Source organism: Marinomonas posidonica (genome assembly GCF_043643765.1).
Lineage (GTDB): Bacteria > Pseudomonadota > Gammaproteobacteria > Pseudomonadales > Marinomonadaceae > Marinomonas > Marinomonas posidonica_A.
Genome location: NZ_JBHZSP010000005.1, coordinates 57,672 through 115,342, shown reverse-complemented (window position 1 = coordinate 115,342; position 57,671 = coordinate 57,672). Strand labels below are relative to the sequence as shown.

Here is a 57,671-nt window from a genome sequence, read left to right as displayed (position 1 = left end):
AAAAGTCGATTTTATTAACCCTTAGTTAACCTATAGATTAACTATAAAATACCCAAAGCAATCAATAGAAAGAGCGGTTCTACATGAAAACCTTCCAAAGCCAAATCAGTGATGCCGACCTTAGGATTTTACGAATCTACAAAACTGTGGTGGAGTGTGGCGGATTTTCTGCTGCAGAAGTAACACTCAATATCAGTCGTGCCGCCATCAGCATTGCCATTTCAGATTTGGAAACACGCTTAGGCTTTCGGCTTTGTCAACGTGGACGGTCTGGTTTTTCATTAACCAACGAAGGCAGTCAGGTCTATGAACACACGCTACAATTGTTGTCTTCAATTGAAGACTTCCGCACTCACATCAATGCCATTCACCAACACCTAAAAGGGGAATTAAACATTGGCATTACCGACAACTTGGTCACCTTACCTCATACCCGCATTACCCATTCTCTGGCAGGATTAAAAGACAAAGGCCCTCAAGTCACGGTGAATATTCGTATGATTCCACCAACGGATGTCGAGAGAGGTGTATTGGATGGCGGTTTACATGTTGGGATTGTTCCAGACCTGAAAATTCTCAGTGGCTTAGAATATCACCACTTGTACGAAGAAGAGTCCAAGCTTTATTGCAGTAACACGCACCCTTTGTTCGATGTAGATGATCGAAACATCAGTAAAGCAAAATTAAAAAACTATGATGCCGTATTACCTGCTTACGCTCAAACACCTGAAATCAAAACCCAGTATCAACCATTACAAGCCAGTGCCACCGCCACCGACCGAGAAGGCGTTGCCTTTCTGATATTAACAGGGCGATATATTGGATTTTTACCGGATCACGTCGCCGCACATTGGGAAAGAGACGGCCGAATGCGTGCTATCTTACCCCATGAATGCCGCTATATTACTCAGTTCTCAGCCATTACTCGCAAAGGCGCCAGAACCAATTTGGTATTAGAAACCTTCCTAGAAGAGTTAGAAAAAACAGCTTAACCCTTAAAAAACCGTCCTTAATAAATGCAAAATCATTAGCGATATTCTAATTACAGTATATCTTTAATATATATTTAAAAATTTATATCCCTGACTTAGAGATATAAAATAGATTCATCTAATTATTTTCAATTTATTGACGGAGCAAATAATGGCACGCGCAAAGCGACTAAATATGATGATGGGCGTCACTCTAGCGACTTCGCTATTCTTGACAGCTTGTTCATCCGATAGCCCAGAAGAAACCAGTGTAGAAAAAGACATCATCCGACCAGTTAAGTTACTAACGATCCAATCAACCGATGCAATCAATATCCGTCGTTTTCCGGCTGAACTACAAGCCGGTGAAGAAGCGGACATTGCCTTTCGTGTTGGCGGACAATTACAAACTCTGAATGTCGTCGCCGGACAACGTATTAAAAAAGGCGATTTACTGGCCACACTAGACCCAACGGATTTCAAACTGGAAGTAGAATTAGCGGAAGCCAATCAACGCTTAGCGGAAGCTCAGTTCAAACGTATTCAAACGATTTTCAAGCAAAATGCCACAACCAAAGCAGAATACGATTCAAGTAAAGCCAACTTAGATCAAGCAAATAACGCTCTGCAAACCGCTCGCAATCAGCTTAAATACACCAAAGTATATGCACCATTTAATGGTGTCATTTCGAATGTAGACACAGAAAACTTCCAATATGTCAGTGCGGCTCAACCCCTAATGCACATTCAAGACATCGACAACCTAGACGTTGAATTTGAAGTGCCTGAAAGCCTGGTGGTTAGCATCAAAGGTACGCACTCAGACTACCGCCCACGCGTGATTGTCGACGTAGCACCAACGGAAGTGTTTCATGCCGCATACAAAGAGCATAACACCTCCCCCAATGCGACCACCATGGCTTATGAAGTCACCATGCACTTGATCCGTAACAACACCCAGCACACGTTGCTGCCAGGCATGACCGCCAATGTGGACATTGATGTCAGTACCTTGTTGGGCACTAAGCGCCACATTACCGTGCCTGTCGAAGCGGTCATGCGTCATGAAAACACGCAAACGGGCGAAGCCAATAGCACAGTTTGGGTATTCAACCCAGACACGAACCAAGTAGAATCTCGCGCGGTAGAAGTTGGTGCTTTAGAAGGCACACAAGTAGAAATCATTGAAGGTGTATCATCAGGTGAGCAAGTGGTTGCTGCAGGTATCCATAGCCTGACAGAAGGCTTAGAAGTTCGCCCTTGGACACGTGAGCGAGGCCTATAATGGATATTGCTGCTTATTTCATAAAACGCAAAGTTACCAGTTGGATGATGACACTGATTCTGCTGATTGGTGGCATCATTGCCTTTACCAATTTAGGTCAGCTAGAAGACCCTGAATTTACCATTAAAGACTCGTTAATCATCACCACTTACCCTGGCGCATCTCCAGAGCAAGTGGAAGAAGAGGTAACCTATCCAATCGAACGTGAGCTGCAAAACCTGCCTTATGTAGACAAAATTGTGTCCACGTCTAAAGCCGGTTACTCAAAAGTACAGCTGACGATTAAAGACACTTACCGTGCAGAACAACTAAAGCAGATCTGGGACGAAGTCCGTAAGAAAATCCGCGACATTTCTGGCACCTTCCCATCTGGTGTGAACACACCTATGGTACTGGACGACTTTGGTGACGTGTACGGCGTTATGCTAGCCATTCATGGTGAAGGCTACCCTTATAAAGACCTAGAAAATTACGTGGATTATGTGAAACGTGAGCTGGTGCTTGTCGAAGGCGTGGCGAAAGTGACCGTGGCGGGTGAACAAGACGAGCAAATATCCATTGAGATTTCTCGCTCCAAAATGGCCAATATGGGCATTGCCCCAAGCCAGCTACAGACGCTACTCGCTAATCAAAACAGCGTCTCTAACGCTGGTCGCGTTAAAGTAGGTAGTGAATACATACGCATCAGCCCTACGGGGGAGTTTAAAGACATTTCCGAATTAGAAAACCTCATCGTGGGTACACCCATTGATGGCAACCTAATTCGTTTAAAAGACATCGCCACCATTAAACGTGAATACGTTGAACCGAAAACACACATTGTTGATTACAATGGCGCAGAGTCTTTACTACTTGGTGTCTCTTTTTCTAGCAATGTGAACGTTGTAAAAGTCGGTAATCTTCTTGAAAAACGTATTGACGAATTACAATACCAACAACCCGTTGGTATCAGTATGGACCCGATCTACTTCCAATCGAAAGAAGTCGACCGTTCGGTAGCTAACTTCCTACTCAACCTAGTAGAAGCCGTTGGCATCGTTATTCTGGTGCTCTTGGTCTTCATGGGCATTCGCTCCGGTATTCTTATCGGTATCGTGTTGCTGCTGACCATTTTGGGCACCTTCATTGTGATGGACTATTTCCAAATCAACCTACAAAGGATTTCCCTTGGTGGCTTGATTATAGCGCTCGGGATGTTAGTCGATAATGCCATCGTGGTCACCGAAGGGGTACTCATTGGCATGCAACGTGGTAAAACCAAGTTACAAGCTGCCAGTGACGTCGTGAAACAGACAAAATGGCCTCTCCTTGGGGCAACCATTATTGCCATCACGGCCTTCGCACCCATTGGTTTATCACCGGATTCGGTGGGCGAGTTCGTCGGGTCATTATTCTATGTATTGCTCATTTCACTCTTACTAAGCTGGATCACCGCCATTACGTTGACGCCTTTTTTCTGTGATCTCTTCTTCAAAGAGCAGATCCAAAAAGCGCAGCAAGGAAACACGGAATCCTCACCAGAAGAAAACGACCCATACAAAGGCTTTATCTTTACGGGTTATAAATGGCTACTAGACAAAGCCATGCATTATCGCTGGATCACCGTCACCCTATTAATTGGCAGTTTGTTTACCGCAGGTTGGGCATTTCAGTTCGTCAAACAAGCCTTTTTTCCGCCTTCCACTACCCCAATGTTCTACATGGACATTCAACTACCGGAAGGTACGCACATTGACAGTACTTACGACAAAGTGCGTGAAATAGAGAAAGACCTACTTAAGGATGATCGTATTGAGTTTGTCGCGTCTACCACTGGACAAGGCGCATTGCGTTTTATGTTGACTTACAATGCCGAGCAAACTAACTCAAGTTATGCTCAGTTTATTGTTCGTACTAAAACCAAAGAAGACATTCCAAATTTGCTTGAAGACTTGCATGTCAAAATGAAGCAAGAATACCCTGAATTAGAAGTGAAACTTCAACGCTTGCAATTAGGGCCTGCTAGTGGGGCTAAACTGGAAACCCGTATCAGTGGACCGGATCCGAAGCTGCTGCGTCAGTTCAGCGCTCAAATCCAACAAATTTACCGTGAAGATGGTGGACTAGAAAGCATCAAAGACGATTGGCGTCAGCCTGTTAAAGTCTTACGTCCTCTTTTCAATGATGCTCAAGCGCGTCGCCTAGGCATCAGTAAAACCGAATTGGATGAAGTCTTATTGACCAACTTTACTGGATCGCAGATTGGCTTATACCGCGAAGGGACAGATTTATTACCCATCGTACGTAAAGCACCAGAAAGCGAGAGTATGTCGATTGACCAGATCCGTGATCTGCAAATCTACAGTCCTGCTTCCGGGTCTTACGTCACACTTTCTACCTTAGTCTCTGGGTTTGAAACAGTGTGGGAAGATCCAATTATCGAGCGTCGTGATCGTAAACGTACTATCACGGTCATGGCAGATCCGAAAATTCTAGGCGACGAAACCGCGATGGCGATTTTTAATCGTACCAAAGATAAGATTGAAGCCATCGAACTGCCACCGGGTTACGAATTAGAATGGGGTGGTGAATACGAAAGCAGTACCGACGCACAGGCGAACATTTTCAGTGCTTTGCCTATGGGTTATTTGTTCATGTTCATCATCACGATTCTGTTGTTTAACTCGATTCGTGTGCCATTGACTATCTGGTTCTGTGTACCGCTGGCGTTAATTGGTGTGTCGACTGGTTTGTTGGTGATGAACTCCGCATTTAGTTTCATGGCGCTACTCGGGTTCTTGAGTTTGTCGGGGATGACGGTGAAAAACGGCATCGTACTGGTTGACCAGATTAACTATGAGTTAGAGCAAGGCACAGACACCTACGAAGCCATCTTTAACTCTGCGGTCAGTCGTGTGCGACCTGTTTGTATGGCGGCCATCACCACGATTCTAGGGATGATTCCTCTGCTATTTGATGCCTTCTTTGAAGGCATGGCAGTAGTAATTTCCTTCGGTCTGGGCTTTGCTACCATTTTGACCTTGATCGCCGTACCTGTGTTCTACACCATGTTGTTCCGTGTGAAATACCGATCTCACAAGGACTTCTAGTAGCACATCCACTTACGGAACGAGTGTCTTGCGATTGTCGCAGGATACTGTTCCGTCTTAATCATCGAGAAGATTATGCATTTAGACGAAATCTTAAAACTGGACATTAAGTTGCTCGTCGCTTTCGTTACCATTATGGAAGAAGGCAGCGTCTCCCGTGCCGCTGAAAAATTGGGGGTCACTCAACCGGCGTTAAGCAAAAGTCTGCAAAGACTACGCGAGCTATTTAAAGACTCTTTGTTTACTCGTCAGGCATACGGTCTTACACCAACAGCAAGAGCAACGGAATTGCATGATGCGATTCAGCCTATACTCAGTTCGTTATCGGATCTGATGAGCCCCAACGCATTGGATCTCAAAACCCTAGACAGACGCTTCAAACTACGAGCAGATGAAGGTGACCTAGAAAACTTCATCGAAGCCCTGTTAGCATCCATGCATTACGAGGCTCCCAAAGTACGCTTATCGATCAGTTCTTGGGGAGAGTCGCATTTTGAGGAAATCATTTCTGGCAATGCCGACCTTGGCATTATGCGTGTTAGTGATACGCCAAACAATGTTCGCAGTAAACTGATTGGCTACATGGAAGTTTGTATCATTTTGAGCGAAGCTCACCCTTTATTTAAGCAAGATAGCGTCACAGTGTCCGAGCTATTGGATCATAAAGTCGTCACCCACCATTTGCGCAGCGAAAACAAAACGTCTTTTTCCAAAACAGAGCAAAAGCTAAAACAAAAGGGGCATATCATCCAGCCCTCTTTGGAAACTGACAGTCTTATGGTTGCTATGCAAGCGGTCAAGCGTGGTATGGCACTGGTAACCTCTCGCTCTATTGGCGACTTGTTCCTACAAGTCATGTGCGAGCAAAACAATTTCTACCCCGTAAAGCTAATCGAAATCCCACAAGAAGTGATTGAATTAGATGAATACAATGGTCGTCATCCGATACATATCTGTTGGCATGAAAGATTCAATAACGATTTAGCACATCGCTGGCTTAGAGAGAAAATCATCACATTTATGCGTGAGTCTTCTTGGATGCACCCACCGACCTAGATCGTTAAACACGATTATTTCGCGTTGCGAGTGCTGCGAATCCACTCAAAGCGCGGAATCTCTTCACCATTGACCTCCACACTTTCCAAAAACATACTTTTTGGTCTAGCCCACCAGCCAAACTCACCATACAGAGCTTGATATACCACTAACGCTTCTTCCGTCTCACTGTGTTTAACCACACGCTCGACCCAGTACTCTGCCCCTTTATAATGCTGATACACACCAGATTTCACCATTTAGCACCTCACTCTTACTAAAAAACGACCCATTTAAGCCAACATATGGAAAATTAGGTCGCAAATACAAAAAAAACAAACTTACCAAGCCAAGCTAAGTGGGCAATAATCACATCATCATTTAATGTCGCCTTCAGGATCCAGCATGTACCTCGTTCGACCCGCCGATTTTGCCGATTTACCCGCCTTAGAGCGACTTGCCAAGCAAGCCGGAATTGGATTCACCAATTTGCCAGCCAACCGTGAGAGACTCAATGACAAGATTGCGACCTCAAAACGTTCAATGCAAGCCGACATCCTCCAGCCAGGAGAGGAATCCTACTTGTTTGTCTTAGTGGATACTAGCCATAATAAAGTCGTTGGCTGTTGTGGTATTGATGCCATGGTGGGAACCGATGCACCTTTCTACAGCTATCGCATTGATGAAGTCGTACACGCTTCACCACAATTGCAAATACACAATCGCATTCCTGCGCTCTTTTTATGTCATGACTACAATGGCACCAGTCGATTAATAGCCTTAGTAATCGACAAAGCACATCAAAATCCCCTCGCCGTATCATTACTATCAAAAGCTCGCCTGTTATTTATTGCCCGCTACCCACAACGCTTCACCAAACGCTTGTTTGCAGAACTCAGAGGTGAAAGCGATAAGCAAGGGCACTCGCCTTTCTGGGACGCGCTAGGCAAACACTTTTTTAGCATGGATTTCAAAAAAGCGGACTACTTGTCTGGCGTCAGCAACAAACACTTTATTGCTGACCTTATGCCAAGGTACCCAATCTATGTGCCAACCTTGCCAGAAAATGCACAAGAAGTGATTGGCGTGATCCACGAAGATTCCAGCCAAAGTGCAGACATTTTATTAAATGAAGGATTTGAATTCCGCGGCTATGTGGATATTTTCGATGCAGGGCCAAGCATCGAAGCACAAACTCACAGCGTGCGAACCATCGCGACTCAACAAATGGGGAAAGCACTGAGCATCAATCCGACCCAACAAGCTAAGCAACATTTGATTGCTACCGGGCATCTTGAGCACTTTCTCGTTACCGTAGCGGCCGCAGAGCCCCAAAGCGCAGGGTTAGGCATAGACAAAACCACATTAGAACAATTAGGCATCAAAGTTGGCAGCCGAATTCAATGGTCTGCTCTACCCTTAACAACAGACAAATAAAACACATTACAATCACGAGGACACCGTCATGATGGTCATACGCCCAATTCGCGAAGGCGATCTAAAGTCACTTTACCGACTCACCGAACTAACCGGCATCGGCTTTACCTCCTTGGTCACTGACGAATCCATGTTACAAAAGAAAATCGACCGCGCCGTCCAATCTTTCGCTCGAGAAGACATCCAACAACCAACCGATGAAGACTACTTAATGGTATTGGAAGACACCACCACAGGACAAATTGTTGGTACCTGCGGCATGTTAGCCACCGTCGGCTTAGACGAACCTTTTTACAGCTACCACCTTGGCACCATTACCCACGCTTCTCGCGAACTCAATGTACACAATGCGATTCCGACGTTAATTCTCAATAATGACTTCACCGGCTGCAGCGAAATTTGCACCCTATTCTTAGAAGAAAGTTATCGCCATTCTAAAAACGGCCAACTATTATCAAAATCTCGCTTTATGTTTATGGCGCAATTTCCAGAACGTTTCACGGAAAAAATCTTTGCCGAGATGCGCGGTGTCAGCGATGAAAATGGAGTCTCACCCTTTTGGGAAAGCCTTGGTCGCCACTTTTTTTCCATTGATTTCAAACAAGCTGACGAACTCACGGCGCAAGGCAACAAACAATTCATCGCCGAACTGATGCCGAACAACCCTGTGTATGTCAACTTATTACCCAAAGAAGCTCGAGAGGTCTTGGGAGAAGTTCACAAGAACACCGCCCCAGCTCGACGCTTATTGGAAAAAGAAGGCTTTCGCTACGAAAACTACGTGGACATTTTTGATGGTGGACCCAGCTTAGAAGCACGAGTTCAAGATATTCGTGCGGTACGAGACAGTCGCTTAAAGGATGTTGAAATAGCAGAATGTCCGGAAGCACCGGAAGCGCCCGTTTATCTGGTGTCGAACACAAAAGTCGAAACATTCCGCTGCTTATTGGTACAACGCAGTGTCTCTCATAAAGGGCCCATACTATTAACTCAGCAAGAAGCGGATGCACTTTGCTTAAGCCACGAAGACCAAGTTCGCATCGTGGAACTGTCATCCGATCCCCAAACGACAACCGTCTAGGAGAGAGAGTATGAAACAAGCACACTTTATCAATGGCCAATGGCAAGTTGGCGAAGGTCAAAGGTTTCACTCAATCGACCCAAGTGATGCTAGCCAAGTTTGGCAAGCCAACAGCGCGACACAACAGCAGGTGAATCTGGCCATTGAGGCGGCACGTCGAGCCTTTCCTAGCTGGGCAAATCTGCCACTTGAAGAGCGTTTGATCTTCATCGAACGTTTTGCGGATTTATTAAAAGCGCACTCTGAAGACATCGCGACTCTGATCAGCCGTGAGACAGGTAAACCCTTGTGGGAAACTCGAACAGAAGTCGCGGCAATGATCGGCAAAGTAGCCATCTCCCAACAAGCGTATCACGATAGAACCGGCACCAAAGAAAACCCTATGCCAGGTGCCAAAGCCGTCTTACGTCACCGCCCACACGGCGTCGTCGCGATATTTGGCCCCTACAACTTCCCAGGGCACTTACCAAATGGTCACATTGTACCCGCACTGATTGCAGGCAATACTCTGGTATTCAAACCCAGTGAACAAGCTCCTGCCACGTCAGATCTGATCGTTCAGCTGTGGCAACAGACGGGGATCCCTGACGGTGTGCTCAACCTAACACAAGGTGAGCGAGACACAGGCGTTGCTCTAGCGAATCATCAAGGCATTGATGGGTTATTTTTTACCGGTAGTCCAGAAGTCGGCCACCTATTGCATCGCGAGTTTGCGGGCCATCCAGGAAAGATTTTGGCCTTAGAGATGGGCGGCAACAACCCTTTATTGGTGTCTGAAAAAGTGTCCGATCTAAAAGCGGTCACACACGAAATTCTTCAGTCTGCCTTTATTTCAACAGGCCAACGCTGTACTTGCGCCCGACGTTTACTGGTGCCCATAGGCCCACTTGGAGACCAAATCATAGAGAGCCTAGTGGCGGCAACCAAAGCCATTATTGTGGATCGTTTTGATGCTGACCCTCAACCTTTTATAGGCCCTTTAGTGTCGGCCAATGTGGCTGAAAATATCCTAAAAGCTTTCCATTCCCTAGTAGATTTGGGCGCAACGCCTTTGCTCGACATGACCAGAGGCGCACCGCAAACAGGCTTTGTAACACCAGGTATTGTTGACGCGACTAAGATTCAAGACCGACTCCCTGACCAAGAATATTTTGGCCCTTTATTGACCGTCATTCGATATGACTCAATGACTCAAGCCATGGAGATTGCCAACAATACGCGTTTTGGTCTCTCTGCAGGCTTGTTGTCGGATGAACGAGACGAGTATGAATACTTCTTGCAGCACAGCCGAGCGGGCATCATTAACTGGAATCGCCAAACAACGGGTGCCTCAAGCGCTGCCCCATTTGGCGGCACAGGGGCCAGCGGCAATCAAAGAGCGAGTGCTTACTACGCTGCTGACTACTGCGCTTACCCTGTCGCCAGTATTGAAGTCGACAAACTAACCGTGCCAGAAACGCTCGTTCCAGGTCTGACGCTGTAAACAAATTTCTAGGCATGTCGCCCCTTAACCTAATGACGACTGAAAGAGGTCAACATGAACTCAGCAACCGAAGCCAACTTTGACGGTTTAGTTGGCCCAACGCACAACTACAGCGGCCTTTCCTTTGGCAATGTCGCTTCCCTTAACAATTCCAATCAAGCATCAAACCCTAAAGCGGCGGCAAAACAGGGGTTGGAGAAGATGAAAGCCTTAGCAGACATGGGCTTCGCACAAGGTATCTTAGCGCCTCACGAGCGCCCACATTTGCCGACATTACGTCAATTAGGCTTCACTGGTTCGGATGCTCAAATACTGGCTAACGTAGTCAAAAAAGCGCCAAAACTATTGGCAGCGGTCAGTTCGGCTTCTTGTATGTGGACAGCAAACGCCGCCACCGTATCACCAAGTGCTGACACACAAGATGGCAAACTTCATTTTAGCGTGGCGAATTTAGCGAATAAATTTCACCGCTCCATAGAGCATGAAACCACAGGGGAAATTTTACGTGCCAGCTTTGCTGATTCTCAGTATTTCAGCCATCATAATGCCCTTCCCAGCGTTGAGCACTTTGGTGACGAAGGGGCGGCCAATCACACGCGTTTCTGTGATCAGTACGATAACACGGGGGTCGAGTTCTTCGTGTATGGTATGGAAGCCTTTAACTCTGCTGCAGTTAAACCCAACCGTTTCCCAGCTCGCCATACCTTAGAAGCCTCACAAGCCATCGCTCGTCGTCATGGATTACAAACGTCCCAAGTCGTCTATGCGCAGCAAAATCCGGATGTGATTGACGCTGGCGTCTTCCACAATGATGTTATCGCAGTGGGCAATCGCAATGCACACTTCTACCATCAACAAGCTTTTCTTGATACGGCAAAAATGAAGCAGGATTTACTCAATGCGTGGGGAGACCGAGCCAGCCAATTTCACTTTATTGAAGTGCCAACTGACGCCGTCTCCGTACAAGATTGCATTCAGTCTTATTTGTTTAATAGCCAGCTACTCAGCCGTGGTGACGATGACATGATATTGATTGTCCCTAGTGAATGCCAAGCCAATGCCAACGTCTGGCATTACCTTCAATCATTATTGGCTTCACGCTCACCCATTAAAGAAGTGAAAGTCTTCGACCTAAAGCAAAGCATGAGCAATGGCGGGGGCCCTGCTTGTTTACGCCTTCGCGTGGCCTTAACCGCCGCAGAAAGACAAGCTGTTAACCCTTCCATATGGATGACTGACCAACGCTTTGCGCAACTAAACCGATGGATTGACCGTCATTACCGTGATCGTTTAGTAGAAGCCGATTTAGCCGATCCAGCACTCCTTACCGAAAGTCGCACTGCACTGGATGAACTCACACAATTATTGAACTTGGGCAGCATTTACCCGTTTCAACAAGGCTAAAGCCGATATGCCTCTAAGAAAGAATAAAACCCATTCATGACATCATGAATGGGTTTTATGGGGAAACCTCGGAATCTATAATCTTAGTATAAAATGGCGCTACTCTTCATCGACATAGTCAAAAGAATGGGATTCAATCACTTCGCCGTCTCGCACTACATCGACACGCCATTTGCCATCAAAACCTGGCATCAAACGTTTACTGGACCAAACACGCCAACGGTCCCCACCAATCTCAAACGACACATCCGCCATATCTTCACCATCAAGAGTCCAATGGTGAGAGACTTCACTGCCCGACATGTCTCGTAAATCAGTAAAAAAATACACTCGCTGAATCGCGCCATATTTGACTTTAACCTCTTCACCTATGTCATCAATGGGTTCGCGATCCACCACATCCGTTGCGAACTGCGCTCGAGCAACCGAACCCTCTGCCCAGGCTGATATTGCCAGCATTGACAATAAAGCGACCAAGGCGACTTTCATTAACCTAATACTCATATAAAATTCCTGTAAGAGTGATAAAGCAGGTTAAAAACGACAAAATGTGTTCGTCACTTTTTCTGTTAAATAATATTTAAATGTAGACTATAAAGCGGCAAGAAAAACGAGAGATTTGTGTAAATTTGCAAACTCTCGTTTTTTATTTCAGGAATTCAATAAGATAGGAATTGAATCTAGATTGGCTGACGGTCAGCCAGAGGCGTAGAGAAGGTATATTCCATGTCCCAAGGGAATCGAATCCAAGTGTCTTGGCTCACCTCGGTAACAAAGGTATCAACTAATGGTTTGCCTGCGGGTTTGGCATAAATGGTCGCAAAGTGTGCTTTCGGCAACATGTCACGCACTTTCGCTGCCGTACGACCAGTGTCGACAAGATCATCGATCAGAATGAACCCTTCGCCATCACCGTCCACGCCTTTTAACACATTTAAATCGCCTTGCTTCATTGCCGCGCCACCTTCTTCATCAGCACCGTAGCTCACAACACAGATGGTATCTATTAGGCGAATGTCCATTTCGCGACACAAGATAGCCGCAGGCACCAGACCACCACGCGTGATCGCAATAATGCCTTTCCAAGGGCCTTGCTCAAGCAAACGCCAAGACAAAGCACGTGCATTTCTATGCAGCTCTTCCCAAGAAACAGGAAAATCTTTTGAATAAGGGGTCATCAAGGCTCCTATGCTTTAAAGCTATCGTAATTCAAAAATTAATAGATCGTCTTAAGAAAAAGACTCAGCACATAAACAGCATGTACAGTGAGTATTGATTCAAAGGACGATGTTAGGTAATGGAAGGCATGCTATTTTAACGGCATTGGCAGTCCGGCCGCAACAAAAGTGGCCCGATCGGTCAATTTAACCAAAGCCTGATTGAGCATTCCCGCCTCATCCGCAAAGCGTCTAGCCAATGCGTTCATCGGCATAATCCCCAAACCAACTTCACTGGAAACTAACACCAAATCCCCTTGAAATTGCTCCACAGCACTCAATAGAGATTGGCGTTCGCGCTCAAAGGTTTGATCATCCTCAAGACATAAAAGGTTGCTGAGCCACAGACTAAAACATTCCACAATCACCGCCTGCTGCGTATTATTGAGACGATGAAGTGTTTCAGCCAAAGCAATCGGCTCTTCAATCAGTTGCCATTGCTCCGGACGATTCCGTTTATGCCGCTCAACTCGTTGCGCCATCTCATCATCCCAAACTTGAGACGTCGCCACATAACAAACTGGCTTACCGGTTTCTGCCACCAAATCTTGTGCAAAGGCACTTTTACCACTACGAACGCCACCCAGTACCAAATGCTTCATGCTAAATCTCGGCCTCCCGCCCCTTTTAATAATCGTATTAACAAAGCGTCTAACGTCTCTATTTCCGACATAGCCGGCATCGCGACACGTATCCAACCATCCCCTAAACGAGTATGCACCCCCACCTCATGCAACATAGCAAACACCTGTTCTGCATAACCTTGATCTGATAGGCGCCAAGTCACAAACAAAGGATGAAGGGTATAATCTTGTGAGTCGAAGATGGTATGGAACTTAGGTAACACTTTCTCCGAAAAGTAGCGTTGCCGAGCTTCTAAACTGTCCTTTGCCGCCAACTGCCATGCGGTATCCTGCAAAGCCAAATCCACTAGATGCAAACTGGCACTGGCCACAGGCCAAGGTCCCATTAGATTATTTAAACTCTGCTGCCAGTCGGGGTGACAAAAAGCAAAGCCTACTCTCGCACCGGCCAAACCAAAAAATTTGCCCACTGAACGCAATACAAACAAAGCATCAAAACCATGCTGACCCTCGATTTGTTCATCAATGTGTTCACCCAATCGGTTCAATAGACTGAACTCAGGCTGAACATCAATAAACGCCTCATCAACAACAAACCAAGCCTGTTGTTTTTTCGCGTGAGCCAACACGTTCAAAGCCAATTCAGAATCCGTCCACTCCCCAGTCGGGTTATTTGGATTCACCAAAACAGCGGCCGTCCAAGACTGATCAAGTAACTCTCTTAAGTCATCATAATAAGCCAGTTCAAACCCCCATTTTTGCCAGGCAAAAGCGTGCTCTTGGTAACCAATCCTAGGGACAAAGACACGATTGGACGGGTTACATTCTGAGGTAAGCTGCTCACGCTTCAAGATGGGTAAAGCTTCGATGATTTGTTGACTGCCGGAAGCAATCACAGTGGGGCGAACACCATAATAGGACTGTGCCGACTGCATTAATGCCGCTTGATCTGGTAACGCCATCCAAAGGGCTTTAGGGAAATCAGGAATTGGCCAAGGTTCGCGATTACAGGCGGAAGACAAATCCAACCAGGTTGAAGCCTGATCGCCTTCTTGTCGTTGCCAGCGCGCTAAATCCCCGCCATGCGGCAAACTGGCCACGTCTAAATTGGCGTTATTTAAAACAGCAGACATATGACCAATCCCCATAAGTACACGCTTCTGTCCACCAGCTCAACGGCTCGTATCAGGTCTTTTGGTTGAGCCTGCTCCCCTTCGCCTAAAACCGGGCGCTCTTCTACTTTGCCAAAATAGGGCGCACTTCCACCGACTTGAATACCTAACGCCCCAGCCCCTGCCGCCATGACTGGACCAGCATTAGGGCTTTTCCAACTGGCGGAGGGACGACGAGCAGAACGCAACGCCGCCTGCCATTGACCACAGGCACCATAGGTATAAACCACCAAGCGCGCGGGCAAATAATTCAACACATCATCGCAACGCGCCGCGAACCAACCAAAGTGAATAAAGGTGTCATTTTTGTAACCCCACATGGCATCTAATGTGTTGGCAAGACGATAAAGCAAGATCCCCGGCACACCGGCAACCACGAACCAAAATATCGGCGCAAAAATAGCATCGCTGCCGTTTTCTAGCACGGACTCAACACCCGCTTTCGCCACCTCTTCCTCACTTAAGTTTTGTGTGTCACGGCTCACAATATAACCAACCGCCTGTCGTGCTTGCGGTAACCCAGATGAATCGCCTTGGACGGCTTTCTGCAAGGGGTCAGCAATGGCAAACGCATGCTCCCTTAAACTCTGCCAACCAATAGCAAAATACACGATCAATACTGAAAGGCTGCGGTCTAACCAAGTCGGTAACAACCAAAACAAACCACCTAAAATCAATAACCAAGGAATAACGGCCAACCCCCAAGCGATAACACCCGCTCGTTTTTGTTGACTAGCTTTAGCCGTATGAGGCGCCACCGTATATTGGCGCACCAAATCCACCCATCGGCCAAACCAAACCAATGGGTGCCATGATTTAGGCTCCCCCATTAATCGGTCCAGCAGCAAAGCAATGATTAAAATGAGGGCATTCGTCGATATAAAGTCAAAAATTGAAGTCATCATGAATATTGGTCGTTTTTCAGTGATCGAAACATTGGGTAGAATTCTACCACCTTATTGACTTAAAACGTGATGACTTCATGCCTGCCTTTAGCTTAATGGTCCAAGGGACAACCTCTGATGCTGGGAAAAGCACCCTAGTGACAGCACTATGCCGGCTCTTAGTAAAACGCCAACTCTCGGTTGCGCCCTTCAAACCACAAAACATGGCGCTGAACAGCGCGGTCACCCAAGATGGTCATGAAATCGGCCGCGCTCAAGCGGTACAAGCGCAGGCGGCTTACTTAGAACCCCATGTGGACATGAACCCCATACTGCTCAAACCCAACACAGACACCGGCGCCCAAGTCATCATTCAAGGCAAAGCCGTGGGCAACATGAATGCAGTCGGCTATCACCAATACAAAAGCATCGCCAAGCAGGCCGCTTTGGATTCCTACCATCGTCTTGCCTCACACTATCAAACGGTATTAATTGAAGGCGCGGGCAGCCCAGCTGAGATCAACCTACGCGCTCGTGACATTGCCAACATGGGCTTTGCGGAAAGCATTGATTGCCCTGTCATCATCATTGCCGACATAGACAAAGGCGGTGTCTTTGCTCATCTAGTTGGCACATTAGACCTGCTCAGCCAAAGCGAACAAGACAGAGTAATCGGCTTTGTGATTAACCGTTTTCGCGGGGACATTAGTCTATTACAGTCTGGATTAGATTGGTTAGAAGAACGAACCGGAAAGCCTGTATTAGGGGTCTTACCCTATTTGACAGGGTTTCATTTAGAATCAGAAGACGCCGTCGCCCAAAGTCCCATCAAGGACCATTCGACAGACAAACTGCAAGTGGTCATTCCCATAATGCCACGCACCAGTAATCATACCGATTGGGATGCCCTGCGCTTGCACCCAGAGGTACAAGTCACATTAGTGGGTGCCAATGAGCCAATTCCAGCGGCTGATCTCGTGATTTTACCGGGCAGCAAAAGCGTACAAAGTGATCTGGCGTTTCTACGCCAACAAGGCTGGGAAAGCTATTTACAAAAACACCTTAGATACGGTGGTAACGTCATTGGTATCTGCGGCGGCTTTCAAATGCTCGGAGAGCACCTATCCGATCCCCTTGGGCTAGAAAACCAAACACCAGGCACACAAACCAATGGCTTTGGTTTTATCCCCATGACAACCGTCTTAAAAGAAGAAAAACAGCTCAAACAACGACAAGGTAAACTGATACAGGAACACGCTGAGATCACAGGTTATGAAATACACTCAGGCGTGTCTCAATTCACTCAAGCCCATGCCCCCTTGGTCGAACTGGAGAATGGCGAAGTAGAAGGTTATCGATCTGCCGATGGACAAATCATCGGCACCTACCTACACGGTTTATTTGACCATCCAGATGCCCTAAACGCCCTACTTAACTGGGCGGGACATCAACAAAGCCAAGCTTTTGATTATCGCCAACACAGAGAAAGCGAAATTGACCGACTGGCCAACAGCGTTGAACAACATATGGACATAGATGGGCTTATTGAGACTTGTCGTGGGTTTAACCAGATTTAGTATTTAGCCCTTTTAAGACAACCCCCTCCAACTCCCCCTTATTAAGGGGGAGAGCCTAGTAATTTGCTCCCTCCCCTTTATAAAAGAAGAGCCCAGTAATTTGTTCCCTCCCCTTTATAAAAGAAGAGCCTAGTATTTTGTTCCCTCCCCTTTCGAAGGGGAGGGTTAGGGTGGGGTTATAAAATTTGCTCCCTCCCCTTTATAAAAGAAGAGCCCAGTAATTTGTTCCCTCCCCTTTCGAAGGGGAGGGTTAGGGTGGGGTTATAAAATTTGCTCCCTCCCTTTATAAAAGGAGAGCCTAATATTTTGTTCCCTCCCCTTTCGAAGGGGAGGGTTAGGGTGGGGTTATAAATTACCTGTCACCAAACCCATTAGGATTTTGGCTTTGCCATTGCCAAACATCTCGACACATGTCTTCTAAAGTTAGCGAGACTTCCCAATTCAACTCGGCTTTGGCTTTGTCTGCATTCGCATAAAACTCAGCAATGTCACCGGCTCGTCTTGGTTCAATTGCATAAGGAATCGAATGACCACAAGCTTTTTCAAATGCAGCGACTACCTCTAATACACTGTAACCTTTTCCAGCCCCCAAGTTATAAGCTTCAATACTAGCCGATGGCTGTTCTTCTAGTTTCTGGAGTGCTTTGATATGGCCTAGAGCCAAATCCACAACATGAATATAGTCACGTACGCCCGTGCCATCGTGAGTCGGATAATCCCCACCGAACACACTCAGTTTTTCACGTTTACCGACGGCAACTTGAGCAATGAAAGGCATAAGGTTATTGGGAATGCCATTTGGGTCTTCACCGATTAAACCACTTGGATGCGCACCAACAGGATTAAAATAGCGCAACAAAGACACATTCCATCTTGGGTCCGAAACAAAAGCGTCTTGTAAAAACTGCTCTATCATCACCTTAGTACGACCATAAGGGCTCGTCGAACTTAAAGGAAAATGCTCCACATAGGGAATCGGGTTATGCTCGCCATACACAGTAGCAGATGAACTGAACACAAGATTAAACACCTGATGCTTTGCCATCACTTCTAACAACAGCAAAGTGCTGGTCAGGTTATTGTGGTAATAGGTGATAGGAATCTGAGTGGACTCCCCAACTGCTTTTAGCCCAGCAAAATGAATAACAGCATCGATACGGTGTTGTTCAAAAATAGCCTCAATGGCGAACCGATCAAGCAGATCCGCTTCATAAAAAGTCACCGATTGATTGGTAATGGTTTGGATACGATTAAAAACTTCAGGGTTGGCATTACAGAGATTGTCCACCACAATAACTTCATACCCTTGCTGCAACAGCTCCACACAAGTATGACTGCCAATAAACCCCGCACCACCTGTGACTAAAATCTGTTTCATTCCATTTACCCTATTACTTGAATTAAAGAGTTCAAACCAAAAATAATTAAATCAAAAGACTAAGCCACTTCCCGTGGCGATGAGATACGTTTGCCCTTGTAACGATTCAAAACAAACCGGAAACGCAATATTAAAATACCCGCTAACAAGGTCAACCCAGCCCCTAGGCCAATATAAAAACCTCGAAGGGACAGTGTCTCAGACCAAGGGCTATAATGCGATAGCCAAAAACCGAGCGGCATACTTAATCCAAACAAAGAGACACCAAAGGCAATCATCGACGAGCGAGTGTCTCTAAAACCACGCAACGCCCCCGTAAAGACGGTTTGCAACATATCGGGCAGTTGGTAACAAGAGGAGATTAATAGGATACTGGCGGCCAGAGCAACGACCTCTGCATTACTGCTGTAAAGGTAAGGGATTTGTTCGTTGAACATCTGTGTAATCACAAAACAAACACCAACATACCCTAAGCCGAGCATCACGATCACTCGCAGGCGCTTCATCACACCGTCGACACCTTCTTTTGACATCGCCTTTGCCACCACAATGGCAGTCACCGCGCTCATGGCCATCATTGGGGTAAACAGAAAGGAAGTATACGACATGACAATCTGACCACTGCCAAGCGCCAAATCACCAAAAGACGAAATCAACCAGGTCATCGATGAAAATAAGCCAACCTCAAACGCAAAGGCAAAACCCGCCGGCATGCCCACGTTCAGCAAGATGCCAAACTGACGAACATAACGCCAGACGATGCGCGTAAAGAGCGGGTGTTTGTTCCAAAACTTGTCATACACCACGAAAAAGAACACCGCCAAATACAAGGACAAACAAGACGCAATGGCCGCCCCTTTTGCTCCCATTTCAGGAAAACCAAAACGGCCAAAAATCAGCACGTAATTAAACAGAATGTTCAGCAACAGTCCCATACTGGCCACCATCAAAGGAAAGCCAGGACGTCCTGCCGCTTCGAACAAGTTTTTATAAGCCGTCATCAGTGCCAGCATAGGCAAAGCGGGTGCAAAGATATACAGATACGCAACCGAAACATCCCGTGTTTCAGGTTCAGTCGCCATCATACGAGCAAAGTGAGGTAGCAAGAACACCGTCAGTAAAATCGCCACAATGCCCAGAACGACAGACAACCCAACTGCTTGAGACATGTACAAATTCACCAGTTTAGGCTGACGGCCATGTAAATGTCTTGTTACCAGTGGTGTTAAACCAAACGTCGCCCCAATCAAAAAACACCCAATCGGCATCCACAAGCTAGAAGCAAGCCCAACCGCCGCCAAATGCAAGGCATCGTAGTGGCCCAGCATAATCGTATCCACAACACTGATCGACAGCTCAAGCGTCATCGTCAGAACCATTGGAAACAGCAAATGCAGAACTTCTTTTAATACAGCAAAACGCTTCACCACAGGCACCACATCCATACAGCCAAAATAAGGCGGCTAATCTAACACCATGCAACAAACAATGCACCCCCTCTAACTCCCCCTTAAAAAGGGGGAGAACCAAAAGCGTCCCCTCCCCTTACCAAGGGGAGGGCTAGGGTGGGGTTAAGGTCTATCACTCACCTGCAACCCCCTCTAACTCCCCCTTAATTAAGGGGGAGAACCAAAAGCGTCCCCTCCCCTTACCAAGGGGAGGGCTAGGGGGGGGTTAACGTCTATCACTCACCTGCAACCCCTCTAACTCCCCCTTAATAAGGGGGAGAACCAAAGAAGAACTCCCCTTAAAAAACAACGAGAAGCTTGAACTCCTCACCATTAGCCGACAAAATACCGCCTCTTTTACATCTTGTCTGGGACGACGTATTCATGGCAATGCTCACCACATTAGGTCCACTTCTTATCGCTTTACTTTTCGGCTATTGGGTACACCTCAAACCTTTCACCCCAGAACGGGTCGCCAAATGGCTGGAACAACTGGTTTACTTGATCCTCGGGCTCATTGGTTTCAGCTTAGGTTCACTGGATAACTTACTCGATAAACTATTCGTTGCCGGCTATCAGGCTGTCATCTTAATCTTACTGGTCAGTAGCTTCAGCCTTTTGGGACTGTATGTCAGTGGAAAGTGTTTTAATAAACACATGGGGAACAACCCTGAACAAGCCGCTTCTGCGAGCCTCAAACAAGCCTTACTAGACGCCTTAAAAACCATTAGCTGGGTCATTGGCGGCGTAGCACTTGGCGTTATCGGCAAAAACTGGACCTTAAACATAGACGAATACGTGACTTGGTTGCTGTACTTTTTGTTGTTTTTAATCGGTTGCCAATTACGACAAGGCAACTATCGCTTACGCAAACTCTTTCTGAATAGCCAAGGCGTGATCATCGCCCTAGTCACCATAGTCACGACACTGCTTGCAGGTTGGCTGAGCAGCTTTATGTTGGACTTAACCTGGTATCAAGGGCTGGCCGTTGTCTCTGGATTTGGTTGGTACAGTTTATCAGGCATACTCATTACTGGGCTAGGCGATCCCGTGCTTGGCACCACCGCCTTCTTGCTGGATTTAAGCCGCGAAATCATCGCTCTAATGTTCATCCCCTTTTTAGCCCGCATCAACAGCCACTTATCAGTTGGCTATTCTGGCGCCACCGCCATGGATTTCACCTTACCCATGTTAGGCAAATTCCACGGTTCACAAATCGTCCCGGTGTGCATTGCCAGCGGCTTTATCATGAGTATTTTAGTCCCTGTGCTGATTCCGCTTTTTCTTGGAATGAGTTAAAGAGTGGGGATAAGTTGGCTTTGACCCCCTCTAACTCCCCCTTAATAAGGGGGAGAACCAAAAGCGTTCCCTCCCCTTACCAAGGGGAGGGCTAGGGTGGGGTTTTGTCTATCACTTACCTGCAACCCCCTCTAACTCCCCCTTAAAAAGGGGGAGAACCAAAGGAGAACTCCCCCTTGAAAAAAAGGGGAGGACCAAAAGCGTCCCCTCCCCTTTTTAAGGGGAGGGGGAGGGGTTACCTTTAATCGTCAAAAAACCGTAAAGACCGGAATGTAAAGAAACGGCCTTTCGCAAACACTGTCATGCTTTTGTAAAAGCGATTGTTTCACTACATAAACGAGGATTAATCTCACTTTACGTCTTGTGCTTTGTGGAACCGTTCTCTAAATAAAAGAGAGATCTTTTGGAACTCAAAACAAAGTGTGCAGGTGAAGGGGTCGCTTTGATATAGTGAAACACATAGAATTGGCTTAAGCAGTCAAGCTTATGTTAGAACACTAATGTGACAAAAGAGCGGCGGATCTGATTTTGCAAAGCACAAGGCGTATATTGCACTTTCTGCTTTGTCGTCAACCTGTCAATCTACTGGCACAAAAAGAACAGTATGAAATCGAGCTCCGTCTTTAAATCTGACTCCACTCAGTAATAATTAATTAAACAATGGAACACTTTTTATGAAGAAAACTCTAATCGCGACCTTGATAATGTCCTCTGTTGCTTTTGCTCACGCAGATGACCACAAAGACGCTAGCGCAGCCACTTTAGACTCCAAACAACAAAAATTAGGCTATAGCTTGGGCACCATGCTTGGTACGCGTATGTCACAAAGTTTCTCAGACTTAGATGTCAAAAGCTTCGTCGCTGGCTTTGAAGATGCGACAGCAGGGAAAGAGCTTCAAATGACAATGGAAGAAGTGACTCAAACCATCCAAGCTTACCAGCAAGCAGAAATGGAAAAAGAGCAACTGGCTCAACAAAAAGTAGCCGAAGAAGCAAAAGCAGCATCGGAAGCTTGGCTGAAAGAAAAAGAAGCCGAAGATGGCGTACAGAAAACAGAATCTGGCTTACTGTATAAAGTCATCACCACCGGTGAGGGTGAGAAACCAGCCGCAACGGATACGGTAAAAGTGGATTACGAAGGCACCCTAATGGATGGCTCCGTCTTCGACAGCTCTTACCAACGTGGCGAGCCAATTACCTTCCCACTAAACGGCGTAATCCCAGGCTGGACCGAAGGTCTACAGCTTATGCCGGTTGGTTCAAAATACGAACTTTACATCCCATCTGACCTAGCCTATGGCCCGGGTGGCACAGGCCCAATTCCACCAAACGCAGCACTTAAGTTTGTGGTTGAATTGCACGGTATTGAAAAGGCTGAGTAAACACTTTACTGTAGACTCAGTGCGAGAAGATAAAACCGCTTACTAGTTAAGCGGTTTTTTTCGTTTAGCATATCTAATATACAAAAGTATTGATGATATAAGCCGACTAATAGAGAATAGCGAGCAGTATCAAACAAGTCATACCTAAAAAGGGAATAGCGTTGAAACTCAAAGAATACCTACCAGCCTTACTAACAGCGTTAAAGCTAAAGCGCATTCCAATAGAAGAATTGAAACGTAAGAATGGTGAATCTTTACCAATCATAGTGACTCTGACGTCGATACCCTCAAGATTAAACATTATCGATCTCACCATTCGTAGCATCTTAAACCAGCCCCAGAAACCAGAGAGAATTCTACTTTGGTTACACCAAGACCTTAAAAATCAAATTCCATCTAAATTGGCTGAGTTACAAGGCGATATTTTTGAGATTCGTTTTCAAGATGGACTGACTTGCTCACACAGAAAACTGATTTACGCTTTGCAAGAATTCCCTGAGCATACGCTCGTCACGTGTGATGATGACCTTATTTATCATTCCACTTGGTTAGCATCTTTATATAATGAGCATTTACAGCATCCCAAAAGCATCATTGCCAATGAATGCCGTCTCATTTCTTACGATGAGAATGGTGAGTTACTACCATACAAACAATGGAAAATGCATAAGAACACGGAGTCAAATGATCAAAGACTGCTGCCCATTGGCTATGGCGGTGTTTTGTACCCTGCTCATTCTCTTCACCAAGATGCTATTAAAGACGAGCTCTTCTTAAAACTAGCACCAAAAGCCGATGACCTATGGTTCAGAATGATGTCTCTCTTAAACGGCACAGAAGTTAGAAGACCCAAACAACCAGCCCCTAAACCGACTCCGATTGCCGGTTCACAGAAGATCTCACTGAAGAAAACCAATGTTCGACAAGACGGCAACAGAGAGCAATGGAAGGCGTTAAGTGAATATTACGCTGTAACACTCACTGGGTCTCAACAATAAGCGATCCACGCTTTTTTTGGGATTATGAAACCTAGCGAGTACTCTTTTTTACATAAAGAGTTTATTTTGATACAAGATTACAACCAATATGACCAAAGTCCCTTCTGGTATCATTTAATACAATAGCTTTATACATACAGTTCGACTCTATTTTTTTTATTTTTAACGATCTCACTTACATAAACCTCCTCTCTATTAAAATCATGAAATTTATGGCCATCAAAAATTTTATTTTCATAATGATTGGGGGTTTTAAAAAAATCAAAACCAAATAAAGATATATTTTTGTACTTTGTATTTCCCATAAGAAAATCCAGTATCATTAGTCCGGATGTGGGGTATGCACCAATCGAATCTCCTAGAGACTTCCATTCATCAAAAGAATATAACAACAAACCATTTTGAAGCATTTCTTTTGAAGGATAACAACGGCGACTATGAAAAAAAGGAGTAAGCCAAACTAAAAACTCATACCCATCTAACGTAGTTTCATATTTAAAAGATGTAGCCCAAACGGTTGTTTTATTTCCCTGAGCAACTTCATCAACTATATTAGCCCTATTAATCCTTATAACAACATCATAATCATTAATAAGATCGCCATATCCTTTACTCAATAAACTACTGGCATTCCCAATAATTGCAATTCTTTTATTTTCAAAAAAATCACATTTGTTTTCGAAATTAATCTGGCTAATTTTATTTGCTCTATATCTATAAACATGATGCGGGCATCTATTATAATGACATTTTAAAAAATTAAAAAAATAAGAAATAGTACCTGCATTAAAAGTAAGCAGCGAAAACAAAAGAAAAGATGAGTTTATAAAAATATAAAAAATCTTTACGGGGTTAGAAGCATTGCGAAAAAAAGTCCTACTATATTTTTTCATTTTCACTCTATTCATTTTAAAAACACTCATAATCTTTAATTTCAGAAAGTCTAAAAACATACATAGCGAACACTTTAAGACATAAATATAAACTTCGAATTTCTTTTCATCAATCCTTAATAGGTAGCTATATAAACAGCCCTTCCTTCATGATGATGTTGTAGGAAATCCAATTTATAGCACTTGTTGCTTCATCTCTATCAATTCCTTTTGAACGAGTTAAGCAAGCTCTGTAGGCTATTAAAAGTTCAAAAGCTTTATTCACTCGATCAAAACCATATTATCACTTTAAATAAAAAAATCATTATGGCCTTAATAATGGTATATTAACTTAACGCTTCATTCTCAGCATTTTTTACAGCAACCCAAAATAAAACAATTGAAAAAGCGTACATTATCACACCAATTTTCTGTGTAAACATGACATTAGTAAAACCAAAACCTATGTAAGACATAGGTACCAAAGCACCTGCAACTGCATAGAATTTAATCTTCCAATCACATTCATTTTGACGAATTTTATTCATGAAAAGCTTTAAAGGTACAAGATAAAGCACCAATATAAAAAATAGACCAATTAACCCTCTCTTGGATGCCGCATCAAGAAATTCATTATGAGCATGATGAAATCGGACTATTTTATGGCTGACAGAACCTATATCAGCCAAGTTTTGTTTATTTTTTTTCACCTGACTTTCACCAAAACCAATAATAGGATTTTGTTGAAACATATAAACCGCCGCTTTCCACATATCAAAACGCAAACCAACAGACGTTTCTTTTGCTGTATTATCCGCATAGTGAGTAATATTACTAACAGCTTGACCTATTCGCGCCTGAACACCTGTTTGAGGAACCAATACAATAATAGATATTATCAATAACAAAAATAATATTAATTTTGACAAGAGCTTTTTACCTAAAAGGTTTCGAAATACCCATAATAGAAAAAAAATCACTAATGGCGCCGCTACCCAGCCTCCTCGACTACCAGATAGAACTGATCCACCAATACCACATACGCCACCACTCAAGGCAAGTACTAACCAAAAAAAGCGTTTCTGATAAAAGAAATAAGCGGCAGCAGTTAAACTTAAAAAACCCAGCAGCATGCTTATATTACCAAATAAGATTGCATTTTCTGAACCTCTAGCTCGTCCAAGCCCTAATACTAACCGTTCATATAAGGCTAAAGAAAAACCTGACATAGCGCCAATAACCACACCATACCAAAGCCATTCTTTTCTGCCAGAAACATTCAATAAAAGCACCATAACCGGCAATACGAATATAAATAATGAAAACCGATCTAATGTCTTTTTCACGACACTATCAAATCTTATCCAGTCAGAAAGAGCCGCTCCATATATACTGATAACGAATACAACGAATACCCAAAATAGTAAACGATCATCCTTGTTCAACATGCTCCACTTAGGCTTTAAGAAAAAAAGAGATAATGATAAAAGAAGAAGTCCACCAGCACCTATCCTGTAGCCATCAGGGATACTAATACACAGTGCAAACATTAATCCCGAAAACAACCAAGTTAACGTTGAAAGCGTATTATTCATACTTCATTTTCCTTATCATATAATAACCCTAGAACACCACAGTAAACTGCTAAATATTTATATTTTAAAAACAAAAACCCTAAACCCTAAACCTCAGTAATAAGCAGCACATGCTTGCCTGTTAATACTTCGTATGGATTCAGGTATTTTAACGTCTTTTTTAGTCAGATGTTAAGGAACATACGATTACGTCGAACTATGCATCTTAATTTTCTGAAAATCCTAACAGCAATCAGTAACATGGCCGATTTTTTATTTTTTTGATCACTCTATTTGCTCACTGTCATGGTTTAATAAACCGCACGATGTCGTCTTCACCGAGATAACTACCAGACTGTACTTCGATGATCTCCAATGGGATCTTCCCTGGGTTTTCCAAAGCATGAACCACACCAACAGGAATGTAAGTTGACTCATTTTCCGTTAACAGAATTTCACGATCACCGTTTTGCACTTTGGCGGTGCCAGACACCACAACCCAATGCTCCGCACGATGGTGATGCATTTGCACACTCAGCTTCTTACCTGGCTTAACCATGATACGTTTTACTTGATGACGCCCCCCCAGATCTACCGTTTCGTAGGTTCCCCAAGGGCGGTGCACAGTCGTGTGAAACATGTGCTCTTCACGGTTTTCTTGTTTAATTCGTTTCACTATTTTCTTCACATCTTGTGCTTGGTTTTTATCCATTACCAAAACCGCGTCTGCGGTTTCCACAATGACTAAATCTTTAACGCCTACTGCGGCGACCAAACGAGACTCTGAGCGAATGAGACAGCTGCTAGTCCCTTCCGCCATCACATCACCCAATAGCACATTGTTGTCTGCATCTTTATCGGCATAATCGTACAAAGCATCCCAAGCCCCAATGTCACTCCAATCTCCAGTATAAGGCACCACTTTGGCTTTATTGGTCGGTTCCATAACAGCAAAATCAATAGACTCTTCAGGACATTGGGCAAAAAGCTCAGCATCAATTCGTACAAAATCCATGTCTTCATGACGATTTTCATAGGCGGCTATGACAGCATCAGCAATGTCTTTACGATGTGAAGAGAGTTCTGCTAGGTAAGTATCAGCTTGGAATAAGAACATGCCGCTGTTCCAAAGGTAATCACCTGAAGCAAGATACGCTTCGGCTTTCTCTAAATCTGGCTTTTCAACAAACTCTGCCACTTGGTAATCGTCCGCTGAACGAATATAGCCATAACCGGTTTCTGGACGAGTTGGCTGAACCCCGAAGGTCACTAAAGTATTCGACTTAGCAAGCTCTACGGCTTTTAAGATGCTCGTTTCAAAAGCAACAAGATCACGAATCACATGATCGGCAGGCAGAACCAACATAAAGGCATCAGCACCATATACTTGTTTCACTTCCAATGCCGCTAGCGCAATGGCTGGCGCCGTATTACGACCTTCAGGTTCCAGAACAATGCTTGAGTTTTTAACACCGATGGATTGTAACTGTTGTGCGACAAGAAATCGGTAATCCTCATTACACACCACAATAGGATCAGCCACATCAAGAGAAGCGGTACGAAGAAGGGTTTGCTGCAGAAGGCTAAATTCCTGATCAATCAGTGATAAGCATTGCTTAGGAAAATGCTCTCGAGACAGCGGCCAAAGACGATGACCGATGCCACCCGCAAGGATTACAGGAATAATGTTCACACACAGGCTCTTCGTTGCATTGGAATAGTCTAAAAATAGCCGCTAAGTCTATCAAAACAAAACAACAAGGCATACACCGAGAGACGCTATTTTAATGAAGAGAGGCCATCAGACTTGTTGATTTTTTACACAATCATGGATATTTTTATACAATACGGTAGTAATAATACAACCTCTCAACAAGGACATGTTATGAAACCCCATTTTTTCAAAGGCATTATCTTAGTCAGTAGCATTTTATTCCTTACCGCTTGCTCATCCAGTCGAACGGTGACGGTGCCAAGTGGCTCTTCAATCGACACTGAAGAAAACATTGCTCTATATCCAGATGCATTAAGTACGCCGCTTTTCCTATCTAGCTATCAAGCCTGCCAACCAGAGATCGATCAAAATATTAATCTCATCACAAACTGGTTCATAACCACTGCGCCAAGAGATCTGGTCAATACCTATCAAGTAGCCAAAGACGCTGCGCCCACAAAAGCCAACGAGCTGATTAGAGACTTTTATTTTGAACAACAAGAAAAAGCCTTTGATGAGTTTTCTCCACAAAATACCTTTGCCTATGAAAGACGCCTTGAAATCAAAGCCTTTGATGCAAACAACCAAGCCGCTGAAATCATCACTTATGTGAAAAATGGTCGAAGATGGCATGAAGCCACCGCCATTCCGATGGAAAAAGACCTATTTTACAACCATCGCTATGTCAGAAAAAATGAAGCGAAAAATACCGAAGCACTTCGGAAGCTTTACTCATCACAAATTCAAAGCCATAGAAAAGCCTCCAGAGGGAGCCGAGACCTTATTAAAACTTTGAGATTCTTTCCTCAAAATACAAAACTTATCTTCATAGAAAATAAAAAACAGCACCTGAGCATGTCGAATGATGATGCCTATCGTTTGCTTATGCTCAGTAAAGAATCGCCTCTTAAAGCCGTTTTTATTTTCAAGCCATTAGCTTGTGCTCAACCCGAAACCAACAGATCCGTTGCTGGCAGAAACAGAATAGCAAACATCCCTATTGAGCTATTGGAAATTCAGATCTTTGCTGATGATAAACAAGTATTTCAATCTCACTAGCACAATACGGAATAAGGAGCTCCGCTATGAGGCTATCATTGAAAAACCTACTTTTGATTTGCCTAGCACTAATACTGTCATCTTGCGCCGCCACCAAAAAAACCGACGAACTAAACGAATGGTATTTTGAAAACCAAAGACAATCCGTTTGGCAATCGAGTCGCCTCCAAAGTAGCTTTGATAAAAGCCATGCCAATTATTTAACCATTAAAAAATTAACCAAAATAACAGAGCTCAATCCCCCTCATGATCTGACACAAACCTTTGACGAAATGTCTCAAATAAAGAAAAACTACTCAACGAGACTCAAACTCTATCGTACCAAAGCAAAAGCAGTGCGACAGATATGGAGGAGCACAGACAAAATCACAGAAGGTGAGGAAAATTGGAATACCACTGATGAATTTTTGACGTATTCTAATCAAGAACTGGTCGAACTAGATACACTCTATGACCAGTATTTCCTCGTTGAAGCAAAGTTCAACCGCATTCTGAATAGCAAAGAATTTAGTGCTTACAGCCGAAAATTGCCCCAAACGACCAAAGCCGTTACAAATGTTTTAGCAGAGCATGAAAAACAACAAGAAATAGAAAACTACACAAAACGCTTTAATGAAAACGTTATAGCCGCCATGACTCGCAAGCTGGAGACAACAAAATACCGGTTTAACGATTTACTCAAACTGGCAGACAAAGACAGCTTGATTAAGCATGAACAAAACACCTTTGATCATCCTAAACATTTACGCAGAGTGAGGTTTGAACTCACTAGTGATACACAGAGGCAACTCGATATACTGCTTAGTCAGCACATCAATACACACATAGTCACAGCAGCGCTGCAATACGCTAAACAGATCCAATCCCCCCGACAAGTCAGTAAAGAACTGCCATTAATCGACAAGAAATCCAAATTCAAAGCACTTTATCCCTATGTTTCTGCGGACAACCGAAACGCAGTCAATCAAGCTTTTCAGACACAACGCAGTAAGCTCTTTAACCAAGCGATTATACTGCCCAGTCAAACCATACTTAGCCAGATAGAACAACAAGGCAATCAGCCAACAGAACAGCTAAAAAAGCGCATTCAACATCACTTAGCGTTTACAACACAATATAAAGACCTACTGGATCAAACCGAGATCCAACAACACTTACACCAAACACAACAGCAAAGAGTGACCCTATTAAATCAAATAAAAGAACAAAGGTTACGAATGATCCGCAACGCCTCATCCTTCAAGGAGCTCAATCTTTTTTATCAAGAAGTAGTGACCGCAGATGACGCCAACACAACCCCCGCAATGGCATTAAAAGCAGCACAAAAACGCACCTACCAAAAAGTGACGGAATTTAAACCCGTTTTCTCTTCCGCGAATTTAGACGTCAATAGCTTTAACAGCGCCAACCTAGCACTCAAAACCGAATTAACCGGCCTTTATCTTGGCGACTTCTCAAACTCGAGACTAACGCCTAATACCACATTGAACAGTATGCTGTTTTCAAACTACCTAAAAGCTTACTCAAATCTTTGTCCGCAATACTTACCTCAAAATAAAGTGCCAATCACCAAAGCCGTTTGTGATACAGAACGAGTCACCAAAAATGGCTGGGGGCAAGTCGTCAGTAGAAACTGTGTAAAATGGGTCGACATTCCGACTGGTATGTACGCCGATCCAACACTTTACCAAGCCAGCATAGAGCAATCACGACAAGCGGGATTGAAACTGATTGGCAGCGCATTGCTATCAAGCGACGTAACCGCCAAATTTTCCGCGTTTCGTGACGAACAAACCCTGCACAGTGACATGCAAAAGCTGATTAAAAACAACCAATGCTCTAGCGCCGGATTACAGAGATTTGAAGATAATTTGTACCGTTTTACCACCAAACAACCCCCATTAACCCTGAACAGAGGCACCAAACTGAGCGATTTGGCGCTGTTTTATCAAGCGGACTTAGACTACCAAAACATTCACACCCAACAATTAGCGAATGCCTTAGTAAAAGAAAACGCCAGAACCTGGCTAATGAATCGCTACTCTGATGGCTCGCTACAAGTGATTGATACAACCAACAACCCAGAAGATAATAGTCTAAAAGAAATCCTGGCAGGGTATCACTATGGCACCGCTTTTGGTGGCGGTTACAAAGGTAAAGTCCGCATTACCTTTGCTGATAAAATGCCTGAATGTCTTTATTTTGCGGATAACGCGAATTCCTGTAGACCCGCATCAAAAATCATCACCAACCAATATGAAAGAGGTAGATACAATAAATAAAGATTCATGAATGGCACACAGGTGATTCAAAAGACGAACCAAGCGGTATTGTCTTATTAAACCACTAGTACATGCCACTACAACTACACCCACAAGAATTTGGTAGCACATTTCCCCCCTGTGTTTTTGAAGAGGAAGCTGGCTTATATGTGTGCAGCCTGTAGTCCCCTCCCCCTTGTGTTTTTGATGGGGAGGGTTAGATCTTGCTCTGTCCCCTTATCAAGGGGAGGGTTAGGGGGGGTTATGATCTTGTACTGTCTCCCTCACTTATGTCTTCGAAGAGGAGGTTGGCTTGTATATATGCAGTATTAGTCCCCTCCCCTTATGTCTTTAAAGGGGAGGGTTAGGGAGGGGTTCCGCTCTTTCAATGGGACAACCTTTGAATCTTCGGCTTGCTGATCTAATGCTTTTCTCGCATTCCATACCAAATCACCAATACCATCCGTTGGTTTAAAGTCAGTTGGCGCGTTAATCAAGATTTCGCGTACTTTTTCATGATCAAAGTTATGACACGCTTTATCCAATTCCGCTATGGTGGTTTCAAAATCCGTCAGTGATAAAAACTGCTCATTGGCGGCCATAATGCGCTTATGCTCTGTCGCATGCACATTGTCACCGATAAGCAATTCTTCAAACAGTTTTTCCCCAGGGCGCAAACCAGTAAACTGAATCTCAATGTCTCCATGCGGATTTTCATCTGACTTAACTTCCAGACCAGACAAACGAATGAGGTTCTTGGCAAGATCGACTATCTTAACAGGCTCTCCCATATCCAACACAAACACATCCCCCCCTTTGCCCATAGCACCGGCCTGGATCACCAGCTGAGCCGCTTCGGGAATGGTCATAAAATATCGAATAATATCAGGGTGAGTAACAGTAATTGGTTGATTATCCGAAATCTGTTTTTTAAAGACTGGAATAACCGAGCCAGATGAGCCCAACACATTACCAAAACGCACCATACAAAAACGCGTGAATTTTTGCTGCTTCGCAGCCTTTTTCGCTTCGGCCTCTGCTAACGCTTGTAGCCCCAGCTCAGCCATGCGCTTGGTTGCGCCCATTACATTCGTTGGCCGTACCGCTTTATCCGTAGAGATTAAGACAAACGATTCCACACCACTTTCAATCGCGGCTTTAGCAGCATAATAGGTTCCAAAAGCATTATTTCGGATCCCTTCTACAACATTGTATTCCACCAAAGGCACATGCTTGTATGCCGCGGCATGATAAACCGTCTGCACACCAAAGGCTTTCATAGTTGATGCTAATCGATTAATACGTTGAACCGAGCCAATCAAAGGCACAATGTCGACGTGATAAGACTGTTGTTCAAGGATTTCATTAAGCTCTTTATCAATTTGATAAACGGCGTATTCAGAGACATCAAATAGAATTAATCGACGAGGCTGTTGTGCCAAAATCTGACGGCACAACTCAGAACCAATAGACCCACCTGCCCCCGTCACCATCACCACTTTACCGGAGATATTAGCCTGCATTAACGAAGCCACAGGATCCACTACATCACGACCGAGCAAATCATCAACAGCCACGTCCTGCAACTCACTCACTTTCGCCTTACCTGTCACTATGTCATTAAAATCTGGCACAGTTAGTACTTCCACAGGGTAAGGCATCAGTAACTCAATTACTTGCTTACGTTCGGCTCGGGTGGCCTTGGGTATCGCTAGCAACACTTTCTCAATCGAGTATTTCTCAATTAATGCCTCAATTTTATCGACATTATAGACAGGAATACCTTGAATAATGGTATTGGCTAAAGAATGGTCTCGGTCGATAAACCCCTTCACTCGATAACTCGATGCCTGACGCAGTGCCAAAGTCAGTTGTCGACCAGTAGAACCGGCCCCAAATACCAATACAAATTCAGAGCCTTTTTGCGGTGGTTGCGTTAATACACCGCGAATCAAAACACGAGAACCGCCACACAACATCACCAAAAATGGAAAATAAATAATGGGCACAGTACGTGGAATATCAGCTTCAAAAAAATATGCAAGAGACGTAATACTGAATGCAGACACCGCCGCACCCAGCAAAATCGCACTAAAAGCATGAAAGGTTAGATAACGCAAAATGGCTCGATATAAGCCAAGCTTCACATTTACAAACAAGGTAACGGCTATGGTGCCTGCCAAAACCAACCAAACGGAGTGACCCTGAAAGGCACTGAATTCACCTAAACGAGCCCAGTAAGCAAAGACAAACGCAAGGTAAACAAAAACAGAATCGACCGCCAAACTGATAAGACGTTTATAAAAACGCGGTAAAGACCAAAGAAAATCCAATTTTTTTACCATTCAATACACCCTGTATGCATCAACCCAAATCGAATCCCCTCACACTTTAGGAGAAGATGAACTATTTTTATTCCCTCTCCTAATGTCTTCCAAGAGGGAGACGAATTGTTTTTATTCCCTCCCCTTATGTCTGGAGGGGTTCTGCTCTTATTCCCACCCCTACAAAGATGGAGGTTGAGGGTTCCGCTCTTACTCTCCCCCTCCTCAACACGCCCAAGGGGAAAACGAACTGTTTTATCCCCTCCCCTTATGTCTTCCAAGGGGCAAAAAAACTGTTTTATACCCTCCCCTTTTGTCTTTCAAGGGGAGGGCTAGGGAGGGGTCATGATCTTAACTAAAACATTCTACGCCAATTTCACAGAAAATGCGCAAAAACTAACCCTTAACCCGATCACCAGACCCACTGCCAGTTACCGTCTTAATGATATAAACAAAATAGTTTTTCAAAGACATATCGCGAATCATCTTCGCATCAGTCTCCGCCAACAACTCCGGTGTCGACATATCAATATCTGAAATCTGCGCCAATCCCGTAATCCCCGGGCGCACAGAAAATACCCCCTTGGCATCGCGCGCTTGAGTCAATTCTGTTTGATTAAACAACCCAGGTCGCGGACCAACCAAGCTCATCTCACCTTTCAACACATTCCACAGCTGCGGCAACTCATCCAATTTGGTTTTACGTAAAAAACCACCCAAAGGGGTAATAGAACTAGTCGAGGCCAAATGACTCGCCACCGATGCCGTATCCACCGACATAGTGCGAAATTTCACCAGCACAAACGGCTTTTTGTTACGACCGACACGCTCTTGACGAAAAATAGGCGAACCAGTATCAAATAAACCGACGATATAAATAACCAACAACACTGGAAAGCCACATACTAGGCCTAACAAGGCAAATACAAAATCTAATAAACGAAACATTCTAACATCCAATTATTTAAGCGCTTTTTTAGCCGCCAATTTAAAGCCGTGTTCAACCGAATAAGGAGGAACCCAATCAAGTGTTTTTTTAGTATGCTCAATGTCGAGCTGCAAAGACCCAACCAAGCGATCCACTATGGCCTCTTTCTTAAAAAGCTTACCAGCCAGTTTGAAACACCACACAGGCACAGGGAACGATAAATTCGCTTTACCTTGAGCTTTAGCCATAAAATCAACCATACGAGCGGTCGACATATCATCGTCATCGGACACTAAAAACACTTGGTTCGCCGCATTGGGATGATCGATACACACCTTAATCAAATCCACCAAATTATACACAGAAACCAAACTACGCTTATTCTGAGTAATCGCCCGAAACGGCAAGGGAAAACCCTTTCCAACCAGTTTCATCAAAGAGGCAAAATTAGCTTTAACTCCTTCACCGTAAACTAAAGGCGGGCGGATAATCACAATCTCCATGCCCGTTTCTTTGCCTAACGCCAATAATTGTTCTTCAGCTTCGGACTTAGACATACCATAAGGGTCTTCTGGCCTACGCACATCAAAAGCCGTAAAGGGTTTACGATCCGAAGTAGATTCACCATTTACCTTGATCGAACTCAAGAAGATAAAGCGCTTTACACCCGCCTCTGCTGCTTGGCGAGCTAGGTTTAACGTACCATCTGTATTGACGGCACGAAACTCAGCTAGAGGATCTGAAGATGAGTCGTTCATGATGTGGACGCGAGCGGCGAGGTGAATAATGCAACTCACACCGGTAAATGCATCACCCCATTGCGTTTTTTTATCAATCTCAGAAATTTCAACACATTCACCAAAATCTGCTGAGCGCTTATCTCGCACAACAGACAAAACTTGATGAGATTTTATAAGGACAGAATAAAGTTGCTTTCCTACAAAACCGGTAGCGCCAGTAAGCAAAATATTTGATTGCATTTTCATCTTTCCAAAAGATCTCTGTATATCACCATATGTTGATCAACAATTTTTTCAATTGCAAAGACATCTTCTGCCAGGGCTCTACCCTCTTTGCCCATTGTTTTTCGCAATTCAGTATCCTGTGCCAAAATCTCAATTGCATCGGCAAGGGCAATGGAATTTTTTACAGGAACAAGAAGGCCTGTTTTTTCAGGTGTTATGGCATCTCTACATCCTGGAACATCGGTAGTGACAACAGGACGTCCACAAGCTGCCGCTTCGACCAAACTCTTTGGCAACCCCTCACGATAGGAGGGCAAACAGATTATGTTGGCTTCACTATAATATTTCGCAATATCTTTTTGATAACCTACCAACTTAACATCCCCCTCTGCAGCCCATTGATCTAACTCAGCCTGAGTAACACTGGTAGGGTTGCCTATATCGGGCGAACCAATCAACCTCATATCAACCAAAACATTCCGATCATTCAATATTTTAGCCGCTTCAATAAACTCAATAACGCCTTTATCCTTAAGCAAGCGCGCCGCCATAACAACAATTGGAATCCCTTCTGGCTCAGGTACAAAAGGATAAACCAAAAGATCAACACCAGACCCTCGGATCATTCTTACCTGATATGCCTTTAATGTTTTTAAAGACAACAAATCATCACGATCATCTGGGTTTTGAAAAATAACCGACAAGCGCTTCTGGTTAAAGGCAAAGCGGTACATCACAATCACCAACCAGCGACGTAAACGAGCCATGAAGGTTTCAGCTATAAAAACCGTTCCTAAACCAGACACTGCACTTACGACGGCTTTAATTCCTGTCATACGTGCCGCGATACCACCATAAAGCACTGGTTTAATAGTAATGAGGTGAACCAGTGATGGCTTTAAAGTCTTAAATAATTTAATCAAGCTAATTAGCGTTTTTAACTCATTAAGCGGTTTCTGGCCACTTCTAGCAAAGGGCACTACATGATGAGAAAAACCAAAGGACTGGATAGATTGAACTTCCGGCCCCTCAGCAGTAGCCACATGAATATCAAAGCCCGCTTTTTGCGCAGCTATAGCAATCGGTAATCTATGAGATAAAAAAAACTCGGCCGCATTTACCACAAAAAGGATACGTTGTGTTTCGTTAGTCAAAATCCATCAGCCTACATTTTTAATATACCAAGGCATTGCCTTGGCTATTCCATCCATAATACGGTATTCAGGTGCGTAGCCTAATTTACTTACAGCTTTACTGATATCTGCTTGAGAATGGCGCACATCGCCGGCGCGAAAGTCACGGTATACCGCAGGCATGTCATAAACCTTACCGTTTTCAGCTAGCGCAATTTGAAGGGCATGAAATAAATCATTTAGGGTCGTGCGATCACCAACGGCAACATTATACACTTCGTTTTTAACACCTTCTGGAGCAGTAGCCGCAAGAATATTCATTTGTACAGTATTTTCAATGAAGCAAAAATCACGACTTGTCTCACCATCTCCGTTAATAAAAACGTCATGACCTTCTATCATAGACGCTGTCCATTTTGGAATCACCGCCGCATAGGCACCATTAGGGTCTTGTCGCTGTCCAAACACGTTAAAGTAACGCAAGCCTATCGTTTTAAAACCATAGGTTTTGGCAAACACATCAGCATAAAGCTCGTTCACATATTTCGTCACTGCATAAGGCGACAGAGGCTTGCCAATGTTCTCTTCTACCTTAGGTAATGCAGGGTGATCGCCATAAGTAGAACTACTTGCCGCGTAAGTAAAGCTTTTCACTTCTGCATCACGCGCTGCTACCAACATGTTTAAAAAACCGCTAATATTCGTTGCATTAGTGGTGATAGGGTCGTTTATTGAACGAGGCACAGATCCAAGTGCCGCTTGGTGCAGCACATAGTCCACACCATCACACGCTTTTTGGCAATCTTCTAGGTTACGAATATCACCTTCGATAAAGGTAAAACCCGCCCACTGCTCGGCACTGACGAGTCCTTGCACTTCATCCAAATTATACTGATGACCAGTGGCGAAGCTATCAAGGCCAATAACTCGCTGGTTAAGTTTCAACAAATGCTCCAGCAGATTGGAGCCAATAAAACCAGCAACACCGGTAACCAGCCATGTTTTAGGCTGGCTTTTAAGTGTGTTCAATACATGGTTGTATGCAATCATGTTATTCCTATGGGTATCTAATCTAATCACAAACGCAAATCAGCGGCTTCTCGTGGTAAAACGTACTTAAGATCATACAGTACGTGTTCGGGTTTGCCCAAAGCACGAATGTTTTTTGCCCCCATATCAACAAACTCATTATGAGCAACGGCAAGAATAACGCCATCGTATTGCCCTTCAACTAATTCAGCCACAGGCGTAATACCGTATTCATGCTCTGCTTCTTTTGCGTTAATCCAAGGATCATAGCTGTCTACTTGCATACCATACTCTTGCAGTTCAGCAATAATATCGACAACTTTGGTGTTACGAAGATCTGGACAGTTTTCTTTAAACGTTAAGCCTAATACCAATACACGCGATCCTTCAACGTGTATGCGTTTTTTTAACATTGACTTAACGAGCTGGCTAACTACGTAAGCCCCCATACCATCATTCAAACGGCGACCCGCTAAAATGATTTCTGGATGATAACCGACAGACTGCGCTTTATGAGTCAAGTAGTATGGATCAACACCAATGCAATGCCCACCCACTAAGCCTGGTCGGAATGGTAAGAAGTTCCACTTGGTACCAGCGGCTTTTAAAACCTCTTCTGTATCAATACCTAGCTTATTAAAAATCAACGCTAGCTCATTAATAAGCCCAATATTCACATCACGTTGTGTATTCTCAATAACCTTAGCCGCTTCCGCCACTTTAATTGAACTGGCTTTGTAAGTGCCTGCGGTAATAATCGAGCGATAGAGCTGATCAACTTTGTCAGCGATTTCCGGTGTTGAACCAGAAGTCACTTTAAGAATCGTGGTCACTCGATGTTCTTTATCACCCGGATTAATACGCTCAGGGCTATAACCACAAAAAAAATCTTTGTTAAAAATTAGCCCAGAAACACGTTCTAAAACCGGTACACAATCTTCTTCGGTCGCGCCAGGGTAGACTGTAGATTCGTATATCACGATGTCCCCCTGTTTGAGTACTTTGCCAATGGTTTCACTGGCTTTAATTAGCGGTGTAAGATCTGGCTGCTTATGCTCATTAATTGGTGTTGGTACGGTAACAATAAATATATTACAGGTTTTTAAATCGTCTAACGAATTACTGTAAGTTAAGTATTCGGCCGACGCCAACTCAGCATCATCAACTTCTAATGTACTATCGTGACTATTCGTTAACTCAGCCAAACGAGCTGAATTAATATCGAAGCCAACTACTGAATATTTCTTACCGAATTCTACAGCCAGCGGAAGGCCAACGTAGCCCAAGCCAATGACGGCAATTTTTTTGTCATCTATATCCACAGTTTTTTATACCTTATCTTTTTAAATTCATTAATTAAAAACCCAGGGGATCAGTAAAAACTGATAATTTATGAGTTTTCTTTTCCAACACTTAAATTTACTTTAGCTCCATATTTTTTAAATAATTCATATGAAAGACCAACGACTACAAAAACGAAGAACGTGAACCTATATCTGGCTGCAGTACCAAAGTTGAAGACTACAAGACCATATATTGTCATTGAAAATAAAAAATATAAAAGCCAAGTAACTGTAATGTATCTATCCTTCTTAAAGGAAAAATAAAAGACAAACAACAAAACAACAACAACAACAATATTTTCAAAACTCTGTATAACTTGGAACCCCCCATTAACTTCCCAAGGCAAGGGCTTAAAAATAAAGTAAGGAGCAGATTTTAGGCCTAAAATAAAAAACTCCAGCAAACCAGATATATTAACATAAGCCCCCACATCATTTCCGTCCTCAACAAACATTGCATACCTATAATAGTCAACTACCTCAATAATTTGATTAACAAAAGGAGCAAAAAGAAACAAAACCAGCAAACACAAAAAAAATCTAAACCTGTAAAAAAAAGTTCCTTCTTTCCTCAAAAGAAAAATAAAAAGAAAAACCAACAACAAAAAAAAATTCTGAAACTTTAGAAAAAAAAGTGGAATGGAAAATAAAAAAAATCTAAAAAACTTACCATCAATCAAATAAATCATGGAAACTATCATAAAAAAAGTTATTATAGTCTCACGCAAACTTAAAGATGTATAAAGAATTAAGCTTGGGTATATCAGTAAGAAAACGATTGGAAAACCCCTCATTTTTTTACTCACGTAAAGCCATAGAACTAAAGACGTAAATATAAATCTATTAAAAAAACCTAAGCTTTTTATTGTCTCAACAAAAGGCAATGGAACAAAAGAAAGAATCCACCCAGAGACTTCGATTGTATTTGACCTATTCGCATAATCCAAGTTAAAGCTTCGTAAACTCTTAACCACTTCGTAATATTTAAACTGATCAGGCATATATGAAGCAGGAAATAAAAAATCATTTAAAAAATAGGGAAAAAAAGCACTTAATGATAGTAAAAGGGCAACCCAACCAGGTATTGACTTTAACAAATAAAAAAATAAAATAAAAATCAAAACACCAATAAGATTTGGAAGATCCAAAAAAAAATCAAACATAAACTTTTACTCTAGGCATTTATAGATTTTAAATATTCTATAGCATGAAACACAAAGCAGAATATCAATTTTCAGAATCCAACCAAGCCTGAAAAATTAATACGGCCCACAGTTGGGTTTGCCAGTTTCTTTTACCAGAGACATGTTCTTGCCATTTTCGATGCACAACGGAAACATCAAAAAAGCCCTGATCATGTAGTCGATTTTTATCTAATAAATTTTCAGCCCAGTCTTTTAATGGACCTCGCAACCATTCAGCTAAAGGTACACCGAAGCCCATTTTAGGACGCTCAATAAGCTCCTCAGGTACATGTTTGTACAAAACTTCTCGTAGGACCCATTTTCCTACACCATCACGAATTTTATATTCTAGTGGAAAGGATGCTGCAAGTTCAATAACGGATGGGTCAAGGAAAGGTACACGAGTTTCCAAAGACACAGCCATTGCAGCACGATCCACTTTAGTTAAAATATCTGTTGGTAAATACCCAACCATATCTCGTGCCATCATACTTTCTATAGTTTTTAAAAAACTAAGGTCCACTTTATCTAGTATCACCTTTTTTTTATTTTTTAACCATTCTTCAGGTTCATCAATACCTGATATTAATCTGTCATATAATTCATCAACATTTTTGCTAGACAACACTCTAGCACCTTTATGAAGCTTATCGCCTATTTTTATCTGTGGTTTATTAGAGGGATTTATAATATTAAGTAATTTAGACCAATGCTCGGGAGAAACAGATTGAATTCCACTGCTAACTAACTTACGTAACGGCACTGGGATCGGCGATAAATATTTCCAAATATTGTTCGTCATAGTGTAACGGTTATAACCACCAAATAACTCATCTCCTGCATCGCCAGATAGGCTTACTGTGACTTTTTTCTTAGCAATTTGAGAAACCAAATATGTTGGAATTTGAGAGGAATCAGCAAATGGTTCGTCATAAATGTATGGAAGTTTAGGAATAACATCTAAAGCATCTTGACCTGATACATACATGTCGTAATGCTCAGTGCCCAAATGCTGGGCAACAGCACGTGCATGCTCAGCTTCGTTATAGGCTTTGTCGTCAAAGCCAATAGAAAAGGTTTTTATTTTTTTCATTGATTGTGCTTGCATCAGCGCCACAATAGCGCTTGAGTCAACTCCGCCAGACAAAAAAGCACCAAGTGGAACATCGGCACTCATTTGCAAAGCAACCGCGCTTTTTAAAGTTTTTTCTAATCGGACTACCGCATCATTTTCTGTGCCGCTGAAAGGGCTCTTCATTCCGCTTCTTTGCACTTCAACTGTTGACCAATAAATAGATTTCTTTACCGAGTCATCACCTAATTGAACGCTAGCAATACTTCCAGGCTCTAATTTATAAAGGTTTTCATAAATAGAATAAGGCGCTGGAATAGCGTTATAACGAAGATATAATGCTAGCGCATCATGGGAAATCGAGTTATTGAATTTTGGCAATGTTTTAAGGGCTTTTAATTCTGAAGAAAACACAAAATTACCATTAACCCAACCATAATAAAGTGGTTTTTCCCCCATTCGATCACGTGCGAGTGATAACGTGCCACTTTGCTTATCCCACAAAGCAATGGCAAACATACCTTTGCTCTTCTTTAAGGTGGCTTCTAATCCCCATAGCTCAATCGCTGCCAATAATGTTTCTGTATCCGAATGACCGCGCCAAAAATTGAAACCGCACGTCTCTAGTTCAGCACGCAACAAATGATGATTATAAATTTCACCATTAAATACTAATACATAGCGCTCTGACGATGATTCCATAGGCTGATGCCCTGCTGGGCTTAAATCCACGATAGATAATCTTGCATGCGCTAAACCGATACCCGCACTTTGATCAAACCAAATGCCTTGATCATCAGGCCCACGATGCCGAATTGCATTAACCATATTAGATAAATCAATATCAGGCGAAGTGTACTTCCCTAAAAAACCTACTATTCCACACATTATTTTATCTCGCCTTCTATTTCTTTATAAATATCTTTATATCGTGACACCATTTGTTCAACAGAGTACTTATCAACTATACGCTGATGAAGCGACCATCCGAGTTCATTTCGTTCATCTGCGCTTTTTTCCAATATACCAATAAGTTTATTAGCTAAATCCATAGAATTATCAACTTCAGCAATAGGTACATATTCCCCACCTAAAATAGCAGCATCACCTGCATCAGTGGAGACACAAGGAACACCTGCTAACATAGCTTCTCCCAATACATTGGGAAACCCTTCACTGCGTGAAGGCAAACAAAAAACATCCATTATTTTTAAACACACCATCACATCGGAACGTTCACCTGCTAAGATAAAATTTTCAGGGTGAGATGTTTGAGTAATCCACTCAGTAATTTGCAAATTAGACGCCTCCAAGCCACGGCCAACCATTAAAAATTTTATTTCTGGAAACTGTTTTAAAATTAATCCAGCAGCGCCTATAAAAGTATCCTGTCCTTTATCTTGAGAAAAGCGACCAACACAGCCAATAACAAGCGCACTTTGTGTTAAACCAATTTCTTGCTTTAATGCATGAACATCGCTAGGCGAAACGTAATGTCCGCCTAGGTCAAAACCATTAGGTATGACTTCCATTTTAGAAGCATCATATCCAATTTTAATGTGTTTTTCCTTTGCTTTTTCAGCAACAACAACAATTTTAGTAGGAATCCAATAAGACAGCCAAGCAGATACCTGACGAACAGCAGCTGTAAGATATGAGCCTTTTCTTAACTCTGTTGTACGAATACCCCAAACGACAAAATTCACACCAACTAACTTCGCCGCCATTCCTCCTATCAAATCAGCATGATAAAGCCAAGTCTGAACAAAACTAGGTTTATATTTAATTAATAAAAGACATAATTTGTAGAAAACAAAAGGGAAATTATAGAAATTTAAACCTAAAGATATAACTTCTACTCCAATATTTTGTAATTCCAAACCAACCTTACCAGAAGACTTCAAAGAAATAACTACTGCATTCTTATTTGTTTTTTTTAATAATCGATACAACGTCTTTTCAGCACCACCTGTATCTAAACTAGTAATAATATGAATCATATTTTTTTCTTAATATTTAGTTCATCAAAAATGGCATCCCATTTGAAAAGCACAGCACTGGAAGAGTATTTATTGATGACAGATAAATAAGATTTTCTACTATAATTTTCTATTTCATTTGGGTTATCAATAAAATTCTGAAGCGCATTAGACAATCCATCTATATCATTCATTTCAACTAATACACCAGATAAACCATAATCAAGCATCTCAGATGGACCGGACGGTGTTTTATAACTTATTACTGCACACCCTAAACTCATCGCTTCTAGTAATGAGTTGGGAAAACCTTCGTACAATGAAGCCATACAAAATATTCTAGCTCCTTTATATACAGAATCAACATCAATTACTGCACCATTCAGAAAAACACAGTCATTCAAATAATATTTATCAATTAAACTTTGCAAATATCCTTTCTGCGGTCCATCACCATAAATTTCTAAAATCCAACCTTTTCTATCTACTTTATGAAAAGCCTCAATAATATGATCAATCTGCTTATCTTTATCCAATCTACCCATTGAAATGATTTTTTTTTCAGAGGAACAACATTCGTAAAATGAATTTTTCTCTATCTTTGATGATATCGGATTTCCAACAACCCCAAGCTTTCTTTTATAAAAGCAAAACCTATCAGATTCTATTTTTTTGAAAAGCTCATTTGTTTGAATCAAAACTTTCGAAGAAAACGGGTAAAGAAAAAAACGAAGCAGCCTAAAAAAGAATGGTAATTTATCAACATATGGATCAGATCTTTCGCATATCAAAACTGGCTTTTTAAGAAAAAACGAAGAAATTAAAGCTATAATATTAACATTAGTAAGAAAAGAGACTACAAAATCAAACTCCCCCCTAACCAAAAAACTTCTTAAAGCAAAAACTCTTTTAAAGTAATTACTTTTTTGATCAATTAATTCATTAAGATAAACTAAATCAACCATATCACTTACATTATAAAAACTCCCACTCCCACCACCTGAAAATGTTGGCATCAATGTAACTTCATATCCTAGTTCCGACCAAGAGTTAGCTAGATATACAGCAACCCTCTCAGCTCCTCCCATATTCAAACTACTCGTTAGTATCAATATTTTCTTCATCAAAAACCCACATAATAAATAATTAAATTTTGATTTTAGAAAAGGAAAAATAGAAAACTAAAGCAGAGATGATATATTTTAGTTTTACATCCAACCTCATAGCCATAAAAACTGTGTTATAGGACTTATCTTTTTTTCGTAAATGCCACATTCTTTCAGATAATATTAATCTCGTGCAATCGTAATACTCGGGATACTTAAAAAAAATTATATTACAACTATTCAAATGATCAATGTCGCCCTGTGTAATACAATCTGATTTATTAGTAATATTGTTTTTATGTCGACGATACCTTCCCAGCACTTCGTCTAAATAATTAATTGTCCCTCCAGACGCAAGAGTTTCCACCCAATAAAGCCAATCCGACGCAACAACCAAAGACTTATCAAAACCATGTTTAGGAGCTTTACATGCTCGCACTAGGTTTGAACAAGCACCATTAAAAGAGCCATACCTTATAGCTGTTTTTATATCTCCACTCAATTTAAATTTATCATTAAAGAAGTAAAGCGTCTTTCCTGTTTCAGAATTAAACACATCCAAGTTATGATAACAAATAGCACAGTCTGGGTTATTTTCCATGTACTCGACCTGCTTGGTTAACTTGCCTGGAAGCATGATATCATCTCCGCCCATCCACGCTATATATTTACCAGAGCAAGCAAAATGTGCTTCATTTGAATTTAGTGTTATCCCTTGATTTTTCTCCGCAAGCCTTAAAACAAACTTATTTGGATACCTAGCTTTGTATTCACACAACATGTTCTGCGTTCCATCAGTGGAGCTGTCATCAGCGATTACAATTTCAAAATTCGAATAATCTTGGGCTAAGCAAGACTCAATACATTCCCGCAAATAATTTTTTTGATTATAGCTAATAATTGCTACACTAACTAACGGCACACCTTGTTTCATTTTAATTTCTCAACATCATTTTCATACTATTAACTCAAGCGTGTTCAGCCATTTCTTTAAACTTTGCATTACAACTCAACAGCTCCTCATAAGTACCTTTATCAACAACTTTACCATCTTCCATCATGTAGATAATGTTACATTTTTTGATTGTTTTTAATCTATGCGCAATCATTACTATCGTTTTTTGACCACAAAAATCATGGATGGCCTCCATAATGATTTTCTCAGTAATGCCATCTAGGGCGCTAGTAGCTTCATCAAATACTAAAACATTAGCTTCATGGTATAATGCCCTAGCAATACCTATGCGCTGACGCTGCCCACCTGACAATTGGACTCCGCGCTCTCCAACTTGCGTATTAACGCCTCTCGGAAGCTGATCAACCAATTCAGTTAAATGAGCTAGCGAAAGTGCTTTTTTAACTTGACTTAAGTCAATCTTGGAAAAGGGCACCCCAAAAGCGACATTCTCGGCAATAGTACCTTCGCTTAAATATATACTTTGTGGAACAAACCCCACTTTATCCTGCCAATTTCGTTTATTGTTTAATGTCAGTTCAACCTCATCAATATACAATTTACCAGACATAGGCGATAACAGTCCTAGCAATAAATCTATCGTGGTAGACTTTCCTGAACCAGATGAGCCAACTATGCCAATAATATTATTAGCAGGCACCACAATATTCACCTTATCTAAAGCAAGCTTATCTTTACCTGGATATTGAAAACAAATATCTTTAAGAACTATCTTCTTTTTTAAGGAAATACAATCCTCAATAGGTTTAATATTAGATTCTGTATTAGTTAAGGATTGATATAAATCATCTTTGATTGCTTCAAAAGCAGCTAAGTTGCCTTTAATTTGCGCCATACCACTATAGACCTGCTGCAACGCTGGCAACAGTTTGAAGGATGCCAACGCATACACCCCCAATATAGGTAGTACAGCCCCGAGCTCCCCTTGATGTAGTTTTATCAAAAATAAAACTAAAATTATCATTGCACCAAAAGCAATTAACTCCATAAAATAACGAGGCACTTGACTTATGGCAAAATTTTCACCTCTTGCACAAGCTAAAGCTCTGCCACTTTTTTTAAATCGTAATATAAAACTTTCATTTCTATTTAATAAAATAACATCTCTTATACCACCAAAACCTTCATTCATTAATCGGAACCGCTCTGTATACACATCAGACATTTCCTTTCCATTATCATCCAATTTCCTTCGTACTAATCTGTACAAAAGGAAATATGATAATGAAAACAATAACAACCCTCCAATAGCCACGATTGGATCATAAATAAAAATGCTAACAGATATAAATATTGCCAACACAAGTTTTGAGTTAATAAGCATCAAAGGTTGAATGATACTATCAGAAACACGAACAGCTTCCGTTGATACTTTTTTCGTTAATGATGCACTACTGCCAATAGAGTGAAATAACCATTCTTGCCGCATATAATACTCATAAAGACGGTCTGCGATTTCAATTCCAACTCTTGCACCATACAAAGAAAGCTTCCAAATAGTTAACATTGAAATTATCGTAGAAAATGCCAATAGTAATAATACACTTAAACCCGTAAAAAAAAGGAAATCCATTGGGTCTTTTAACCCTGACCACAGGTATAAGTTAGAAACAAAACCTGGCTTATCTAGCAGGCTGATATCACCGACTAACGCCATAAATGGGGCAATTGATGCAATACCTAATAGCTCCGTAAAAGCCATAAAAACCACTAATAATTGAAGAATATAAAACTGCTTGCGCTCGGAAGGTAGAAGCACAGAAAAGATTTGCTTAAAAATCATTAACATTTTCTTCACTTCCTTAAAATCTTAAAACATCTAAAGAACTTTATTGATAGAACCAATTTTGCTAATATAAAAAAAGAATTAAAATTAAGAGAAATAAAATTTGAAGCTAGAAAGAACTTCATTGACTTTAACCTTTCACCATCACGCCAAAGGTACTCTGATTGAGAAATCATTATATTTGATATAGCTTTCTCTCTATATTTTTCATCTACAAGACGAGAAGCAACATCAACTCTCATCGGAAATGTCCTCCAATATTTTTTATATGTATTATCATCATGATTTCTATATAAAAAGCATGGTATATCATAATACCCAACACTATAATACTTTAGAGCAACTATAAGCATTGCCCAATCGTCACTTTTAAAGTCATTCCTGATTCTAATAAGATCTTTTAGTAGCTCAATACTAAACAACCCAGATTGAGCTAATGGAGCGCCCCAATCTTGTTTACTAACAAACTCCAGCCCTTTTCCAAGCGCATAGTATTTTTTAAAATCTTCAAGAAAGTACTCGGTTTTTTTATTGCCATCATATATGTACCCCCTAGAATACACGCAATCAAAATTAGAGTTCTCTTCAAGAAACTCAATTTGCCTCTTAATCTTATCCCTACAAATAACATCATCAGAAGCCAAAATTTGCACATAACTACCTTCAGAGCATTTTACACCTAGCTCTATAGAATCATTTATTCCTTTATTAACGCTTTTATATAGGATTTTTATCGACCTATTATCCATATTATAATTCGTATATTTCTCCAAGACTTTCCTTGTTGAATCGGTTGAGAAATCATCAACAACTATTATATCTACGATGCCTTCATAGCTTTGATTTAAACAGCTTTCTATCGCTTCATCGATATAATCAGCATGATTATATGAAGGTATTATCACAGTAACTTTATCCATTTAACCCTCAAAAGCATTAATTATCTCAATAGTTTTTTTGATTTGCTCATCTTCAACCAATGAACTAATCGGCAAGCTAAGTATTTCTTGGTGAATCTTTTCTGTTATAGGATAAACGCGACTTCTCCATTCTTTATAGGCATTTTGTTTGTGAGGCGGTATTGGGTAATGTATAAGCGTTTGAATATTTGCATCGACGAGATAGGTCTGCAACCTGTCACGGTTTACTGTTTGTATAACAAACAGATGAAATGCATGACTAGCTTGGCTTTCTAAGGTTGCACCTGGGCTTATTGGTAATTTTATGGCATGATTGATGAGACTATCCGCATAGGCAATGGCGACTTCACGACGACGTTGAGTTTCTCTGTCTAAGTGGCGAAGCTTTACCCTCAGCATAGCGGCCTGCATTTCATCTAACCGGCTATTTACTCCTTGGTAAAGATTCTCATATTTTTTATAGCTGCCATAGTTACCTAGTGCTCGTATCGTCTGTGCAAGTTCCTCGTCATTGGTCGTCACAGCTCCAGCATCACCTAATGCACCGAGGTTTTTACCGGGATAAAAACTAAAACCACTGGCTTGCCCCCAATTACCAGCCTTTATTTCATTAATACTAGCACCATGCGCTTGTGCTGAGTCCTCTAATACTAATAGTTTGTGGCGCTTAGCAATATCCATAATAGCTGGCATATCTGCCATTTGACCATATAAATGCACAGGTAAAATTACACGCGTCCTTTTTGTTATAGCGGCCTCTGCATTAATAGGACAAATATTATAAGTCAATACATCTGGCTCAACCAGTACAGGCACTAAACGATTCTCAGTAACGGCAAGAATAGTCGCAATATATGTATTTGCAGGTACAATTACTTCATCACCATCTTTCAGTTTCCCCAACTCTTTCCAAGCACGTAACGTTAGCGTGAGGGCATCCAACCCATTAGCTACACCGATACAATACCTAGTACCACAGTAAGCAGCGAACTCTTGTTCAAATAACTTTACTTCCATGCCTTGAATATACCAACCAGAATCTATAACCCTAGCACAGGCTTGAGCCAACTCATCACGATACTGAGTATTTATTGCTTTTAAATCCAAAAAAGAAATCATAATATAACCAACCTAAATTAAATTGAACCTTACATTCTTATTAAAGTTCCTGACTTTATAAATTGATTCCCACTAATTTTTTGTTTTGGTTCAACATGAATACCTGTACCAAACTTGACTTCACTATCAACAAAAACAAAACCTGAAAAAACCACATTTGGCCCAAAGGTACAATGATCCCCTACAATACAATGATGCTCTATATTACAAAATGAAGAAATGAAGTTATTATTTCCCAGCTTCGCTTCAAATCCGATGTGAGTATTTGCCAGAATTATATTACCATATCCAATTGATGCTTCATTAGATACAGATGCAGACGGGTGAATAATATTACAAAATGGAATACTACTAGAAAGCTCTTCATAGAATCTCTTCCTAAAAGCAATATTTGTTGAAACAGATATTATAATCGAATCAAAAAGATCATCATGAAAATCACTTATGATAGTTGATGAGAATACAGGACCAACAACTGGAACATTAAAGGATGATTTTTCATCTTTAAAAAGAACATCATCGTAACAACAAACTACGTTCAATTCATTTGATTTTCTTGTTACATCTAATATTTGTGCAAGCCCAGCTCCTCCACCAATTACAGCGATACGTCTTGGCTCACTTTTATCCTTGAAATAGCTTTTATCTATAATTCTTTTTTCAGTTACAAAAGAATCTTCAAGCAGTATATTTTTATCTAAACTTTCAAAAGAATCTTCAGTAGAAAAACTCTCAAAAAATTTCAATTCTGAATAAATATAAGCTATACAATCATCAACTTTTACATCTTGATCTACTTTAAACAAATACTGTAAATAACCAGAAAAAGGAGATTCAATATCATATACAGCCTTTTCCCCCTCTACACTTAATATCACCTCACCTTCATTAACAAAACTTTTATTCTCAAAATACAGTTCAACAATTTTCACAACATCATCATTAGCACTGTGTCTTTGCACTCTAACATCTTGCTTCATATTACAGCACCTTTAAAATATCTTTATAGGAATCAAGCAAGTATGTCTCACCATCTTTTGCTGCAGGTATAGTTGTAGCGTTTCCAATTGTGGCGACAAGCTCAAATTTCACACTCGACTTACATAATTCGCTAATCATTGCTTCTCCTAATGACAAATTGGAGCTACCTTCTTCAAAAGTTATCAATTTTCCAGTTTTAATTACTGATTTCTTTAGCGGGAGACTATTTACGGGAGAAATAACAGTTGGGCAAACAATTTCAAATTCAGGATCCAGTTCATTATTAATCAACAATTCTTCGATTAATTCTAAAGAATAGCCATAAGTAAAAACTGTATACTTTGGCCTTTTATTCAATGGGGAAATAATAATGGTCCTACTAAAATCATCACTAATTTTTATTCTGTGATTCTCATTTAATTCAAAAAAATCTTTCTTTGAATAGTTTAATTTATGTTCAAAAAGTATCAGAGGCTCACCTTCTTCAAGATACTTCTTAACAATTTCATCTATTGGTGAGTACTTATTAACAAAAGCACAGCTTACTTTTTCAACCCCAAGAAATAGCCTTTCAATGCTTTGAGAGTGTGTTGGTCCGTACCCTCTTCGCCCCCCCATAGGGGACCTAATGACTATGGGCAAGGATATATTAGTCCCGTACATAGTTTTGATTTTTGATATATGCTGAATAATTTGATCCAAAGCAAGGGTCATAAAATCACCGAACATAATTTCTGACACAGCTTGACCACCAGCTAAAGCATAACCTGTAGCAAAACCAACAATTGACTGCTCTGCTATCGGAAAATTAATAACTTTTTCATATTTATCAGATAAATCTAATGATACTTTAAACGCACCGCCATATTGCTTCCCGTTTTCGCTTATTCTATTCCTTATATCTTCACCAACAAAAACTCCATCATTAAACAACACACCTTCTATAATCTCATACAACCGGTCTTTTACTTTTCTATTAAAAAACTCAATCGATTCTAAATTATAATCTATATTCCTGACGTATTCATACCTTGAGACAAATTTAAGATCATCCTCGGACATTAGAGTGTCTACCAAAACTCTAACTTCTGATTTAATCGAATCTGAAATTTCCCTAATAGTTTCATTGTCTCTCATCAGACAATTCAGGACATCATAATCATTCAAATCCTTAATTTCTTGATCTGATCTATTATCATCCCCTTTTGAATGACTCTTTAAACGTCTAGTTTTTATATGTAAAAAAGTAGGCTTCCCTTCACGAACCGCTGAAACACTCGCATCTAGTTTTTTATCTAGCTCTTCCCAATCATCTGTACTAGCTATATCATAACGAATAGAAAAACCTTCAACTCTATTTTTTAGTTTATTTAACTTAAAAAACTCTGTAGGGGTCGATTGTGCCATACCGTTATCTTCACATATAAAAAGAATAGGTAAATCATATATTCCAGACACGTTGAGACTTTCGTATAGAACGCCTTGCCCAAGAGTTCCATCACCTATAAAAATTACTGAGATATTTTCAGTGGATTTTAATTTGTACGCCACTCCAGCAGCAATAGGAGCCATCCCTCCCTGAATACCGTTTGAGAAGAAATTTTTTTCTTTATTATATAAATGCTGACTGCCACCAACCCCTCCTGAACAGCCTTTAGTCTTCCCTAATAACTCCATTATCATACCTTCTAGATCGTCAGTTAAAGCAAGATAATGTGAATGTCCTCTATGATTAGAAAATTTATAGTCGCTACTTTTTAGATATTTTGAAATTAAGACTGAAGTAATCTCTTGACCAATTGAAGTGTGAACAGTTCCCGTCAAATAACCTTCAGAAAAAAGGTCCAAGAGTTTCAATTCAACTTCACGACATAACAACGCCTTTCTAATCTCTTCCCTAAATTTAGAGACAATATTATTCATAATAAACCTTTTTTCTCAATTTGGACTATAAAATCATTATAGCTACGAATATAATCACTTTCGTCATAATGCTCACTGGCTAATACAAGTAATACGCAGTCTTCACTGAAGTCATGCATTTCTCGCCAAACCATATCTTCAATCAAAATACCTTTCGTAGCCAAATCTAGCCAGATTTCTTCACGTTGCCTTCCATCATCCAATACCATGCGACAACGACCCGTTACGCAAACAGCCACCTGCTTTAACTGCTTGTGAGCATGAAAACCGCGTGAAACACCTTCCTTAGTACCAAAGATGCAATAAACACGCTTTAAATCAAAAGGGATAGATTGCTGACTTTCTAATGCCACTAATGAGCCACGATCATCGCCCAGCGGAGGAAATTCTATCCATTTAATTAAGCTCATGCCTCATCCTCAACAAAATTCATTATGTATTCCCCATAGTTATTTTTAAGTAAAGGCTTAGCTAATTGCACTAACTCTTCCTTACCTAGCCACCCTTGATTAAAAGCAATTTCTTCCAAACAAGCTATTTTATAGCCTTGCCGCTTTTCTATGGTTTCAACAAATTGAGCAGCCTCAAGTAAACTCTCATGCGTACCAGTATCTAACCAAGCAAAGCCACGCCCTAGCATTTCTACATTAAGTTTATTCTGTTTGAGATACATTTCATTTAGGCAGGTAATCTCCAACTCACCACGTTCAGATGATTTCACCTGTTTAGCCAACTGAACAACCGAGTTATCGTAAAAGTACAGCCCAGTCACAGCAAAATGAGATTTCGGCTTAACAGGTTTCTCTTCAATCGAAATGGCTTTTTTATTTACATCAAACTCCACAACACCAAAACGTTCAGGGTCATTTACTTGGTAACCAAACACCGTCGCACCTTGACCATTTTTTGCATTATCTACAGCCTGCTTTAACTTAGGCGTAAACCCATGACCGTAGAAAATATTATCTCCCAAGACCAAACACACATCATCACAACCAATAAAGCCTTCACCTAAAAGAAAGGCTTGAGCAAGGCCGTCAGGACTAGGTTGAACCACATAGCTCAAATCGATACCGAATTTAGAGCCATTACCTAAAAGGCGCTGAAAACTGCTTTGGTCTTCCGGTGTAGTAATGATGAGAATTTCTCGAATTCCCGCCAACATAAGCACAGAAAGAGGATAATATATCATTGGCTTGTCATAAACAGGCAGTAACTGTTTAGACACCCCGATGGTAATCGGATAAAGCCGCGTGCCTGAGCCGCCAGCTAGCACTATGCCTTTCATTGTTGAAGCTCCTGCTCTAAAGTGCCCAAGCGCTCTCGCTGATAAGAGCCATCTTGTACGTTATGACACCAGTCTTGATTAGCTAAATACCATTCAACGGTTTTGCGCAACCCAGTCTCAAAAGTTTCCTGTGGTTGCCAATTTAACTCTCTACTCATCTTAAAGGCATCTATTGCATAGCGGCGATCATGTCCTGGCCGATCAGTCACAAAAGTAATTTGTTCTGCGTACTGAACATCTTTAGGGCGAAGCTCATCCAAGATCTCACAAACGGTTTTCACCACATCAATATTTTGCTTTTCGTTATGACCGCCAATATTGTAGGTTTCACCCACCTTTCCTTCTGTTACAACTTTATACAAGGCTCGAGCATGGTCATCTACGTAAAGCCAATCACGTATTTGATCGCCTTTTCCGTAAACAGGCAGAGCCTTACCTTCTAGTGCATTTAGAATGACCAACGGAATCAGCTTTTCAGGAAAATGATATGGACCATAGTTATTGGAGCAATTTGTCACAATTGTTGGAAAGCCATAAGTACGCAACCAAGCACGAACCAAATGATCACTGGATGCCTTGCTTGCAGAATAAGGACTACTTGGTGCATAAGGTGTGATTTCAGTAAATAGCGGTAGATCGCCTGCCATTTCATCAGGGTGTGGCAACTCACCATACACCTCATCTGTGGAGATATGGTGAAAGCGAAATGCGGCTTTACGACTTTCTTCTAAAGTATTCAAATACTCACGGGCCGCTTCCAGTAACGCATAAGTACCGACAATGTTAGTTTGAATAAAATCTGCAGGGCCAGTAATAGAACGATCAACATGACTTTCGGCGGCTAAATGCATCACAGCGTCTGGCTGGTGTGTTTGAAAAACACGATCAAGCGCTGCACTATCGCAAATATCGACCTGCTCAAAAGCATAACGATCTGACTTATCAACATCCGTAAGGCTTTCAAGATTCCCCGCGTAAGTCAGCTTATCGACATTCACCACACTGTCTTGAGTGCTTTGAATAATATGGCGGATCACTGCAGAACCAATAAAACCCGCACCGCCTGTTACTAGAATTTTCATTTGACCTCTTCCATATTTTCTATAGTTATGCCAATTCAGAATTTGTCAGATCACGTCTCGTGCCTTGTCTCATCTAACCTACAAGTGACACGTTATGTCTTCACTTCTTGGCGTAGTTGTTCTATTTCTTTTTCCAGCGCTTCATATTCAGCGAGTTTTCTTTTCAAAAACCGCTGAGTCAGAGACACTTTTTCTTCAATACCTTTTGGCGTTAATAGGTATAAATAACCCACTTTATTCGTATTGTTTTTAAAGTTCTCTGCTTTGATCAAGCCTTTTTCAATCAAGGCTTTTAGACAGAAGTTAGCTTTACCTAAACTGATGCCTAAGCGCTTGGCTAGCTCTCGCTGGCTGATATCTGGGTCTTGCTCGAGTTCTTTTAAAATTTTATAGCGACTTTCTTCGTCTAACATGTAAGCGCCTTATGAGTAAGATGCTATTAATAACAAACGGATATGGACAATAATAAAGAAGAGATCAGTAAAAACTGATTTAAAGAGAAAGAGGGCAAATGTTTGATCGCTTGTACCATCCCTCTAAGCTTCTTCAGTGAACATCCTATACCGTTCATTTGCTGAACAAGCTTAAATGAGAATGGATAATAATGCAAATAATGTGTTTGAAACGAGTTTGTAAAATGGACGTTTTTGGGGCTCGTAGCGAAAGAGACAAGTTATCAACCCCATCCTAGCCTTCCCCTTGGGGGATATAAGGGGAAGGGACAAGGTTACAAAACCCAATTCCACCCAAGCCTTGCCCTTGGAAGATATAAGGGGAAGGGACAAGGTTACAAAAACCTAACCCCATCCTAGCCTTCCCCTTGAAGAAAGGGGAAGGGACAAGATTACAAAATCCAACCCCATCCTAGCCTTCCCTTGAATAAAGGAGAAGAGATAAGGGGAAGGGAACAAATCATTCATCTTTTTTGGTGAAGGCAAAGTGTATAAGCACAATCCCCATACCCAGCATACCGCCAAGTAAAGTTGCCATCACACAAATCAAGGCGCGTTTAGGCCCGGCTTTTTCTTCCGGCACTACGGCTGGGTCTATCACTTTAAAGGCGAACTCAGTTTGTACTTCAGCCAGCATGAGGTTTTTGGTTTGCTCTTCGATGAGCTGATAAAATACGGACTGCATGTCGGCAATTTTAGTGCGGTCGATTTGTTCTTCTAGGTAATCAATGTTGTCACGGGTTTCTTTTAGCGATTTATCTTTCATCCAAGCGTTTAGCTCTATCACCAAGTCATCCACCCACTCTTTCGCCAACACAGGAGAGAAATGGGTAATCGACAAAGTCACCAAACCATTATCATTAGATTCAGCAACTGACAGAATTTGCCTGAACGCTTTATAGGCCCCCCAATCCGTTGGTGTGTGAGATTTGCCAGGTGACACTTCTCCTATCCATGCCTGTGACACAGAATCATAAACTTCTTCGTTAAGTTGCAATTCACCAGAACCAGCATTCCATTCTTTACCCGCCATCAATGGCACAAGCAGGTCGTATTTGTGAATAAAAGCATTAATGAATTGACGTGACTGCAACACAGCCAGTGCCATGGCTTTATTATCCGTGCCACCGCCACCAAGACTGATGCCCGCTAACGAAGCCAAACCACCAAATTGCGATGCCATGGCCGACAAACCACTGGATCCACTGTCGCTTGCCGATGCCAATACCGCCTCAGCCTTGTAAGTATTCGGTTGCGATAAGGCATAGAACACACCACCCACTGCAAACACTATAGTCAGTAGAATAATGATCCACTTGCCTTGCCAAAGGGCAATAAACAATTCTTTTAGATCGATCTCATCATCACTCGGTTGATAATATTGAGGTGGTAAATTGTGATTATTCATTTTTTTCTCTACGTTTTAACCTTACCAGCTAGGAGTTTAACCACCAGCAGATTAACGGTGTTAAACAAAATACTATCGAAACTTGCTATACCTTAGGACTCATTAATCTGGACCGATTAATCCTTCACCGCGCTCCAAGCCACACCCAATTGATATAAGATCTGAGTTGCGGTTGATAAGGTGCTTAGATTATCCATGTAATCCGTATTAATCGGCACAATGATGGTATCCCCTGGCGACAAGGGCTTATCATTGCGGCTAAACCAGAAGGAATTATTAGGCAGTTCAACCGAACCATTGGCCTTAATAACATACACTCGCTCGGAATCCGCTTGACGCTTCAGCCCACCAGCCGCTTCCAAATAATCGTCTACCGCCAAATGCGAATCAAAGGTATGGTGAGAAGCAAACTGCACTTCGCCAACCACACTGACGACAGGGTTTAAGGCTGGGATAAAGAGCTTGTCACCTTTTTCCAATAACACATTGGCTTGCTTATCTCCTGTCATGGCCTGTTTAACATCTATGACCAAACGCCCTACCGGTTCCGCCTGATCCAGCTGGTTCACAATGGCCAACGCCTGTTCAGGGGTCGATGCGGACGTGTTTTGACGGCGAAGCGACATGGCGCTGATTTCTTGCTTTAACTGAGCAGTAAGAAAATCAATCCGTTCTTTTTCCTGACGTTTCAAACGTTCACGGCTCAATACCGCCCCTTCAGGGTAAGCAAATGGCGTAAAGCCCCCCGCACGTTCAATAACGTCTTTTAAGGTTTCACCACGCTGGAACGCATATTTACCAGGAAACACCACCTCACCCTGTAATTCCACCACCAAGTCTTTTTGATACCCTGGTTGAGTACGAATCATAATGTTATCTTGAGGCCTTAGGGAAACTGGGTATTTACCCGTCAGAGCATCCTGTAACGAGAAACCAATTTGACGATTTACCGTTCTCCCATAGTTAGACACTTTTTCACGTCGAGTTAGCTCTGCCGACCTAAGGTAAGCGTCTTCGGTCAAGCCACCAGCCGCTGCAATCAAGGATGATAAATTGCCATTTTTGGCCAATGGGTAAGTGCCCGGAAACTTTACCGCGCCGGATATTTCAATCAATGCCGCTGGCGCGCCCAATGATGACTGTTCTAGTAGACGCTCAATAATAGGCTGCAATAAGGCCTCTCTGTTGGCTTGTCTATTACGCGCCAAACTGGAGATATCATCCACTTGCGCCGTGTCTAGCTCGGTGGTGCTCACTTGTTTTATTAAGGCCCCCGTTTCTGTATCAACGTACTCACGATCTGACAATGGAATGTTTTCAGAGGCCTTCCATTGATTAGACGTACTAACTTGATCAGGAACGCCTTCAGAACGAGAAGGCTTTGCTTGGGGCTTGTTCAAAGAATCCCAATAGGCTGTGTCCAAGCCATTCGAAAAGACAAAAATTTGATCTTTTTCCTGCAACGCCAA

Annotated in this window: 47 protein-coding genes (1 of these 47 only partly in view); 14 read left to right on the top strand and 33 right to left on the bottom strand. The window is 41.9% G+C overall.

What is annotated here, in order from left to right; all coding sequences use genetic code 11:
* Nucleotides 1-83: 83 nt before the first annotated feature.
* The 4 genes from ACHUFM_RS07330 (at nt 84) to ACHUFM_RS07315 (ending at nt 6,401) form a co-directional block, all read left to right on the top strand.
* Entirely contained in the window at nt 84-992 is a 909-nt protein-coding gene (locus ACHUFM_RS07330; RefSeq protein WP_394181011.1) for a LysR family transcriptional regulator, read from the top strand.
* A gap of 151 nt (nt 993-1,143) precedes the next feature.
* Nucleotides 1,144-2,256, top strand: coding sequence for an efflux RND transporter periplasmic adaptor subunit (locus ACHUFM_RS07325; protein WP_394181009.1), 1,113 nt, complete (start codon nt 1,144-1,146; stop codon nt 2,254-2,256).
* Nucleotides 2,256-5,345, top strand: coding sequence for an efflux RND transporter permease subunit (locus ACHUFM_RS07320; protein ID WP_394181007.1), 3,090 nt, complete (start codon nt 2,256-2,258; stop codon nt 5,343-5,345). The genes ACHUFM_RS07325 and ACHUFM_RS07320 overlap by 1 nt, the downstream gene beginning before the upstream one ends.
* A 75-nt stretch (nt 5,346-5,420) precedes the next feature.
* Nucleotides 5,421-6,401, top strand: a complete 981-nt coding sequence (locus tag ACHUFM_RS07315) for a LysR family transcriptional regulator (RefSeq protein WP_394181005.1) — start codon at nt 5,421-5,423, stop codon at nt 6,399-6,401.
* A 14-nt stretch (nt 6,402-6,415) separates the two neighbouring features.
* Here the strand turns inward: ACHUFM_RS07315 and ACHUFM_RS07310 are convergent, their stop codons facing one another.
* Nucleotides 6,416-6,640: a DUF1653 domain-containing protein gene (locus tag ACHUFM_RS07310; protein WP_394181003.1), complete on the bottom strand. Its 225-nt coding sequence runs from the start codon at nt 6,638-6,640 to the stop codon at nt 6,416-6,418.
* A gap of 145 nt (nt 6,641-6,785) precedes the next feature.
* Between ACHUFM_RS07310 and ACHUFM_RS07305 the strand changes: the two genes are divergently transcribed.
* Genes ACHUFM_RS07305 through astB form a run of 4 tightly spaced genes read left to right on the top strand, consistent with a single transcriptional unit; the run spans nt 6,786 to nt 11,785 of the window.
* Entirely contained in the window at nt 6,786-7,817 is a 1,032-nt protein-coding gene (locus tag ACHUFM_RS07305) for an arginine N-succinyltransferase (RefSeq protein ID WP_394181001.1), read from the top strand.
* A gap of 28 nt (nt 7,818-7,845) precedes the next feature.
* Nucleotides 7,846-8,898, top strand: a complete 1,053-nt coding sequence (astA, locus tag ACHUFM_RS07300) for an arginine N-succinyltransferase (RefSeq protein ID WP_394180999.1) — start codon at nt 7,846-7,848, stop codon at nt 8,896-8,898.
* Between the two features lie 10 nt (nt 8,899-8,908).
* Nucleotides 8,909-10,381: a succinylglutamate-semialdehyde dehydrogenase gene (gene astD / locus ACHUFM_RS07295; protein WP_394180997.1), complete on the top strand. Its 1,473-nt coding sequence runs from the start codon at nt 8,909-8,911 to the stop codon at nt 10,379-10,381.
* 54 nt (nt 10,382-10,435) lie between these two features.
* Nucleotides 10,436-11,785 (top strand): N-succinylarginine dihydrolase, encoded by a 1,350-nt coding sequence (astB, locus tag ACHUFM_RS07290; RefSeq protein WP_394180996.1) that lies wholly within the window; start codon nt 10,436-10,438, stop codon nt 11,783-11,785.
* Between the two features lie 99 nt (nt 11,786-11,884).
* Here astB and ACHUFM_RS07285 read toward each other — a convergent pair whose 3' ends face one another.
* The 5 genes from ACHUFM_RS07285 to cbiB all read right to left on the bottom strand — a co-directional run bounded on the left by ACHUFM_RS07285 (nt 11,885) and on the right by cbiB (nt 15,663).
* Nucleotides 11,885-12,289, bottom strand: a complete 405-nt coding sequence (locus ACHUFM_RS07285) for a DUF2914 domain-containing protein (RefSeq protein ID WP_394180994.1) — start codon at nt 12,287-12,289, stop codon at nt 11,885-11,887.
* A 176-nt stretch (nt 12,290-12,465) separates the two neighbouring features.
* A complete protein-coding gene (gpt, locus tag ACHUFM_RS07280; protein WP_394180992.1) occupies nt 12,466-12,963 on the bottom strand; it encodes a xanthine phosphoribosyltransferase in 498 nt (165 codons plus the stop codon).
* Between the two features lie 131 nt (nt 12,964-13,094).
* Nucleotides 13,095-13,604, bottom strand: a complete 510-nt coding sequence (gene cobU / locus ACHUFM_RS07275; RefSeq protein WP_394180990.1) for a bifunctional adenosylcobinamide kinase/adenosylcobinamide-phosphate guanylyltransferase — start codon at nt 13,602-13,604, stop codon at nt 13,095-13,097.
* Complete coding sequence (locus tag ACHUFM_RS07270) at nt 13,601-14,719, bottom strand: aminotransferase class I/II-fold pyridoxal phosphate-dependent enzyme (RefSeq protein WP_394180988.1); 1,119 nt, start codon at nt 14,717-14,719, stop codon at nt 13,601-13,603. The genes cobU and ACHUFM_RS07270 overlap by 4 nt, the downstream gene beginning before the upstream one ends.
* The gene (cbiB, locus tag ACHUFM_RS07265; protein ID WP_394180986.1) at nt 14,704-15,663 is read right to left on the bottom strand and encodes an adenosylcobinamide-phosphate synthase CbiB; all 960 of its coding nucleotides are present in this window, start codon (nt 15,661-15,663) and stop codon (nt 14,704-14,706) included. Before cbiB ends, ACHUFM_RS07270 begins: the two co-directional genes overlap by 16 nt.
* A gap of 77 nt (nt 15,664-15,740) precedes the next feature.
* Here cbiB and ACHUFM_RS07260 point away from each other — a divergent pair, with 77 nt between their 5' ends.
* Nucleotides 15,741-17,219 (top strand): cobyric acid synthase, encoded by a 1,479-nt coding sequence (locus ACHUFM_RS07260; protein ID WP_394180984.1) that lies wholly within the window; start codon nt 15,741-15,743, stop codon nt 17,217-17,219.
* A gap of 352 nt (nt 17,220-17,571) precedes the next feature.
* On the opposite strand, the gene galE is transcribed toward ACHUFM_RS07260, so the two are convergent.
* Both galE and ACHUFM_RS07250 read right to left on the bottom strand, forming a co-directional pair.
* A complete protein-coding gene (gene galE, locus ACHUFM_RS07255) occupies nt 17,572-18,597 on the bottom strand; it encodes a UDP-glucose 4-epimerase GalE (protein ID WP_394180982.1) in 1,026 nt (341 codons plus the stop codon).
* Nucleotides 18,598-18,656: 59 nt separating this feature from the next.
* Nucleotides 18,657-20,042: an MATE family efflux transporter gene (locus ACHUFM_RS07250; protein ID WP_394180980.1), complete on the bottom strand. Its 1,386-nt coding sequence runs from the start codon at nt 20,040-20,042 to the stop codon at nt 18,657-18,659.
* A gap of 387 nt (nt 20,043-20,429) precedes the next feature.
* Here ACHUFM_RS07250 and ACHUFM_RS07245 point away from each other — a divergent pair, with 387 nt between their 5' ends.
* The 3 genes from ACHUFM_RS07245 to ACHUFM_RS07235 all read left to right on the top strand — a co-directional run bounded on the left by ACHUFM_RS07245 (nt 20,430) and on the right by ACHUFM_RS07235 (nt 23,724).
* Nucleotides 20,430-21,344, top strand: a complete 915-nt coding sequence (locus ACHUFM_RS07245) for a LysO family transporter (protein ID WP_394180978.1) — start codon at nt 20,430-20,432, stop codon at nt 21,342-21,344.
* Nucleotides 21,345-22,018: 674 nt separating this feature from the next.
* Complete coding sequence (locus ACHUFM_RS07240; RefSeq protein ID WP_394180976.1) at nt 22,019-22,726, top strand: FKBP-type peptidyl-prolyl cis-trans isomerase; 708 nt, start codon at nt 22,019-22,021, stop codon at nt 22,724-22,726.
* 161 nt (nt 22,727-22,887) lie between these two features.
* The gene (locus ACHUFM_RS07235) at nt 22,888-23,724 is read left to right on the top strand and encodes a hypothetical protein (RefSeq protein WP_394180974.1); all 837 of its coding nucleotides are present in this window, start codon (nt 22,888-22,890) and stop codon (nt 23,722-23,724) included.
* A 128-nt stretch (nt 23,725-23,852) separates the two neighbouring features.
* On the opposite strand, the gene ACHUFM_RS07230 is transcribed toward ACHUFM_RS07235, so the two are convergent.
* From ACHUFM_RS07230 to ACHUFM_RS07220, 3 genes are all read right to left on the bottom strand, one after another.
* Complete coding sequence (locus tag ACHUFM_RS07230) at nt 23,853-24,617, bottom strand: glycosyltransferase family 29 protein (protein ID WP_394180972.1); 765 nt, start codon at nt 24,615-24,617, stop codon at nt 23,853-23,855.
* A 326-nt stretch (nt 24,618-24,943) separates the two neighbouring features.
* Nucleotides 24,944-26,191 (bottom strand): O-antigen ligase family protein, encoded by a 1,248-nt coding sequence (locus ACHUFM_RS07225; protein ID WP_394180970.1) that lies wholly within the window; start codon nt 26,189-26,191, stop codon nt 24,944-24,946.
* A 283-nt stretch (nt 26,192-26,474) separates the two neighbouring features.
* Nucleotides 26,475-27,863, bottom strand: coding sequence for a mannose-1-phosphate guanylyltransferase/mannose-6-phosphate isomerase (locus ACHUFM_RS07220; RefSeq protein ID WP_394180968.1), 1,389 nt, complete (start codon nt 27,861-27,863; stop codon nt 26,475-26,477).
* 192 nt (nt 27,864-28,055) lie between these two features.
* Between ACHUFM_RS07220 and ACHUFM_RS07215 the strand changes: the two genes are divergently transcribed.
* Both ACHUFM_RS07215 and ACHUFM_RS07210 read left to right on the top strand, forming a co-directional pair.
* On the top strand, nt 28,056-28,943 hold the full coding sequence (locus ACHUFM_RS07215) for a hypothetical protein (protein WP_394180966.1): 888 nt from the start codon (nt 28,056-28,058) through the stop codon (nt 28,941-28,943).
* A 26-nt stretch (nt 28,944-28,969) separates the two neighbouring features.
* Nucleotides 28,970-31,225, top strand: a complete 2,256-nt coding sequence (locus ACHUFM_RS07210; RefSeq protein WP_394180964.1) for a hypothetical protein — start codon at nt 28,970-28,972, stop codon at nt 31,223-31,225.
* A 308-nt stretch (nt 31,226-31,533) separates the two neighbouring features.
* Here the strand turns inward: ACHUFM_RS07210 and ACHUFM_RS07205 are convergent, their stop codons facing one another.
* From ACHUFM_RS07205 to ACHUFM_RS07100, 22 genes are all read right to left on the bottom strand, one after another.
* On the bottom strand, nt 31,534-33,549 hold the full coding sequence (locus ACHUFM_RS07205; protein WP_394180962.1) for a polysaccharide biosynthesis protein: 2,016 nt from the start codon (nt 33,547-33,549) through the stop codon (nt 31,534-31,536).
* Between the two features lie 375 nt (nt 33,550-33,924).
* Complete coding sequence (locus tag ACHUFM_RS07200; RefSeq protein WP_394180960.1) at nt 33,925-34,476, bottom strand: sugar transferase; 552 nt, start codon at nt 34,474-34,476, stop codon at nt 33,925-33,927.
* Between the two features lie 12 nt (nt 34,477-34,488).
* Nucleotides 34,489-35,436 carry a UDP-glucose 4-epimerase family protein gene (locus ACHUFM_RS07195; RefSeq protein WP_394180958.1) on the bottom strand — a complete coding sequence of 316 codons (948 nt, stop codon included), beginning with the start codon at nt 35,434-35,436 and terminating at the stop codon, nt 34,489-34,491.
* Nucleotides 35,437-35,438: 2 nt separating this feature from the next.
* A complete protein-coding gene (locus tag ACHUFM_RS07190) occupies nt 35,439-36,575 on the bottom strand; it encodes a glycosyltransferase family 4 protein (RefSeq protein ID WP_394180956.1) in 1,137 nt (378 codons plus the stop codon).
* 6 nt (nt 36,576-36,581) lie between these two features.
* Nucleotides 36,582-37,604 carry an NAD-dependent epimerase/dehydratase family protein gene (locus ACHUFM_RS07185; RefSeq protein WP_394180954.1) on the bottom strand — a complete coding sequence of 341 codons (1,023 nt, stop codon included), beginning with the start codon at nt 37,602-37,604 and terminating at the stop codon, nt 36,582-36,584.
* A 26-nt stretch (nt 37,605-37,630) separates the two neighbouring features.
* Nucleotides 37,631-38,905, bottom strand: a complete 1,275-nt coding sequence (gene tviB / locus ACHUFM_RS07180) for a Vi polysaccharide biosynthesis UDP-N-acetylglucosamine C-6 dehydrogenase TviB (RefSeq protein ID WP_394180951.1) — start codon at nt 38,903-38,905, stop codon at nt 37,631-37,633.
* Between the two features lie 68 nt (nt 38,906-38,973).
* On the bottom strand, nt 38,974-40,089 hold the full coding sequence (locus tag ACHUFM_RS07175) for a hypothetical protein (protein WP_394180950.1): 1,116 nt from the start codon (nt 40,087-40,089) through the stop codon (nt 38,974-38,976).
* A 64-nt stretch (nt 40,090-40,153) separates the two neighbouring features.
* Nucleotides 40,154-42,070: an asparagine synthase (glutamine-hydrolyzing) gene (asnB, locus tag ACHUFM_RS07170; RefSeq protein ID WP_394180948.1), complete on the bottom strand. Its 1,917-nt coding sequence runs from the start codon at nt 42,068-42,070 to the stop codon at nt 40,154-40,156.
* Nucleotides 42,070-43,182: a glycosyltransferase family 4 protein gene (locus tag ACHUFM_RS07165; RefSeq protein WP_394180946.1), complete on the bottom strand. Its 1,113-nt coding sequence runs from the start codon at nt 43,180-43,182 to the stop codon at nt 42,070-42,072. Before ACHUFM_RS07165 ends, asnB begins: the two co-directional genes overlap by 1 nt.
* Complete coding sequence (locus ACHUFM_RS07160; RefSeq protein ID WP_394180944.1) at nt 43,179-44,285, bottom strand: glycosyltransferase family 4 protein; 1,107 nt, start codon at nt 44,283-44,285, stop codon at nt 43,179-43,181. Before ACHUFM_RS07160 ends, ACHUFM_RS07165 begins: the two co-directional genes overlap by 4 nt.
* Before the next feature lie 22 nt (nt 44,286-44,307).
* Nucleotides 44,308-45,201 carry a glycosyltransferase family 2 protein gene (locus tag ACHUFM_RS07155; protein ID WP_394180942.1) on the bottom strand — a complete coding sequence of 298 codons (894 nt, stop codon included), beginning with the start codon at nt 45,199-45,201 and terminating at the stop codon, nt 44,308-44,310.
* 34 nt (nt 45,202-45,235) lie between these two features.
* Nucleotides 45,236-47,032 (bottom strand): ABC transporter ATP-binding protein, encoded by a 1,797-nt coding sequence (locus ACHUFM_RS07150; RefSeq protein WP_394180940.1) that lies wholly within the window; start codon nt 47,030-47,032, stop codon nt 45,236-45,238.
* Between the two features lie 5 nt (nt 47,033-47,037).
* On the bottom strand, nt 47,038-47,949 hold the full coding sequence (locus tag ACHUFM_RS07145) for a glycosyltransferase family 2 protein (protein ID WP_394180938.1): 912 nt from the start codon (nt 47,947-47,949) through the stop codon (nt 47,038-47,040).
* The gene (locus ACHUFM_RS07140; RefSeq protein ID WP_394180936.1) at nt 47,950-49,068 is read right to left on the bottom strand and encodes a DegT/DnrJ/EryC1/StrS family aminotransferase; all 1,119 of its coding nucleotides are present in this window, start codon (nt 49,066-49,068) and stop codon (nt 47,950-47,952) included.
* 29 nt (nt 49,069-49,097) lie between these two features.
* A complete protein-coding gene (locus ACHUFM_RS07135) occupies nt 49,098-50,048 on the bottom strand; it encodes a biotin/lipoyl-containing protein (RefSeq protein WP_394180934.1) in 951 nt (316 codons plus the stop codon).
* Between the two features lies 1 nt (nt 50,049).
* Nucleotides 50,050-51,972 (bottom strand): alpha-ketoacid dehydrogenase subunit alpha/beta, encoded by a 1,923-nt coding sequence (locus ACHUFM_RS07130; RefSeq protein WP_394180932.1) that lies wholly within the window; start codon nt 51,970-51,972, stop codon nt 50,050-50,052.
* A complete protein-coding gene (locus tag ACHUFM_RS07125; protein WP_394180930.1) occupies nt 51,969-52,382 on the bottom strand; it encodes a sugar 3,4-ketoisomerase in 414 nt (137 codons plus the stop codon). The genes ACHUFM_RS07130 and ACHUFM_RS07125 overlap by 4 nt, the downstream gene beginning before the upstream one ends.
* On the bottom strand, nt 52,379-53,260 hold the full coding sequence (rfbA, locus tag ACHUFM_RS07120; RefSeq protein ID WP_394180928.1) for a glucose-1-phosphate thymidylyltransferase RfbA: 882 nt from the start codon (nt 53,258-53,260) through the stop codon (nt 52,379-52,381). The genes ACHUFM_RS07125 and rfbA overlap by 4 nt, the downstream gene beginning before the upstream one ends.
* Complete coding sequence (rfbB, locus tag ACHUFM_RS07115; protein ID WP_394180926.1) at nt 53,257-54,342, bottom strand: dTDP-glucose 4,6-dehydratase; 1,086 nt, start codon at nt 54,340-54,342, stop codon at nt 53,257-53,259. Before rfbB ends, rfbA begins: the two co-directional genes overlap by 4 nt.
* Before the next feature lie 92 nt (nt 54,343-54,434).
* Nucleotides 54,435-54,755, bottom strand: a complete 321-nt coding sequence (locus ACHUFM_RS07110; protein ID WP_394180924.1) for a MarR family EPS-associated transcriptional regulator — start codon at nt 54,753-54,755, stop codon at nt 54,435-54,437.
* Between the two features lie 499 nt (nt 54,756-55,254).
* Entirely contained in the window at nt 55,255-56,202 is a 948-nt protein-coding gene (locus tag ACHUFM_RS07105; RefSeq protein WP_394180922.1) for a Wzz/FepE/Etk N-terminal domain-containing protein, read from the bottom strand.
* Between the two features lie 116 nt (nt 56,203-56,318).
* Nucleotides 56,319-57,671 carry the 3' portion of an SLBB domain-containing protein gene (locus ACHUFM_RS07100; RefSeq protein ID WP_394180920.1) on the bottom strand. It continues 1,320 nt past the right edge of the window, so the window shows 1,353 of its 2,673 coding nt (coding positions 1,321-2,673); its start codon lies beyond the right edge, outside the window — the gene reads right to left on this strand; its stop codon occupies nt 56,319-56,321.

Bases quoted from the DNA above. Each gene is read 5' to 3' on its own strand.
- ACHUFM_RS07330 (WP_394181011.1), top strand. From the start codon at position 84: ATGAAAACCTTCCAAAGCCAAATCAGTGATGCCGACCTTAGGATTTTA.
- ACHUFM_RS07325 (WP_394181009.1), top strand. From the start codon at position 1,144: ATGGCACGCGCAAAGCGACTAAATATGATGATGGGCGTCACTCTAGCG.
- ACHUFM_RS07320 (WP_394181007.1), top strand. From the start codon at position 2,256: ATGGATATTGCTGCTTATTTCATAAAACGCAAAGTTACCAGTTGGATG.
- ACHUFM_RS07315 (WP_394181005.1), top strand. From the start codon at position 5,421: ATGCATTTAGACGAAATCTTAAAACTGGACATTAAGTTGCTCGTCGCT.
- ACHUFM_RS07310 (WP_394181003.1), bottom strand. From the start codon at position 6,640: ATGGTGAAATCTGGTGTGTATCAGCATTATAAAGGGGCAGAGTACTGG.
- ACHUFM_RS07305 (WP_394181001.1), top strand. From the start codon at position 6,786: ATGTACCTCGTTCGACCCGCCGATTTTGCCGATTTACCCGCCTTAGAG.
- astA (WP_394180999.1), top strand. From the start codon at position 7,846: ATGATGGTCATACGCCCAATTCGCGAAGGCGATCTAAAGTCACTTTAC.
- astD (WP_394180997.1), top strand. From the start codon at position 8,909: ATGAAACAAGCACACTTTATCAATGGCCAATGGCAAGTTGGCGAAGGT.
- astB (WP_394180996.1), top strand. From the start codon at position 10,436: ATGAACTCAGCAACCGAAGCCAACTTTGACGGTTTAGTTGGCCCAACG.
- ACHUFM_RS07285 (WP_394180994.1), bottom strand. From the start codon at position 12,289: ATGAGTATTAGGTTAATGAAAGTCGCCTTGGTCGCTTTATTGTCAATG.
- gpt (WP_394180992.1), bottom strand. From the start codon at position 12,963: ATGACCCCTTATTCAAAAGATTTTCCTGTTTCTTGGGAAGAGCTGCAT.
- cobU (WP_394180990.1), bottom strand. From the start codon at position 13,604: ATGAAGCATTTGGTACTGGGTGGCGTTCGTAGTGGTAAAAGTGCCTTT.
- ACHUFM_RS07270 (WP_394180988.1), bottom strand. From the start codon at position 14,719: ATGTCTGCTGTTTTAAATAACGCCAATTTAGACGTGGCCAGTTTGCCG.
- cbiB (WP_394180986.1), bottom strand. From the start codon at position 15,663: ATGATGACTTCAATTTTTGACTTTATATCGACGAATGCCCTCATTTTA.
- ACHUFM_RS07260 (WP_394180984.1), top strand. From the start codon at position 15,741: ATGCCTGCCTTTAGCTTAATGGTCCAAGGGACAACCTCTGATGCTGGG.
- galE (WP_394180982.1), bottom strand. From the start codon at position 18,597: ATGAAACAGATTTTAGTCACAGGTGGTGCGGGGTTTATTGGCAGTCAT.
- ACHUFM_RS07250 (WP_394180980.1), bottom strand. From the start codon at position 20,042: ATGGATGTGGTGCCTGTGGTGAAGCGTTTTGCTGTATTAAAAGAAGTT.
- ACHUFM_RS07245 (WP_394180978.1), top strand. From the start codon at position 20,430: ATGGCAATGCTCACCACATTAGGTCCACTTCTTATCGCTTTACTTTTC.
- ACHUFM_RS07240 (WP_394180976.1), top strand. From the start codon at position 22,019: ATGAAGAAAACTCTAATCGCGACCTTGATAATGTCCTCTGTTGCTTTT.
- ACHUFM_RS07230 (WP_394180972.1), bottom strand. From the start codon at position 24,617: ATGAAAAAATATAGTAGGACTTTTTTTCGCAATGCTTCTAACCCCGTA.
- ACHUFM_RS07225 (WP_394180970.1), bottom strand. From the start codon at position 26,191: ATGAATAATACGCTTTCAACGTTAACTTGGTTGTTTTCGGGATTAATG.
- ACHUFM_RS07215 (WP_394180966.1), top strand. From the start codon at position 28,056: ATGAAACCCCATTTTTTCAAAGGCATTATCTTAGTCAGTAGCATTTTA.
- ACHUFM_RS07210 (WP_394180964.1), top strand. From the start codon at position 28,970: ATGAGGCTATCATTGAAAAACCTACTTTTGATTTGCCTAGCACTAATA.
- ACHUFM_RS07205 (WP_394180962.1), bottom strand. From the start codon at position 33,549: ATGGTAAAAAAATTGGATTTTCTTTGGTCTTTACCGCGTTTTTATAAA.
- ACHUFM_RS07200 (WP_394180960.1), bottom strand. From the start codon at position 34,476: ATGTTTCGTTTATTAGATTTTGTATTTGCCTTGTTAGGCCTAGTATGT.
- ACHUFM_RS07195 (WP_394180958.1), bottom strand. From the start codon at position 35,436: ATGCAATCAAATATTTTGCTTACTGGCGCTACCGGTTTTGTAGGAAAG.
- ACHUFM_RS07185 (WP_394180954.1), bottom strand. From the start codon at position 37,604: ATGATTGCATACAACCATGTATTGAACACACTTAAAAGCCAGCCTAAA.
- ACHUFM_RS07175 (WP_394180950.1), bottom strand. From the start codon at position 40,089: ATGTTTGATTTTTTTTTGGATCTTCCAAATCTTATTGGTGTTTTGATT.
- asnB (WP_394180948.1), bottom strand. From the start codon at position 42,070: ATGTGTGGAATAGTAGGTTTTTTAGGGAAGTACACTTCGCCTGATATT.
- ACHUFM_RS07165 (WP_394180946.1), bottom strand. From the start codon at position 43,182: ATGATTCATATTATTACTAGTTTAGATACAGGTGGTGCTGAAAAGACG.
- ACHUFM_RS07160 (WP_394180944.1), bottom strand. From the start codon at position 44,285: ATGAAGAAAATATTGATACTAACGAGTAGTTTGAATATGGGAGGAGCT.
- ACHUFM_RS07155 (WP_394180942.1), bottom strand. From the start codon at position 45,201: ATGAAACAAGGTGTGCCGTTAGTTAGTGTAGCAATTATTAGCTATAAT.
- ACHUFM_RS07150 (WP_394180940.1), bottom strand. From the start codon at position 47,032: ATGTTAATGATTTTTAAGCAAATCTTTTCTGTGCTTCTACCTTCCGAG.
- ACHUFM_RS07145 (WP_394180938.1), bottom strand. From the start codon at position 47,949: ATGGATAAAGTTACTGTGATAATACCTTCATATAATCATGCTGATTAT.
- ACHUFM_RS07140 (WP_394180936.1), bottom strand. From the start codon at position 49,068: ATGATTTCTTTTTTGGATTTAAAAGCAATAAATACTCAGTATCGTGAT.
- ACHUFM_RS07135 (WP_394180934.1), bottom strand. From the start codon at position 50,048: ATGAAGCAAGATGTTAGAGTGCAAAGACACAGTGCTAATGATGATGTT.
- ACHUFM_RS07130 (WP_394180932.1), bottom strand. From the start codon at position 51,972: ATGAATAATATTGTCTCTAAATTTAGGGAAGAGATTAGAAAGGCGTTG.
- ACHUFM_RS07125 (WP_394180930.1), bottom strand. From the start codon at position 52,382: ATGAGCTTAATTAAATGGATAGAATTTCCTCCGCTGGGCGATGATCGT.
- rfbA (WP_394180928.1), bottom strand. From the start codon at position 53,260: ATGAAAGGCATAGTGCTAGCTGGCGGCTCAGGCACGCGGCTTTATCCG.
- rfbB (WP_394180926.1), bottom strand. From the start codon at position 54,342: ATGAAAATTCTAGTAACAGGCGGTGCGGGTTTTATTGGTTCTGCAGTG.
- ACHUFM_RS07110 (WP_394180924.1), bottom strand. From the start codon at position 54,755: ATGTTAGACGAAGAAAGTCGCTATAAAATTTTAAAAGAACTCGAGCAA.
- ACHUFM_RS07105 (WP_394180922.1), bottom strand. From the start codon at position 56,202: ATGAATAATCACAATTTACCACCTCAATATTATCAACCGAGTGATGAT.